Origin of the sequence: Stenotrophomonas sp. SMYL41 (genome assembly GCF_036319965.1) — a bacterium.
Taxonomy (GTDB): Bacteria; Pseudomonadota; Gammaproteobacteria; order Xanthomonadales; family Xanthomonadaceae; genus Stenotrophomonas; species Stenotrophomonas maltophilia_R.
The window spans coordinates 57,246-114,916 of sequence record NZ_JAWIRX010000012.1 but is presented as its reverse complement, the minus strand read 5'-3'; the positions used below and the strand labels follow the sequence as shown (position 1 = coordinate 114,916).

The 57,671-nt window shown below is 67.9% G+C and carries 44 protein-coding genes (2 of these 44 cut by a window edge); 32 read left to right on the top strand and 12 right to left on the bottom strand.

Annotated features, from left to right (window positions below):
• The 9 genes from V3B30_RS14865 to tkt all read left to right on the top strand — a co-directional run.
• Positions 1-518, top strand: partial view of a type IV pilus secretin PilQ family protein gene (locus tag V3B30_RS14865; protein WP_262083765.1) — the final stretch only. The gene continues 1,453 nt to the left of window position 1, outside the view; 518 of the gene's 1,971 nt are visible here — the last part of the coding sequence; its start codon lies beyond the left edge, outside the window; it ends in the stop codon at positions 516-518.
• 172 nt (positions 519-690) lie between these two features.
• Entirely contained in the window at positions 691-1,716 is a 1,026-nt protein-coding gene (locus tag V3B30_RS14860; protein WP_262083766.1) for a MoxR family ATPase, read from the top strand.
• A gap of 8 nt (positions 1,717-1,724) precedes the next feature.
• Positions 1,725-2,654 (top strand): DUF58 domain-containing protein, encoded by a 930-nt coding sequence (locus V3B30_RS14855; RefSeq protein WP_262083767.1) that lies wholly within the window; start codon positions 1,725-1,727, stop codon positions 2,652-2,654.
• Positions 2,651-3,100, top strand: coding sequence for a DUF4381 family protein (locus V3B30_RS14850; protein WP_262083768.1), 450 nt, complete (start codon positions 2,651-2,653; stop codon positions 3,098-3,100). The genes V3B30_RS14855 and V3B30_RS14850 overlap by 4 nt, the downstream gene beginning before the upstream one ends.
• A complete protein-coding gene (locus V3B30_RS14845; protein ID WP_262083769.1) occupies positions 3,097-4,101 on the top strand; it encodes a VWA domain-containing protein in 1,005 nt (334 codons plus the stop codon). Before V3B30_RS14850 ends, V3B30_RS14845 begins: the two co-directional genes overlap by 4 nt.
• A complete protein-coding gene (locus V3B30_RS14840) occupies positions 4,098-5,936 on the top strand; it encodes a VWA domain-containing protein (RefSeq protein ID WP_262083770.1) in 1,839 nt (612 codons plus the stop codon). The genes V3B30_RS14845 and V3B30_RS14840 overlap by 4 nt, the downstream gene beginning before the upstream one ends.
• A complete protein-coding gene (locus V3B30_RS14835; protein WP_262083771.1) occupies positions 5,933-7,648 on the top strand; it encodes a BatD family protein in 1,716 nt (571 codons plus the stop codon). The genes V3B30_RS14840 and V3B30_RS14835 overlap by 4 nt, the downstream gene beginning before the upstream one ends.
• Positions 7,649-7,705: 57 nt before the next feature.
• Positions 7,706-9,025: a dicarboxylate/amino acid:cation symporter gene (locus tag V3B30_RS14830; protein ID WP_100473770.1), complete on the top strand. Its 1,320-nt coding sequence runs from the start codon at positions 7,706-7,708 to the stop codon at positions 9,023-9,025.
• Positions 9,026-9,240: 215 nt separating this feature from the next.
• A complete protein-coding gene (gene tkt / locus V3B30_RS14825) occupies positions 9,241-11,238 on the top strand; it encodes a transketolase (protein WP_100473769.1) in 1,998 nt (665 codons plus the stop codon).
• Positions 11,239-11,382: 144 nt separating this feature from the next.
• Here the strand turns inward: tkt and V3B30_RS14820 are convergent, their stop codons facing one another.
• Together V3B30_RS14820 and V3B30_RS14815 are read right to left on the bottom strand one after the other, a co-directional pair.
• Positions 11,383-13,335 (bottom strand): acetyl-CoA hydrolase/transferase C-terminal domain-containing protein, encoded by a 1,953-nt coding sequence (locus tag V3B30_RS14820; RefSeq protein WP_262083772.1) that lies wholly within the window; start codon positions 13,333-13,335, stop codon positions 11,383-11,385.
• A 35-nt stretch (positions 13,336-13,370) separates the two neighbouring features.
• The gene (locus V3B30_RS14815; protein WP_262083773.1) at positions 13,371-13,928 is read right to left on the bottom strand and encodes a flavin reductase family protein; all 558 of its coding nucleotides are present in this window, start codon (positions 13,926-13,928) and stop codon (positions 13,371-13,373) included.
• Positions 13,929-14,046: 118 nt separating this feature from the next.
• Here V3B30_RS14815 and V3B30_RS14810 point away from each other — a divergent pair, with 118 nt between their 5' ends.
• Genes V3B30_RS14810 through V3B30_RS14800 form a run of 3 tightly spaced genes read left to right on the top strand, consistent with a single transcriptional unit; the run spans position 14,047 to position 16,167 of the window.
• Positions 14,047-14,412: a BlaI/MecI/CopY family transcriptional regulator gene (locus V3B30_RS14810; RefSeq protein ID WP_010484077.1), complete on the top strand. Its 366-nt coding sequence runs from the start codon at positions 14,047-14,049 to the stop codon at positions 14,410-14,412.
• A complete protein-coding gene (locus V3B30_RS14805) occupies positions 14,405-15,607 on the top strand; it encodes a TonB family protein (RefSeq protein ID WP_262083774.1) in 1,203 nt (400 codons plus the stop codon). Before V3B30_RS14810 ends, V3B30_RS14805 begins: the two co-directional genes overlap by 8 nt.
• The gene (locus tag V3B30_RS14800; RefSeq protein ID WP_262083775.1) at positions 15,604-16,167 is read left to right on the top strand and encodes a hypothetical protein; all 564 of its coding nucleotides are present in this window, start codon (positions 15,604-15,606) and stop codon (positions 16,165-16,167) included. Before V3B30_RS14805 ends, V3B30_RS14800 begins: the two co-directional genes overlap by 4 nt.
• 56 nt (positions 16,168-16,223) lie before the next feature.
• Here V3B30_RS14800 and V3B30_RS14795 read toward each other — a convergent pair whose 3' ends face one another.
• From V3B30_RS14795 to V3B30_RS14785, 3 genes are all read right to left on the bottom strand, one after another.
• Positions 16,224-17,024, bottom strand: coding sequence for an MBL fold metallo-hydrolase (locus V3B30_RS14795; protein ID WP_262083776.1), 801 nt, complete (start codon positions 17,022-17,024; stop codon positions 16,224-16,226).
• Positions 17,025-17,035: 11 nt separating this feature from the next.
• Entirely contained in the window at positions 17,036-17,854 is an 819-nt protein-coding gene (locus V3B30_RS14790) for a S1/P1 nuclease (RefSeq protein WP_262083777.1), read from the bottom strand.
• A gap of 556 nt (positions 17,855-18,410) precedes the next feature.
• Positions 18,411-19,040, bottom strand: coding sequence for an OmpW family outer membrane protein (locus V3B30_RS14785; RefSeq protein WP_262083778.1), 630 nt, complete (start codon positions 19,038-19,040; stop codon positions 18,411-18,413).
• 193 nt (positions 19,041-19,233) lie between these two features.
• Between V3B30_RS14785 and gap the strand changes: the two genes are divergently transcribed.
• The 8 genes from gap (at position 19,234) to V3B30_RS14745 (ending at position 31,070) form a co-directional block, all read left to right on the top strand.
• Complete coding sequence (gap, locus tag V3B30_RS14780) at positions 19,234-20,238, top strand: type I glyceraldehyde-3-phosphate dehydrogenase (protein WP_005414333.1); 1,005 nt, start codon at positions 19,234-19,236, stop codon at positions 20,236-20,238.
• A gap of 125 nt (positions 20,239-20,363) precedes the next feature.
• Complete coding sequence (locus tag V3B30_RS14775; protein WP_262083779.1) at positions 20,364-23,042, top strand: DUF2339 domain-containing protein; 2,679 nt, start codon at positions 20,364-20,366, stop codon at positions 23,040-23,042.
• The gene (locus tag V3B30_RS14770; protein WP_262083780.1) at positions 23,039-24,415 is read left to right on the top strand and encodes a DUF3999 domain-containing protein; all 1,377 of its coding nucleotides are present in this window, start codon (positions 23,039-23,041) and stop codon (positions 24,413-24,415) included. Before V3B30_RS14775 ends, V3B30_RS14770 begins: the two co-directional genes overlap by 4 nt.
• Before the next feature lie 706 nt (positions 24,416-25,121).
• Positions 25,122-26,297, top strand: a complete 1,176-nt coding sequence (locus V3B30_RS14765) for a phosphoglycerate kinase (protein ID WP_262083781.1) — start codon at positions 25,122-25,124, stop codon at positions 26,295-26,297.
• Positions 26,294-26,947 (top strand): HAD hydrolase-like protein, encoded by a 654-nt coding sequence (locus V3B30_RS14760; protein WP_262083782.1) that lies wholly within the window; start codon positions 26,294-26,296, stop codon positions 26,945-26,947. The genes V3B30_RS14765 and V3B30_RS14760 overlap by 4 nt, the downstream gene beginning before the upstream one ends.
• A 180-nt stretch (positions 26,948-27,127) precedes the next feature.
• Positions 27,128-28,594 (top strand): pyruvate kinase, encoded by a 1,467-nt coding sequence (pyk, locus tag V3B30_RS14755; protein WP_049442695.1) that lies wholly within the window; start codon positions 27,128-27,130, stop codon positions 28,592-28,594.
• A 196-nt stretch (positions 28,595-28,790) separates the two neighbouring features.
• Positions 28,791-29,795, top strand: a complete 1,005-nt coding sequence (locus V3B30_RS14750) for a class I fructose-bisphosphate aldolase (protein ID WP_100473756.1) — start codon at positions 28,791-28,793, stop codon at positions 29,793-29,795.
• A 129-nt stretch (positions 29,796-29,924) separates the two neighbouring features.
• The gene (locus tag V3B30_RS14745; protein WP_100473755.1) at positions 29,925-31,070 is read left to right on the top strand and encodes an ABC transporter substrate-binding protein; all 1,146 of its coding nucleotides are present in this window, start codon (positions 29,925-29,927) and stop codon (positions 31,068-31,070) included.
• Positions 31,071-31,162: 92 nt separating this feature from the next.
• Here the strand turns inward: V3B30_RS14745 and V3B30_RS14740 are convergent, their stop codons facing one another.
• Positions 31,163-31,762: an O-acetyl-ADP-ribose deacetylase gene (locus tag V3B30_RS14740; RefSeq protein ID WP_100473754.1), complete on the bottom strand. Its 600-nt coding sequence runs from the start codon at positions 31,760-31,762 to the stop codon at positions 31,163-31,165.
• A gap of 210 nt (positions 31,763-31,972) precedes the next feature.
• Positions 31,973-32,932 carry a cysteine synthase A gene (gene cysK / locus V3B30_RS14735; protein WP_087923478.1) on the bottom strand — a complete coding sequence of 320 codons (960 nt, stop codon included), beginning with the start codon at positions 32,930-32,932 and terminating at the stop codon, positions 31,973-31,975.
• 208 nt (positions 32,933-33,140) lie between these two features.
• On the opposite strand from cysK, the gene V3B30_RS14730 reads away from it, so the two are divergent.
• On the top strand, positions 33,141-34,124 hold the full coding sequence (locus tag V3B30_RS14730; RefSeq protein WP_262083783.1) for a LysR family transcriptional regulator: 984 nt from the start codon (positions 33,141-33,143) through the stop codon (positions 34,122-34,124).
• A 399-nt stretch (positions 34,125-34,523) separates the two neighbouring features.
• Here V3B30_RS14730 and V3B30_RS14725 read toward each other — a convergent pair whose 3' ends face one another.
• A complete protein-coding gene (locus V3B30_RS14725; protein ID WP_100473664.1) occupies positions 34,524-35,072 on the bottom strand; it encodes a Dps family protein in 549 nt (182 codons plus the stop codon).
• 86 nt (positions 35,073-35,158) lie between these two features.
• On the opposite strand from V3B30_RS14725, the gene hrpA reads away from it, so the two are divergent.
• A complete protein-coding gene (hrpA, locus tag V3B30_RS14720; RefSeq protein WP_262082875.1) occupies positions 35,159-39,241 on the top strand; it encodes an ATP-dependent RNA helicase HrpA in 4,083 nt (1,360 codons plus the stop codon).
• A 75-nt stretch (positions 39,242-39,316) separates the two neighbouring features.
• On the opposite strand, the gene V3B30_RS14715 is transcribed toward hrpA, so the two are convergent.
• Entirely contained in the window at positions 39,317-39,841 is a 525-nt protein-coding gene (locus V3B30_RS14715) for a hypothetical protein (protein WP_262082874.1), read from the bottom strand.
• 130 nt (positions 39,842-39,971) lie between these two features.
• Here V3B30_RS14715 and V3B30_RS14710 point away from each other — a divergent pair, with 130 nt between their 5' ends.
• Together V3B30_RS14710 and V3B30_RS14705 are read left to right on the top strand one after the other, a co-directional pair.
• On the top strand, positions 39,972-42,128 hold the full coding sequence (locus V3B30_RS14710; protein ID WP_262082873.1) for a bifunctional (p)ppGpp synthetase/guanosine-3',5'-bis(diphosphate) 3'-pyrophosphohydrolase: 2,157 nt from the start codon (positions 39,972-39,974) through the stop codon (positions 42,126-42,128).
• Positions 42,129-42,158: 30 nt separating this feature from the next.
• Entirely contained in the window at positions 42,159-43,724 is a 1,566-nt protein-coding gene (locus V3B30_RS14705) for a hypothetical protein (RefSeq protein WP_262082872.1), read from the top strand.
• Here the strand turns inward: V3B30_RS14705 and V3B30_RS14700 are convergent.
• Positions 43,721-45,820, bottom strand: a complete 2,100-nt coding sequence (locus V3B30_RS14700; protein ID WP_262082871.1) for a glycosyltransferase — start codon at positions 45,818-45,820, stop codon at positions 43,721-43,723. The two genes, V3B30_RS14705 and V3B30_RS14700, sit on opposite strands and share 4 nt — an antisense overlap.
• A gap of 96 nt (positions 45,821-45,916) precedes the next feature.
• Here V3B30_RS14700 and mrcB point away from each other — a divergent pair, with 96 nt between their 5' ends.
• From mrcB to tsaB, 4 genes are all read left to right on the top strand, one after another.
• Positions 45,917-48,343 carry a penicillin-binding protein 1B gene (gene mrcB, locus V3B30_RS14695; RefSeq protein WP_262082870.1) on the top strand — a complete coding sequence of 809 codons (2,427 nt, stop codon included), beginning with the start codon at positions 45,917-45,919 and terminating at the stop codon, positions 48,341-48,343.
• Entirely contained in the window at positions 48,340-48,876 is a 537-nt protein-coding gene (locus V3B30_RS14690; protein WP_262082869.1) for a hypothetical protein, read from the top strand. The genes mrcB and V3B30_RS14690 overlap by 4 nt, the downstream gene beginning before the upstream one ends.
• Before the next feature lie 225 nt (positions 48,877-49,101).
• Positions 49,102-51,150 carry an ATP-dependent DNA helicase gene (locus V3B30_RS14685; RefSeq protein WP_262082868.1) on the top strand — a complete coding sequence of 683 codons (2,049 nt, stop codon included), beginning with the start codon at positions 49,102-49,104 and terminating at the stop codon, positions 51,148-51,150.
• A gap of 9 nt (positions 51,151-51,159) precedes the next feature.
• A complete protein-coding gene (gene tsaB, locus V3B30_RS14680) occupies positions 51,160-51,873 on the top strand; it encodes a tRNA (adenosine(37)-N6)-threonylcarbamoyltransferase complex dimerization subunit type 1 TsaB (RefSeq protein WP_262082867.1) in 714 nt (237 codons plus the stop codon).
• Positions 51,874-52,351: 478 nt separating this feature from the next.
• Here the strand turns inward: tsaB and V3B30_RS14675 are convergent, their stop codons facing one another.
• Together V3B30_RS14675 and gshB are read right to left on the bottom strand one after the other, a co-directional pair.
• A complete protein-coding gene (locus V3B30_RS14675) occupies positions 52,352-53,236 on the bottom strand; it encodes an energy transducer TonB (RefSeq protein WP_100473654.1) in 885 nt (294 codons plus the stop codon).
• Positions 53,236-54,183 (bottom strand): glutathione synthase, encoded by a 948-nt coding sequence (gene gshB / locus V3B30_RS14670; RefSeq protein ID WP_262082866.1) that lies wholly within the window; start codon positions 54,181-54,183, stop codon positions 53,236-53,238. The genes V3B30_RS14675 and gshB overlap by 1 nt, the downstream gene beginning before the upstream one ends.
• Before the next feature lie 240 nt (positions 54,184-54,423).
• Here gshB and pilG point away from each other — a divergent pair, with 240 nt between their 5' ends.
• The 4 genes in view from pilG to V3B30_RS14650 are tightly spaced (at most 41 nt apart) and all read left to right on the top strand, a layout consistent with a single transcriptional unit that may run on beyond the window.
• Complete coding sequence (gene pilG, locus V3B30_RS14665) at positions 54,424-54,825, top strand: twitching motility response regulator PilG (RefSeq protein ID WP_005418455.1); 402 nt, start codon at positions 54,424-54,426, stop codon at positions 54,823-54,825.
• A gap of 18 nt (positions 54,826-54,843) precedes the next feature.
• Complete coding sequence (locus V3B30_RS14660; protein WP_005410717.1) at positions 54,844-55,206, top strand: response regulator; 363 nt, start codon at positions 54,844-54,846, stop codon at positions 55,204-55,206.
• A complete protein-coding gene (locus V3B30_RS14655; protein WP_100473652.1) occupies positions 55,206-55,736 on the top strand; it encodes a chemotaxis protein CheW in 531 nt (176 codons plus the stop codon). The genes V3B30_RS14660 and V3B30_RS14655 overlap by 1 nt, the downstream gene beginning before the upstream one ends.
• 41 nt (positions 55,737-55,777) lie before the next feature.
• Positions 55,778-57,671, top strand: partial view of a methyl-accepting chemotaxis protein gene (locus V3B30_RS14650; protein WP_262082865.1) — the 5' portion only. The gene runs 143 nt beyond the window's last position; 1,894 of the gene's 2,037 nt are visible here — the first part of the coding sequence; its start codon is at positions 55,778-55,780; the stop codon falls past the right edge of the window.

Here is a 57,671-nt window from a genome sequence, read left to right as displayed (position 1 = left end):
CGGCCATGCAGCAGGAGTCGCGAGGCGAGGTGATCTCCAACCCGCGCGTGGTCACCACCAACCAGCGCGAAGCGATGATCAAGCAGGGCAAGGAAATCGGCTACGTCACCATCAGCGGTGGTACCGCTGGCGGCGTGGCGACCCCGAACGTCCAGTTCAAGGAAGTGGTGCTGGAGCTGAAGGTCACCCCGACCATCACCAACGACAACCGCGTGTTCCTCAACATGCAGGTGAAGAAGGACGAAGTCGACCAGCTGATCCAGCTGGAGGGCTACGGCACCGTGCCGTCGATCAACCGACGCGAAGTCAACACCGCGGTGCTGGTCGAGGATGGGCAGACCGTGGTGATCGGTGGCGTCTACGAGTTCACCGATCGCAACAGCATCAGCAAGGTGCCGTTCCTGGGCGACGTGCCGTTCCTGGGCAACCTGTTCAAGAAGCGCGGTCGCAACAAGGACAAGGCCGAGCTGCTGGTGTTCGTCACCCCGAAGGTGCTGCGCGTGGCCAAGCAGAACTGATCCAGCGCAATTAGGTGTTCGAAGAAGGGCCGCCTCGTGCGGCCCTTCTTCGTTTCCGCCAGGGGAACCACGCTCTGCGCGGAGGGCTGTTCAGCCGTTCTTGATGCCAATCGCAAGGCACCCTGCGATGATGTCGGGAACCCGTGCCGTCCTGCGCCGGTCAAAGGCCCCCATGAACCTGCCACCGCCGATGCCCGAATCCGTCTCGCCGCCGCCCGCGCCGGCCACCTCCCGCCTGCATGCGGCATTCACCCAGCTGCGCGATGCGTTGTCGGCCGAGATCGTCGGCCAGGCGGCACTGGTCGAACGCCTGCTGATCGCGCTGCTGGCCGACGGCCACCTGCTGGTGGAGGGCGCGCCGGGCCTGGCCAAGACCACGGCAATCCGTGCACTGGCCTCGCGCCTGGAAGCGGACTTTGCCCGCGTGCAGTTCACCCCCGACCTGCTGCCGGCCGACCTCACCGGTACCGAGATCTGGCGCCCGCAGGAAGGCCGCTTCGAGTTCGTGCCCGGCCCGATCTTCCACCCGATCCTGCTGGCCGACGAGATCAACCGCGCGCCGGCCAAGGTGCAGTCGGCGCTGCTGGAAGCCATGGGCGAGCGCCAGGTCACCGTTGGCCGCCATACCTATGCGCTGCCGTCGCTGTTCCTGGTGATGGCCACGCAGAACCCGATCGAGCAGGAAGGTACCTTCCCGCTGCCGGAAGCGCAGCTGGACCGCTTCCTGATGCATGTGCGCATCGGCTACCCGGACCAGGCGGCCGAATCGGAAATCCTGCGGCTGGCCCGCGAGCGTGCCCGTGGTGCGTTGGGCGAGGCCGCGCCGGCGCCCGACAAGATGCCGATGCAGGACGTGTTCGACGCCCGCCGCGAAGTGCTGGACCTGCACATGGCGCCGGCGCTGGAGGGGTACCTGATCGAACTGGTGCTGGCGTCGCGCGACCCGTCGCGCTACGACGCCGGCCTCGGCCGCCGCATCGCCTGGGGTGCCAGCCCGCGTGGCTCCATCGCACTGGAACGCTGCGCACGTGCGCGCGCCTGGCTGGCCGGCCGCGACTTCGTCACCCCCGACGACGTGCGTGCGGTGGCCGCCGACGTGCTGCGCCATCGCGTGCTGCCCAGCTATGAAGCCACCGCCGAAGGCTGGGACGGCGAGCGCCTGGTGCAGGAGCTGCTGGCCCGGGTGCCGGCACCCTGAGCCTGCGCATGACCGATCCATCCCTGGAACAGGCACCGTCTGCGCTCGAAGGTGACGGGCTGCGCCCGCAGCTGGCCGAACTGGTCGCGTTGCGCCGGCTGGCACAGCGTCCGCCGCCGCCGCGGCGTGGCCGCACCGGTAACGCAGGGCAGGCACCGTCTCCGCTGCGCGGCCGCGGCATGGAGTACGCCGAGTCGCGCGAGTACGTGGCCGGCGACGACGCGCGCCACATCGACTGGCGCGTGACCGCACGCACCGGCCGCGCCCACACCAAGCTGTTCCAGGCAGAACGTGAGCGGGTCAGCCTGATCGTGGCCGATACCTCGCCGGCGCTGTACTTCGGCACCCGCGTGCGCTTCAAATCGGTGCAGGCCGCCCGCGCCGGCGCTGTTGCGGCATGGTCGGCGCAGCGCCGTGGCGACCGCGTGGGCGCGCTGCGTGGCAGCGACCGCGAAGCGCCGATCGCTCCCGCAGGTGGGCCACGCGGCGTATTGCGCGTGCTCGACGCGCTTACCCGCTGGTATGCACAGCCGCCGTCCGATGATCTGGGCCTGGAGCGCGCGCTGGATCATGCCGGTCGCGTGCTGCGCCCCGGGGCACGCATGCTGGTGCTGGCCGATCCGCAGCAGGCCATCCGCATTCCACCGGCACGCTGGAGCGCGCTGGCCCAGCATCACGACCTCAGCCTGGTGCTGCTGGTCGATCCACTGGAGCTGCAGCCGCCGTCGGCCGCACTGCAGTTCCAGACCGCGCAGCAGCGTATCGGTCTCGACCTGCGCCGCAGCGAAGTGCAGGCGCACTGGCAGGCGCATTTCGTTGAACCGCTGCAGGAACTGCGGCGCCAGCTCGGTGCGCGCCGCGTCGACGTGCAGGTGCTGTCCTCCGATGCACCCAGCGACGCCTGGCTGGCGCCATCACCGACCGAGGTGCCGGCATGAGCGCCGCTCTGCCGCTGCGCGATGTGCAGCTGCCACCGGCACCGTCATGGTGGCCGCCAGCCCCCGGTTACCTGATGATTGGCGCAGCGGTCGTGCTGGTGCTGCTGGTGATCGCCGCGGTGATGTGGCAGCGTCGCCGCCGTCGCCAGCGCTGGTTGCAGTTGTTCGATCAGGAGCTGGCAGCCACCACCGACGCTGCAGCAGAACTGGCGGCGATCGCAGGACTGCTGCGCCGGGCCGCGCGTCATGCGGCGCCGGGCAGTGAATCGCTGCGCGATGACGCCTGGTGGCAGCGTGTGGACCCGCAGGGCACGCTGCCCGCTGCACATCGCAGCCTGCTGGCCGAAGGCGCCTATCGCCCGCGCGTCGACAGCAACGACGTGGCCGCCGTGCGCAGCTGGGCCCGCGAACGCTACCTGGCGATGCTGCTGGAGCGCCGCCGATGAACCTGTGGACGACCTATTGGCCATGGCCGGACCTGCAGCTGGCATGGCCGCTGGCCCTGCTGGCGCTGCCGTTGCCGCTGCTGATGCGCTGGTGGAAGCGTCGCGCAGATCCGGGCGCCGCACTACGCGTGCCCTATGCCGCTGCCGAACTGGAAGCGCTGTCTGGTGGTGGTCGGGTTGACGTGTCGTGGCTGCGCACGCTGCTGCTGTGGCTGGGGTGGTGCGCGCTGTGTGTCGCGCTGGCGCGACCACAGCAGCTGGGCGATGCGATCACGCCGCCGCAGCAGGGGCGGCAGATGATGCTGGCGATGGATGTGTCCGGCAGCATGGGCGAGGGCGACATGGTGCTGGGCGGCCAGGCCGTGGATCGCCTTACCGCAGCCAAGGCCGTGCTGGCCGACTTCCTGGATCGCCGTGCCGGCGACCGCGTCGGCCTGCTGATCTTCGGTGACCGTGCCTACACGCTCACGCCGCTGACCGCGGACCTGGCCAGCGTGCGTGACCAGCTGCGCGACAGCGTGGTCGGCCTGGCCGGACGCGAGACCGCCATCGGTGATGCCATCGGCCTGGCGGTGAAGCGCCTGCGCAGCCAGCCGGAGGGACAGCGCGTCCTGATCCTGTTGACCGACGGCGTCAGCAATGCCGGTGTGCTGGAGCCCCTGCGCGCGGCGGAAGTGGCGCGCGCCGAAGGCGTGCGCATCCACACGGTTGCATTTGGCGGCGATGGCAGCATGCGGTTGTTCGGCATTCCGATTTCCACCGACCAGGATCCGGTCGACGAGGCCACCCTGAAGAAGATCGCCAGCATGACCGGCGGCCAGTTCTTCCGTGCGCGTGACACCGCGCAGCTGGCCGGCATCTATGCCGAGCTTGATCGCCTGGAGCCAGTGGCCGCAAAGGGCCCGAGCCTGCGCCCGCGCGAAGAACGCTATGCGTGGCCGTTGGGCCTGGCGTTGCTGCTGGGCGCATTGGCATGGCTGTGGCCGGAGCGTCGCCGATGATCGCGTTTGCTTCGAATCTTCCCGACTGGAACGCACTGCACTTCCTGCGGCCCGAGTGGCTGTGGGCGCTGTTGGCGCTGCCGCTGATCATCGCGTTTGCGCTGTACCGGCAACGGCGCAGTGATGTGTGGCGGCAGGCGGTGGACGCACATCTGTTGCCGCACCTGCTGGCCGCCGGTGCAAGGCGGCGGGCACGTCTGCCCTGGGCGGTGCTGCTCGGCTGGACGCTGGCATCGCTGGCCATGGCCGGTCCGAGCTGGCGGCAGCAGGCACAACCGATGTTCCAGGCCAGCGCACCGTTGCTGGTGGTACTGGACTTGTCCAGCCGGATCACCGCGACCGATCTGCCACCGTCGCGCCTGCTGCAGGCGCGAGCGAAAGTGGGCGAGCTGCTGCGCGCACGCCAAGGCGGGCAGGTGGGGCTGGTGGTGTACGCCGATGATGCCTACACCGTGGCACCGCTGACCGACGACGGCAGCAATGTTGCGCTGTATCTGGATGCGCTGTCGCCGGACGTGATGCCGCGCGATGGCCAGCGTGCCGACCGCGGCATCGATTGGGCGACACGCTTGATGCGGCAGATCGGTGCGTTGCAGGGGCAGATCCTGCTGGTCAGCGATCAGGCGGACAGCGAAGCTGCACTGGCGGCGGCACAGGCGCGCGGCCTGGGCCTGCAGGTGTCGGTGCTGGGCCTGGGCACGCCTGCCGGTGCGGCCTACCGCGATGGCAGCGGGCAGATCCGCCAGGCTGCGCTGGATGAGGGCAGCTTGCGCGCGGTGGCCACGGCCGGCGGCGGACGCTATGCACGCATTTCGGCCGATGGCAGCGATCTGCGTGCGCTCGGCGTACTCGACGCGCGCGAAGGCACGGCGGCGCAGCGGCCAGGCGAAGGCAAGCAGTGGCGTGACGAAGGCTTCTGGCTGCTGCCGCCGGTGATGCTGCTGGCATTGCTGGCCTTCCGTCGTCGCGCGGTGCTGGCCGCGGTGCTCGCGGTCGGCCTGCTGCCGTGGATGAATGACGCGCAGGCGCAGGCCCCTGCGACGCCTGCCTCCCAGCCGGCGCAGGGCACGCTGTGGAAGCGTAGCGATCAGGTGCAGCACCAGCGACTGGCCGACGGGGTGCAGGCCTACCGCAGGGGCGACTTCGCCACTGCACGCAAACAGTTCGAAGGCATCGACAACGATGCCGCTTGGTACAACCTGGCCAACACGCTGGCACGCGAAGGCCACTACGACGACGCGATCGCCGCCTACGACCGCGCGCTGGCACTGCATCCGGGCATGGCCGATGCGGTGGCCAACCGTGCCGTGGTCGATGCTGCACGCAAGCGCAGGCAATCCGGTGGCGGCCAGGGCCAGGATCAGAAGAAGCCGCCGCAGAACGGGCAGCAGAAGCAGGCGCAGGGCTCGCAGGGCCAGCAGAATCCACAGGGGCAGCCGCAGCAGGGCCAGCAGAATCCCGGCCAGGGCCAGCCGCCGTCGGGCCAGCAGGACCCGCCCAAGGCGGGTGACACCAACGCGCAGTCGAAGCCTCAGCCTGGCGAGCGTGGCCGCGATGGCCAGCAGGCACCGCCGCAGGTGGAAGATGCCAAGGCACAGGCGCAGGCCGACGAACAGCAACGCCAGCGCATGCAGCAGGCAATGCAGCAGGCACGCGAGGGCAAGGGCGAACAGGAGGGCAAGCCCGTGCCAGGCAGCGAAGGCGCCACCCCGCGCCAACGCGAGGAGCAACAGGCCGTGGAGGCGTGGATGCGACGTGTGCCGGATGATCCGGGCGCATTGCTGCGGGCCAAGTTCCAGCTGGAAAACGAACGCAGGAAGAGGGAAGGGCGATGACGCGGGCGATCAACATGCACGGGCGCTGGCCACTACAGGTACTGGTGGCACTGCTGCTGTGGCTGCCGCTGCTGGCGTGGGCTCAGCCGCGCGCGTGGTTGGATCGCGACCGCATCGCGATGGGCGATACGGTCACCCTCAATGTCGAGAGCGACCAGGGTGCCCCGGACTTCACGCCATTGCGTAGCGACTTCGACCTGAGCGGGCAGACCAGCAGCCGCCAGGTGGAGTGGAGCAATGGCAGCATGCAGCAGCGCAACCTGTATGGCGTGGCGCTGACCCCACGGCGCAGCGGCACGCTGGTGGTGCCGGGCCTGCAGGTGGGCAGTGTGCGCACCGCGCCGCTGACGCTGCAGGTGGATGCGGCCACCGTGGCCGGGCCGGACAGCAATGCGATGGCCTTCATCGAAACCGTTGTCGATGACGATACGCCGTATGTGCAGCAGAGCGTGGGCGTGGTGGTGCGCTTGTATTTCGCCTCGCAGCTGGCCTCCGGCGAACTGGTGCTGGATACCCCGGCGGGTGCGTCGCTGCAGCGCGTGGGCGACGACCGTACCGATGTGCGCCAGGTCAACGGCCGCCGCTACAACGTGGTCGAACGGCGTTTCCTGCTGATCCCCGAACGCAGTGGCGCGTTGAAGCTGGCCGGCGCGCGTTTCAACGGACGCAGCGCCGGTGGCTTTTTCGATGACTTCTTCGGTGGTGGCGACGGCCGCATGAGTGCCACCAGCGCCGACCGCACACTGCAGGTGCAGGCACAACCGGCGCAGGCGCCGCAGCCGTGGCTGCCCCTGCAGAGCCTGCAGTTGCGCTACACCAGTGCGCCGACCAGCGCCCGCACCGGTGAGGCGGCCAACGTGGTGGTCGAAGCGATTGCCGAAGGCGCGACGCGCGCACAGTTCACCGATCTGCCTGTGCCGGACGTCAGCGCCAATGCGCAGGTGTTCGCCGAACCCGCGCAGTACGAAGAGACCTTCAACGGCAGCACGCCGCGCCTGAAGATCACCCGCCGCTATTCGATCGTGCCGCGCCAGCCGGGTTCGCTGGTGGTACCGGGGCCGCGCCTGCCCTGGTGGGATGTACGCAACGGCAAGGCACAGGAAGCGAAGCTGCCAGACCTGACGCTGGCCGTTGCAGTTGGCACCGGCGCGGGCACTGCCTCGCCGGCATCGCTGCCACCGATCGACACCGCTGCCGCGCTGCCCGGCAGCGATGGACAGGACGCGCGTATCGCCGCGACCGATCCACGCGCCAGCGGGCTGTCCGAGCGTCCGTGGCCGTGGATGGCGGCGGCCATCGGCCTGGCGTTGCTGTGGCTGTTGACCCTGCTGTGGGGCTGGCAACGAGGCCGGCGCCCGCGTGCGGTGGCACCTGTAGCCGGCAAGCCCTCTGTGCCGACGGTGGCGAGCGGGCGTGCCGGCCTGGCCGAACTGCGCCGAGCGCTGGATGGTGAAGGTTTCGACCAGGTGGAAGCACAGCTGTGTGCGATGGCCGGCGTTGAACGCATCGAGCAGGTCATCGCGCGGCTCGGGGATGCAGCCCAGCGCCAGGTGCTGCAGGACCTGCAGCAGGCGCGCTGGGGCGGGCAGGGTGATCTGGCGCCGCTGCGTGCGCGCCTGCGCGAAGTCTTCCGTGACGGACCGCACTGGTCGGCGGCCGCGGGTACCGCTGACACTGGCCTGGCGCCGCTGTATCCGCCGCGGCGAACCTGAACCGGCGCCGCTTGCGCGCTTTGTTAGAGTGCATTCATTTTTCGAGGAAACCCGCGTATGACAGCAGCTGCTGCCGACAAGAAGAAGTTGCCCCTGCATTGGAAGATGGGCATCGGCTTTGCGATCGGCCTGGTCCTGGGACTGATCGTGCACGCCCTGGGCGGCAGCGTCGATGGTCTGCAGGCCGGTGCCAAGTGGGTAATGGACTACGTCACCACCCCGGCGTCGGGCCTGTTCCTCAACCTGATCTTCATGCTGATCGTGCCGCTGATCTTCTCTGCGCTGATCATGGGCGTGTCGGAGATGGGCGACATCCGCGCCCTCGGCCGCATCGGCTGGAAGACGCTGGCCTACACCGTGCTGCTGTCCGGCATCGCGGTGGGCATCGGCCTGGTGCTGGTCAACCTGCTCAAGCCGGGTGCGGGCGTCGATCCGCAGACGGCGGCACTGATGCTGTCGGAGAACGCCGAGCGCAGCAAGGAGATCGTCGCTGGCATCCATGGCACGCCCAAGGGCATGGACATGCTGCTGTCGATCGTGCCGAGCAACGTGCTGCAGGCGGCGTCGGACAATGGCGCGATCCTGTCGCTGATGTTCTTCGCGTTGATGTTCGGCATTGGCATGGTGCTGACCGACAACGAGAAGGTCGCCCCGCTGCGCCGCGCCATCGAAGGCGTGTTCGAAATCTCGATGACCCTGATCAACCTGGTCATCCGCCTGGCCCCGTACGCGGTGGCCTGCTTCATGTTCAACCTGGCCGCGCTGTTCGGTTTCGAGCTGATCATCCGCCTGGGCGCCTACGTGGGCGTGGTGGTGCTGGCGCTGGGCCTGCACATGTTCGTGACCTACGGTACCGCGGTGTGGCTGTCCGGTCGCTCGCCGCTGTCGTTCTTCCGCGATACCCAGGAAGCGACGGTGATGGCGTTCTCCACCGCCTCCAGCAACGCCACCCTGCCGACCGCGCTGCGCGTGGCCGACCAGATGGGCCTGCCGCAGCGCGTGTCGCGCTTCGTGCTGACCGTGGGTGCCACCGCCAACCAGAACGGCACCGCGCTGTTCGAAGGCGTGACGGTGATCTTCCTGGCCCAGTTCTTCGGCGTGGACCTGAGCATTGGCCAGCAGATCATGGTGATGGCCGTCTGCATCCTCGGTGGCATCGGTACCGCCGGCGTGCCGTCGGGATCGCTGCCGGTGGTGGCGATGATCTGCGCGATGGTTGGCGTGAACCCGCTGGGCATCGGCCTGATCCTGGGTGTGAACCACTTCCTGGACATGTGTCGTACCGCCCTGAACGTGACCGGCGACCTGGCCCTGACCACGCTGGTGGCCAAGGGCGAGTCCCACGACGGCCCGGCGCTGGGCCCGCAGCAGGACTGAGTCCGGGACCACTGATGGCGACCTGATGGGGGTCGGATCCCTTCCCGCAAGGAAAGGATCCGGCCCCCTTTCGCATGCGGAATCCAGCGTCGATCATGCAGGTGCCGGCCAGCGGCCGGCCCTACCGGGGCAAGGTGAACCGACCCCCCGCCCGGCGACTATGGGACAATAGGCCGCCCGCACGTCCGCGGCCGCCTCCCGATTCCGACAGAACCATGACGCAGCCTACCCGTCGCCAGTTGGCCAACGCCATCCGCTTCCTTGCCGCCGATGCGGTTGAAACCGCAAAGTCCGGCCATCCCGGCATGCCCATGGGCATGGCCGACATCGCCGAAGTCCTCTGGAACGACTACCTCCGCCACAACCCGAGCAACCCGCACTGGTTCAACCGCGACCGTTTCGTGCTGTCCAACGGCCACGGTTCGATGCTGCAGTACGCGCTGCTGCACCTGAGCGGCTACGACCTGCCGATCGAGCAGCTGAAGCTGTTCCGCCAGCTGGGCAGCCACACCGCCGGTCACCCGGAACGCCACGAGACCCCGGGCGTGGAAACCACCACCGGCCCGCTGGGCCAGGGTTTCGCCAACGCCGTGGGCTTCGCCCTGGCCGAGAAGCTGCTGGCACAGCGCTTCAATCGCCCGGAGCTGGAAGTGGTCGACCACCGCACCTGGGTGTTCATGGGCGATGGCTGCCTGATGGAAGGCGTGTCGCATGAAGCCGCTTCGCTGGCCGGTACCTGGGGCCTGCACAAGCTGGTCTGCTTCTGGGACAACAACCACATCTCCATCGACGGCAACGTCGAGGGCTGGTTCACCGACAACACCCCGGAGCGTTTCGAGGCCTATGGCTGGAACGTGGTTCGCGACGTCGATGGCCATGACCCGGAAAGCATCAAGGCCGGCATCGAGGCCGCGCTGTCGCAGAGCGACAAGCCGACCCTGATCTGCTGCCGCACCACCATTGGTTTCGGTTCGCCGAACAAGGCGGGCAAGGAATCCAGCCACGGCGCACCGCTGGGCAAGGACGAGCTGGACGCCACCCGCAAGCAGCTGGGCTGGGAGTACGGCCCGTTCGAGATCCCGCAGGCGATCTACGACGGATGGCGCGCCAATGGCGCCGGCACCCTGCGCCAGGCCGAGTGGGAACAGCTGTTCGACAAGTACGCCAGCCAGTACCCGGCTGAAGCGTCCGAGCTGACCCGCCGTTCGCACGGCGAGCTGCCGGCCGACTTCGTTGCCAAGGCCGATGCCTATATCGCCCAGGTGGCGGCTGAAGGCCCGACGATCGCCTCGCGCAAGGCCTCGCAGCTGGCCATCGAAGCCTATGCCCCGCTGCTGCCGGAAATCGTCGGTGGCTCGGCCGACCTGGCGCACTCCAACCTGACCCTGTGGAAGGGCAGCAAGTCGGTCGCCAGCGACGACGCCAACGCCAACTACGTGTATTACGGCGTGCGCGAGTTCGGCATGACCGCGATCGCCAATGGCCTGGCCCTGCACGGTGGTTTCATTCCGTTCGACGCCACCTTCCTGGTGTTCAGCGATTACGCCCGCAACGGCGTGCGCATGAGCGCGCTGATTCCGGCCCACGCCATCCACGTCTACACCCACGACTCGATCGGCCTGGGCGAAGACGGCCCGACCCACCAGCCGGTGGAGCACCTGGCCTCGCTGCGCTACATCCCGAACAACGACGTGTGGCGTCCGTGCGACGCGGTCGAGTCGGCAGTGAGCTGGAAGGCCGCGATCACCCGCCAGGACGGCCCGAGCTGCTTGGTGTTCAGCCGCCAGAACCTGCCGCACCAGCCGCGCAACGCCGAGCAGATCGCCCAGATCGAGCGCGGTGGCTACGTGCTGGCCGATGCCGCCGGTACCCCGGACGTGATCCTGATCGCCACCGGTTCGGAAGTCTCGCTGGCCACCGAAGCCAAGGCCCAGCTGGACGCGGCCGGTATCAAGACCCGCGTGGTCTCGATGCCGTCCACGGACGTGTTCCTGCGCCAGGATGCGGCCTACCGTGAATCGGTGCTGCCGAACGCCGTGCGCAAGCGCGTGGCCGTGGAAGCCGGCGTCACCGGTTTCTGGCGCCAGTTCGTCGGCCTGGACGGTGCCGTGATCGGTATCGACACCTTCGGTGCCTCGGCCCCGGCCGACCAGCTGTACAAGCACTTCGGCATCACCACCGCCCACGTGGTGGAAGCCGCCAAGGCGCTGTAAGCCGCCTCGCGGTGCAACCTCGCGGTGCAACAAGGGAAAGGCCGGCGCAAGCCGGCCTTTCTCGTTCTCCAGAGTAGAGAAAAAGGGACGGAGGGGATTAAGTCGTTTGTGCAAAAACGACTTAATCCCCTCCGTCCCCTTTTCTCAGGCGGTGCGCGCCAGCGCCAGACGCAGCAGGCGCGCATCCAGGCGTTCGGCAAAGTCCTTCGGTGCCTGCAGGCCCATGCGCTGCAGGTACACCGCATCGCCATCGCCGGCAGGTTGGCGCAGCGCTGCCCAGACGGTACGCAGCTTGTCGCCGCGGGTCTGCGTGTTGGCTTTCAGCCAGCCCAATGCCTTCACCAGCACCTGCTCGATCTCGTTGAAATCGCTGCCCAGTGGATAGTCGGGCAGGCTGCCGTCGGCGCGGAACGGGGCCAGTGCCGCGGCCAGTGCCTGCGGCGTATTGCGCTGCTGCCGCTGCGGATCCGGTTGCGCGGCTGCCAGCAGCTTGCGCGAGCCGTGTGCCTGCTGCAGCAGGCCGCCCTGGAACGGTGCCTCGGTGATCGCGGTCATCGCATGCACGCAGTCCTCGTCGGTCAGGCCGCGCAGATCGGCGATGCCGTATTCGTTGAGGTAGATGTCGCGCAGGTGGCGCGGGATGGTGGTGTGGCCGTAGTTCCAGCGCACATTGGATTCGCGCCGACCCCTGTCATCGCGCGCGGCGCGGAACATCAGCACGCTGCGCGCCTCGGGCAGCGCATGCGCCATCGCCACGAAGTTGTACTGGCCGCCCACGCCGGATACCACGCGGCCATCGTCCAGCGCATCCGACACCGCCGCGCCCAGCGCGGTGGCCATCATGCAGGAGTTGAAGAAGCGCGCATGGCGGCGCTGCAGGCGTTCCAGCGTCTCGTTGCCACCGTACAACTGGTTGATCTCGCTGATGCGGCGCATGCCGATGGCGCGGCACTCGTCTTCCGGCAGCGTGCGCAGCCACTCGTAGAATTCCGGGGAGCCCAGGTAGAACGCGCCGTGCAGGTACTCGCCTTCAGCGGCCAGGGTGGCATGGTCGATGGACAGGGTGCTGCCGTTCTCGATGCGCTGCATCAGCGCCAGGTCGTCGTGCACCTTGCGCTTGATCACCCCGGTCTGCACCAGCCGGCGGAAGCCCTCGTTGAGCATCTCGCTGCAACCGTACAGGCCTACCTCGAACGGGTCCACGCCGCCGATTTCCTGCACCAGCGGGTGGCTGGCCAGCTGCGGATCCAACGCATGCAGCACGCGGCGGTAGCGCGCGTTGTCAGTGTGGCGCAGCACCAGCGCATGGCTGAGCGCGTCGGCCAGCGTGCCGATGCCAATCTGCAGGGTGCCGCCGTCGCGAACCAGCGTGCTGGCATACAGGCCAATGGCGTAATCGGCGTCGCCGACCGGCTGCCGCGGCAGGCCGAACAGCGCTGGATACGGCGGCGGCGGGGTGATCACCAGATCGAAGAACGACACATCGACCGTGGCCGAGCCACCCATGTAGGGCAGTTGCGGATCGATCTCGGCGACCAGCAGTGGGCGCGGCAGCCCACGCGCAGTCATCGCATCCAGCGTGTCCTGGGTGATGTCGTTGTTGCACGACAGCGAGAGCCGGCGGTCATCGGGCCGCATCGCCACCTTCTGCACGATCACCTGCGGTGCGCGCTGCGCCACCGCGTCGGCGGCGTGGGTGTAGTTCAGGCTGGTGTAGCTGGACTGCGCCTGCCGTGAGCCGAGCAGGGCACCGGACTGCATGTAGAACTCTTCCACCTTCACATGTGCCGGCAACGCGTCGCGCGCGATCGCATCGGCATAGGCCAGCCGCGGGAAATCGTCGCCGAAATGGCGCTGCGCGAACGGCGCCAGGAAGCGTGCTTCCAGGCCGTTGCCGCGTGCCTTCGGTGGATTCAGTGACAGCGCGGTATACAGCTGCAGCGGCCGCGCAGGATCGTGCTCCACACGCGCGTAAAGGGCATTGAGCAGCCGATGCGGCTTGCCCAGCGCCAGCGGTGCCCCGATCCGCAGCGGCCCGTCCACGCGCGCAAACAACCAGTCGACGGCGGCGTCCAGGTCGGTGAGGTGTTCGGTCATGCGCGGCGGTCCTGCGTGTGGGGGGAGTGCGGGCATTACAGCATGTCGGGCTTGAACCGCCGTCGACGCGAGACTTCCGCGCCGGACACCATGAACTGCCCATCGCCGCGGTAATGCATCGTGCGCGGCAGTTTCGGCCGGGGCGCAACATGGGCGCGCACGATTTCCCAGATGAACAGGTTGCTCGACGCCACCTGGCTGTCGTCGTAGAGGCGGCATTCGAAGCACGAATGGCATTGCCCGACCAGCGGCGCGCCGACCTCGCGCGCAGGCAGTGCGTCGAGCCCGAAACGCGCGAACTTGTCGACCTCGCGGCCGCTGCAGTTGCCGATGTCCACCACGGTATCGAGCAGCTCCACGCCGGGAACATTGATCACGCACTCGCCGCTGCCGCGCGCCAGCCCGTGGCTGTGGTTCTCCTTCCACAGGTAGGTGGCGACCAGTGAAGGCGAGAAGCCCATCACCATGTGCCAGCCCATCGTCATCAGGTTGCGCTGGCCGCGCCACGCCGTGCTGACCAGCACGATCGGGCCGGGTTCGAGGAAGCGGCGGGCCTGCTCGACCGGGAAATCCTTCTTGGGCAGCGCTTTCATCCGGGGCCAAGGGCGGGAGGCATCGATGCTGGCGCAGCCGGGATGAACCTGGAGTCGAGGGGCTTGACAGGGAGTCTGATTACGCGCGTAATCGAATTGTCGATTACGGATGTAAACCATGACTCCGATCAGTGAAGCCGAAGCCGTTGTGATGGAGGTGCTGTGGCAGCAGGCACCGCGCAGCGCCGATGACGTGGTGGCCGCGCTGGCCCATCGCGACTGGGCCGAGCCGACCATCAAGACCCTGCTCAACCGCCTGTTGACCAAGGGCGCGATCGCCGCCGAGCGCGATGGACGGCGTTACCTGTACCGGCCGCTGCTGCAGCGGCAGGCGTGGGTGGAGGCGCAGAGCCAGGACTTCATCGGCCGTGTCTTCGAAGGGCGTGTGGCGCCGCTGGTGGCGCACTTCAGCGAACGGGGCCAGCTGAGTGCGCAGGACATCGCTGAACTGAAGAAGCTGATCCAGGAGCTGGACCATGACTGAGCTGCTCGACGGACTGTGGCAGGCCAGCCTGTGGCTGGCCGTGGGCGTGGTCCTGCTGGCGGTGCTGCGACCGCTGCTGGTGCGGTTGGGGGGCGCTGGGCTGGCCTACCGCAGCTGGTGGCTGCTGCCGCTGCTGCTGGTGGCCCTGTTGCTGCCGCTGCCACAGGCTGCGCTGTTGCAGCATGTGCCGACGTTGCCGTTGAACGTGGTGCCGGGGGCCGCCGACGGTGTGGCTGCGCGGTCGTTGCCTGGGGCGTGGTTGTTGCTGATGGCCTGGGCGTTGGGCATGGGCATCTGCCTGCTGCGCGACCTGTGCGCGCAGCGTCGCTTTGAACGCAGCATGGGGTCACTGAGGCCGCGCGCCGATGGCAGCTGGCAGGCCAGTGGCGATCCCGGCTTGCCCGCACTGGTCGGTCTGTGGCGCCCCCGCATCGTGGTTGGCCCCGACTTCGACCAGCAGTTCACCGCACAGGAACAGAGCCTGATCCTGCAGCACGAGCGCAGCCACCGGCGCAATGGCGATCACTGGGCCAACGGTGCGCTGCTGCTGGTGCGCGCGGTGTTCTGGTTCCACCCGCTTCTGCCGTGGGCTGCGGGCCGCTTCCTGCGCGACCAGGAACTGGCCTGCGACGCCCGCACCATGGCCCCGCAGCCGGCGCTGCGCGGCCTCTACGCCAGCACGCTGCTGAAGGCGCAGCTGGTCCACCCGGTTGCGCCGGCGGTCTGCCATTGGCGCAGCCAACCCGTGTTGAAGGAGCGTATCGCCATGTTGAAGCAGTCCAAGCGGAAGGCATTGCCGTGGGTGTCGGGTCAGGTGCTGGTGGTCGGCCTGTGCCTGGGAATGGGAGCGGTGGCGTGGGCCAGCCAGGGCAATACGATGGCCGGCAGCCCGGCAGCGGTGGCCATGGATCGGGAGATCCAGGTCGACAAGATGCCACCGCCGTCCTACCCGAAATCGGCGATCGATCAGCGCCAGGTAGGCGTGGTGAACCTGCGCGTGGAAGTGGATGCGCAGGGGCGTCCCACCGATGTCCAGGTGCTCAGTGCCACCAATCCGGGCGTGTTCGACGCGGTGTCGATCGCTGCAGCGCGCAGCTGGACCTATCGTCCGGCAATGAAGAACGGCAAGCCGGTGGCAGGCGCAGTGAAGATTCCGATCACCTTTGCCATGGACGACACCGAGGACGCGAAGTGAAGTGCGCGCCGCTGTTGATGGCGGTGGCGCTGTTGGCCGGATGCGCGAGCCAGGAGCGGCTGGCCACGGTGGATACCCGCAGCGAGAATGTCGGTCACCAGCGCCTGCAGCCGCAGGCGGGCGGCGGCAGTGGGCAGCTGCAGGTGTATTCGCTGGGTGCGACCGAGGGCTACCGGATGCCGCAGCTCTACGCGGCACCGGACCCGGAGGTCGGCGATCGTGATCCGCGCGCGGAACTGGCGCCGACCACCATCTGCCTGCAGGTGGTGGTGGATGCGCAGGGCAGCGTCGAACGCAGCATGCCGCTGACCGATCGGCAGGACTGCGCCGCAGGGGCTGCACGCGAGAATGCGCCCCTGCTGCAGGCTGCGCAGGACGCCGTGGCGATGTGGAAGTACTCGCCTGCAGCGGTCTGCCACTTCGCGGCTGGCAAGGTGCCTGCCGACCGCGGCGACTGTCGCGGCGCCGAACGGGTCGAGCCGGTGGCGGTGACCCTGCAGTACGCCTTCACCTTCGAGATCGTGAAGGGCCAGCACGTGGTGCGTACGCAGGGGAAATGATCGCTCGCGATGCCCGGGTAGCACCGGGCCATGCCCGGCGAGCACAACCGCGTGGTTCAGGCTCCGCCCTGGATGTTGGCCTTCACCGCCGGTTGCATCAGCTTGGGTTCGTCCAGCGTCGCATCGCGGGCCTGGCGCACGCTGACGAATTCCGCCTCGGCCACACCGTCGTGCACGTGGATGTTGTGCGCGCGCTGTTCACCGATGGTGGTTTCGTTGGCGAAATCACGGCCGCCCGGGCCGTAGTCGTGGCAGACGAACACGCGGGTGGCATCGGGCAGCGCCAGCAGGCGCTGGATCGAGCGGTACAGCTGCGCGGCATCACCGCCCGGGAAGTCGCAGCGGGCAGTGCCGCCGTCGGGCATGAACAGTGAGTCGCCGGTGAACAGCGCATCGCCGATCAGGTACGCGATGCTGTCGCTGGTATGGCCCGGTACCGCGATCACTTGGCCACGCAGCTTGCCAACGGCAAAGGTTTCGCCATCGCTGAACAGGTGGTCGAAGATTTCATCCGCAGCAGGAAGCTGCAGGCCATAGCGCGGTGCGAAGGTGGCCTGCACCGCACGGATGCCTTCGCCGATGGCCAGCGTGGCCTGCGGAAAGCGCTGCTTGAGCCGGCGCCCGGCGGACACATGGTCGGCGTGGGCGTGGGTTTCCAGCAACCAGCGCAGCTGCAGACCCTGTTGTTCGATGGCCTGCAACGCCGCGCGCAGCGGCGATTCGCTGCTGGCGTCGGTATCCGGGTCGTAGTCCAGGACCGGGTCGATCAGCGCCGCTTCGCCGCTGGCCGGGTCGCTGACCAGGTAGCTGAAGGTATTGCTGTCGCGGTGGAAGAACGACTGCACCTGGACCGACATCGGAACCCTCCTCAGCGCGTGCCGAGCACGCGGTTCAGCAACTGCGCCAGGTTCTCACCGGCCAGTCGCAGCTGCGCTTCGGCCAGCGGCCGGTAGCGCTCGGTGTATTCGTCACCGATTTTACGCGAGGCAGGATAAACGCCAGCCTGCATGGAAATGCGGCAGCTGGCCTCGGCCCAGGCCTGCGGGTCGCGCTGCGGGTTGGACTGGCGCGCCAGCTTCGGTGCGCGCTGGCTCTGCAGCAGCGGCAGATAGCCAGCATCGTCCAGCTTGCGGGTATTGAGCATGCCGCTGTCCCATAGCGAGTGCAGGTTGGTACCGCGGTTGCCGAACTGCAGCTGGAAATCGTTGCCACCCTTGTCGTGGGCGTAGCCGGCATGCATCGGCTGGTGGATGTCCCCGACCAGGTGCACGACGAACTTCAACGCCTGCAGGCGCTCGCCGTCGGTCAGGCTGCGATCGCCGAGGATGGCACTCTGTGCTTTCAGGGTTTCGACGATGCAGTTGCCGTTCCTGCAGTGCTTCGGTGCTTCGTAATGGCAGTTGTCTTCGGCGATGTTGACGTAGTGCCAGCCGGCCGAGCGACGGCCCAGCCCCGGGTCCTTGGCGCGCAGTTGGTCGGCCCACGGCGCGATGCTGGCCAGGGTGGCATCCGGCTCGGTGGCCAGCAGGCGATCCACTTCGGCGCGGGCGGTGGGGTTGAGGCGGGCGTCGGCGACTTCGGCGACCAGACGGTGGCCTTGCGCGCCCCAGGCATGGGCGGGAGCGGAGACGGACAGCAGGGCCGGCGCCAGGGCGGCGGCGAGGAAGAGGGAGTGCAGGGCTTTCATGCGCACATTCTAGCGGGGTAGGTGGATTGAAGAGCGGCGCGTTCCTGTCTGCTGGGGGCGGGCTGCAGGGGCAGGCGCTGCGGGACACGCTGCAAGTACGTCCCTGTAAGCTCGGCCGCGGCATCCATGCCGCGGACGGTCCCGCAGCGCCTGCCCCTGCAGCCCCCATCCAACATGGCCGCGGAGGCGGATGCAAACGTCAAAGGCAACATCAAAAACAAATGCAGGATCAAAATCGGCCTCCTGCAATTACAGGCAATCATTGCGCCTCGGATGCTCGGGTTCTGCTCTTGCCTTTGCTTGAGCTGGCACGCGCGCGCAGATGGGAAGGGCGGAGAGGGTGGGGTGATCGGGACCGTTCGCCGCACGGATGCGGCGATCGAGCCTACAGGGACGTATTTACGGCGTGTCCCGATCACCCCACCCTCTCCACCCAATTCCAGAAGCCGGTGCTTTTCGCGAAAAAAAAAGCCCCGGCAATCACCGGGGCAACATGCTGCGAGGGTTTTGCGTGTAGCGGGGAGCGGGGGCGAAGCCCCCGCACTCAAACACCGCTTTAGAACTTGAAGACGTACGAAGCGCCGTAGACCAGCGGATCGATGTTGACCGTGCCGATCTTCTCGCCGTTCAACTTCACCTTGCTGTCGATGTCGATCCAGCGCATGTCCACGCGCAGGGCGCCCTTCTCGCCGATCGCGAAGTCCACGCCGGCGTGTGCGGCCAGGCCCCAAGAATCCTGCAGCTTCAGCTTGCTGCCGGCCAGCGCACCGGTGGTGTCTTCGCTGAAGAAGGTTGTGTAGTTCACGCCTGCGCCGACGAACGGCGACACCTTGCCCTTGCTGTTGAAGTGGTACTGCAGGGTCACCACCGGCGGCAGCTGCTTGGTGCTGCCCACGCGGCCCAGGCCATCGATGTTGATGTCGTGCTTGAACGGCAGCGCGGCCAGCACTTCGATGCCCAGGTTGTCGGCGATGAAGTACTCGCCGGTGATGGTCGGCTTGACGTCGTTGTCGACGTCGACCTTCAGGGTGCCGCCGGCCAGCCAGCCGTTGTTCGACTTCGGCGCCACCTGGTGCACGCCGGCCGAGAGGGTCCAGTCGCCCTTGGACTGGGCCATGGCCGGGGCGGCGGCCAGCGACAGGGCGGCGGCCAGGCTGGCCACGATCAGGGGGGAGGGCTTGCGCATGGGGGTGTTCTCGTTGCTGGGTGGATGGGGCCAGTGTCGGCCTCACGCCGCGCTAACGCTTTGATCCGGATCAAATCCTGTCCGCCGGCCTGCTGCCGGCCCCGGCTGGCCCACGGTGGCCAGCCCCGGTTTGCTAGACTTGTGGGCCCTATCCATCCCGCCGCACCTGTCGCGGCCGCAGGAGCTTGAGAACATGGCAATCAAGGTTGGTATCAACGGTTTCGGTCGCATCGGGCGTAACGTCCTGCGCTCGGCGGTGCTGAACTTCGGCGACGACATCGAAATCGTGGCCATCAACGATCTGCTGGAGCCGGACTATCTGGCGTACATGCTCAAGTACGACTCCGTGCACGGCCGCTTCAAGGCCGACGTGGCGGTGCAGGGCAATGATCTGCTGGTCAACGGCAAGAAGATCCGCCTGACCCAGGAACGCGACCCGGCCAACCTGAAGTGGGATGAAGTCGGCGCCGACGTGGTGCTGGAAGCCACCGGCCTGTTCCTGACCAAGGAAACCGCGCAGAAGCACATCGATGCCGGCGCCAAGAAGGTCATCATGTCGGCCCCGTCGAAGGACGACACGCCGATGTTCGTGTACGGCGTGAACGACAAGACCTACGCTGGCCAGGCGATCATCTCCAACGCGTCGTGCACCACCAACTGCCTGGCGCCGCTGGCCAAGGTCATCAACGACAAGTGGGGCATCAAGCGCGGCCTGATGACCACCGTGCATGCGGCCACCGCCACCCAGAAGACCGTCGATGGCCCGTCCAACAAGGACTGGCGCGGCGGCCGTGGCATCCTGGAAAACATCATTCCCTCGTCCACCGGCGCGGCCAAGGCCGTCGGCGTGGTCATTCCGGAACTGAACAAGAAGCTGACCGGCATGAGCTTCCGCGTCCCGACCTCGGACGTGTCGGTGGTCGACCTGACCGTCGAGCTGGAGAAGGAAGCCACTTACGCCGAGATCTGCGCTGAAGTGAAGGCACAGAGCGAAGGCCCGTTGAAGGGCATCCTGGGCTACACCGAAGACAAGGTCGTGGCCACCGATTTCCGCGGCGAAACCTGCACCTCGGTGTTCGACGCCGATGCCGGCATCGCCCTGGACGGCACCTTCGTCAAGCTGGTGACCTGGTACGACAACGAGTGGGGCTACTCGAACAAGTGCCTGGAAATGGCCAAGGTCATCGCCGCCAAGTAAGGCCGGCGCAGATCGCAGACGAACCCCGGCCTGGCCGGGGTTCGTCGTTTACGGGACCCACCCTGTCGTAGCATGGGGCGGTCGACCGCTGCCGCTGGGGCGCGGGAACGCAATGGAAGCACGCAATGGAAGCACTGATAGCCCTGGTCGTACTGGTCCTGCTGGCCATCCCGCTGCTGCTGGTAGTGGCGCTGGTGATGATCGCCGGCCTGCGCCGCCGCGTTGCTGCGCTGGAAAGCGCGATGACCGCCGCGCCTGCCGCCGCCAGGCCGGCCGCGACCGCGCCCGCGCCTGAACGGCCTGTGGCCACACCCGCAGCCAGTGCCGAGCCACCGTTCCTGCGGCCGGTCGCCGCTGCTGCGCCGCCCCCCCCGCAGCCACCGGTGCGCGAAGCCGCGCCCACCGAGGCGCCTGTTGCCCAACCTGTCGCGCCACCACCGGTACCGCCGGTGCCGGTGCAGCCGCCGCTGCCATCCGAACCGGCACTGCCCAACGTCATCGAGCGCGGCATCGGTGCGGTCAAGCGCTGGTTCACCGAAGGCAACGTGCCGGTCAAGATCGGCATGCTGGTGCTGCTGGCCGGCGTCGCTGCACTGCTGAAGTACGTCAGTGACCAGGGCTGGCTGGTATTGCCGATCGAACTGCGCCTGGCCGGCGTCACCGTGGGTGCGCTTGGCCTGCTGGCCTTCGGCTGGCACCAGCGCGAGCGCCGCCGCCTGTTTGCGCTGGCCTTGCAGGGCGGTGCCATCGGCGTGCTGCTGCTGACCATCTTCGCTGCATTCAAGCGCTTCGACCTGATTCCGCCGGGCGTCGCCTTCGCCAGTTCCATTGCACTGGTGGCCGGGCTGTGCGTGCTGGCGGTGGTGCAGAACTCGCGCACGCTGGCCGTGCTGGGCATCCTGGCCGGCTTCATGGCACCGCTGTGGCTGTCCACCGGCAGTGGCAACCACGTGGGGCTGTTCAGCTATTACGCGGTGCTCAACGCGGGCATCTTCGCCATCGCCTGGTTCCGCCCATGGCGCGCGCTGAACCTGCTGGGCTTCGCCTTTACCTTCGGCATCGGCACCTTCTGGGGCGTACTGCAGTACGCACCTGGCAAGTTCAGCAGCACCGAGCCGTTCCTGGTGTTGTTCTTCGTGTTCTACCTGCTGATACCGCTGCTGTACGCGCGCCGCCAGCCAGCCGGCCGGCGCGACCTGATCGATGGCAGCCTGGTGTTCGGCACGCCGCTGGTCGCGTTCTCGCTGCAGGCGGGCATGCTGCACGAGCAGCCGATGACGCTGGCACTGTGTGCGCTGGGCCTGGCCGCGATCTACGCGGTACTGGCACGGGCACTGATCGCGCGTGCGTCGTACACCATGCTGGCGCAGTCGCATGCCGTGCTTGCGGTGGGCTTTGCCACGCTGGCGGTGCCGCTGGCATTGTCGGCACGCGCCACCGGTGCAGTGTTCGCGTTGGAAGGTGCCGGCCTGGCCTGGCTGGGCCTGCGCCAGAAGCGCTGGCTGCCGCAGGTGTCTGGCGCGTTGCTGCAGATTGGCGCCGCATTCGCTTTCGTCGCCGGCGGCGACCACTGGCATGAGGATCTGCGTTTCCTGATCAACCCGACCGCCATTGGCGCGCTGTTGCTCGCCCTGGCCGGCTTCGCGTCGGCGTGGAGCTACCAGCGCAGGCCGCGTCATGAGATCGCACTGGTGTACTACCTGTGGGGCCTGCTGTGGTGGCTGGGTGGCCTGGTCCATGAGATCACCCGCTTCTTCCCCTACCGCACCGAAGCGGACGCGTTGCTGGTGCTGGCTGCGGTGACTGCATGGCTGGCCGCCGAAGTGCAGCGCCGCCAGCCGGCGCGTGCGCTGGGCGTGACCGCGCTGGCCATGCTCGCGCTGGGCTTCCCGCTGGCGCTGATGCAGAGCGATGCGCACCACCAGCCGTTCGCCGGCTACGGCGCGCTGGCCTGGGCGGTGTTCGCGGTGCTGGGCGTGCGTACCCTGCTGTGCCTGCGCCAGGGCGGCGATACCGTGGCCCGTGTCGCGCAGTTCCTGTGGTGGCTGCTGTGGCCATCGCTGCTATCGCTGCTGGCCCTGTGGGGCGGTGGCGAAGCCGATCTGGCGCAGGGCTGGACCACCCTGCTGGTGACCTTGCCGTGGCTGCTGATGGCGGCGCTGTCGCTATGGCGCTGGAACGCGCTGCGCTGGCCGCTGGGACAGGCCTTCGACAGCGTGCGCGTGCCGCTGCAATGCGTGCTGTTCGGCCTGCTGTCGATCGGTTGGCTGTTCGGCCAGCTGCTGCCGGGCGACGCCGCGCCGCTGTTGTGGCTGCCGGTGCTGAATCCGGCCGAGATCGGCCAGTGGTTGAGCCTGCTGCTGCTGGCGCGCTGGCTGTACGGCGATCAGCGACCGCAGGCACCGCAGGCATTGCTGAATATCCGCATGCCGCTGCTGGCACTGGCGGCCTTCGTCGCACTGACCAGCCTGGTGCTGCACGGCGTGCACCAATGGGGTGGCCTGTCGTGGAACGCCTCGATGATGCGCTTCAGCCTGGCGCAGACCAGCCTGACCGTGTTGTGGAGCGTGCTCGGCGTGATCGCCTGGGTGTGGGGTTCGCGTCGTGGCCAGCGTGTGTTGTGGATGGTCGGTGCCGTGCTGATGGGCGTGGTGCTGGCCAAGCTGGTTGTTGTCGATCGCCAGCACCTGGGCAATCTGCTGGGCATCGCATCGTTCATCGCCTACGGCCTGCTGTGCACGGTCGTGGGCTATCTGGCACCGGCACCGCCGAGCGCGGCGCCGTCCGTGGAGGAAAAACAATGAGGAAGTGGAGCAGGGCGCTGCTGCCGGCGATGTTCGGCATGCTGGCCGCCGTCGTGGTGCAGGCGGCCGATTACCGCACGCAGTATGCCGAGCAATGGCCGCTGACGTTGTCCAGTGCGCAGTCCGGTGCTTACCGCATCGTGCTGGAGCCGGCGATCTACCGCCGTGCCGTGAGCCCCGATCTCAGCGATCTGCAGGTGTTCAATGCGGCCAGCCAGTTGTTGCCGTCGGCACTGCTGGCACCGGACCAGCCGCTGGCGCAACCGCCTGTGCAGCGTGAACTGCCGTGGTTCGTGTTGCCGCCGTTGGCCGATGCCCAGCGCAACGACCTGCAGCTGCTGACCGAGCGCGATACCGATGGCCGCGTGCGCCGGGTCGAGGCACGGGTGAGTGGCGGGGCGGTGGCGAACGGGCAGGGCGGTTGGCTGATCGACGCCAGCATGCTGGACCAGCAGCCGTTGGCAGCGCTGGTGCTGGATTGGGCCGACAGCGGCCAGCCACTGCAGGCACAGGTACAGCTGGACGCCAGCGACGATCTGCAGCATTGGCGCTCGATTGGCAGTGACGTGCCACTGGTGGATCTGCAGCGCGCCGGCAAGCGCCTGCTGCAACGCCGGCTGCAGGTGGATGGCACGGCACGCTACCTGCGCGTGCTGGCGCAGGGCGATTCGCGCCTGCCGAGCCTGCGTGGCGTACTGGCGGAATTGCCGCCAGCGCCGGCGACCGTGCCGTGGGAATGGCTGTTGCTGGAGCCAACGTCGAAAGGCAAGGGCGAGTACACCTTCGAGATGGATGGCCGGTTCCCGGTGGCGCGCGCAGATGTGGCCAGCACCGACAACAGCCTGGTGCAATGGACGCTGTTCAGTCGCGATGACGAGAGTGCGGAGTGGCAGCGCCGCAGTGCACCGTGGATCGCCTACCAGGTGCAGCAGGGCGCGCAGGGCCAGCGCCAGCAGTCGGCGGCGCAGCCGTTGGGCGGCGTGCATCGTGACCGCTACTGGAAGCTGGTGGCGAATCCGGCGGAAACCGCCACCGCGCCGACGCTGCGCCTGGGTTACCAGCCGGAAGTGCTGGTGTTCCTGAGCCAGGGTGCAGCGCCCTACGCACTGGCGGTGGGCAGCGCGACCGCGCGTCGCACGGACGCGCCGATCGGGGTGCTGATCGAAGAGCTGCGGCAGCGCAATGATCCGTCGTGGCAGCCGACGCTGGCGCGACTGGAGGGCAGCCCGGAACCACTCGCCGGCGATGCGGCGCTGAAGCCGCAGCACGATTGGAAATCGTGGTTGCTGTGGGCGTTGCTGGGCCTGGGCGTGCTGGTGGTGGGTGGGCTGGCGCTCAGCCTGCTTCGGCAGAAGCCGGCGCCTTCGGAATAGGTTCCGGCGAACGGCGCAGCCCCTCGTGGGTGGCCGCGTAAAGCAAAAGCCGCGCTTGGCCGGGCGGGTGGGCTGGGCAGGGGACGCCGCAAGTACGTCCCTGTAGGCTTAGCCGCGCCATCCATGGCGCGGATACCCCTGCCCAGTCCACCCGCCCGGCCTCTGACAGTTTCCGTGTGCGTCCACCCACGGAAGAGAAATAAGAAGAGCAAGAGCGGAAGCGGGTCGATTCGCTCGACGACCCTCGGGGCCAGATCCGTTTTCCGTAGGAAAACGGATCTGACCGCTTCGTTCTTCATCCGACACCACACACTGCTTGTGCCTTTGCCATCCGCTCTGCCTCATGAACCTGTCGAGGCCGGGGCGGTGTGGGCTGGCAGGGGTGTCCGCGGCATGGATGCCGCGGCCAAGCCCCCATGGGTGAGGGTGCTTTGCTTGCGAAGCACTGCTTCGCAAGCGCCCGAACGCACAGCCGCCAGCGGCTGGGCCGGACCGCGGAGCGGGGTTTACGGCGTCCCCTGCCAGCCCACACCACCCCGGCCCATTCACAGCACCACGAAGCGCCAGCACTTTGGCTTTGGCCGTTGCCGTTGCTGTTGCCCTGCGCCTCTGCCTGCCGCAGGCATCGACCCTCCCGCCAGCCGCACCCGATACAATGGCCGCCTGCCGTAGCCCGGCATCCCGTCCCTGAGCCAAAGAGTTGCCCATGTCCATCGTCCGCATGACCGACCTCGACCTCTCCGGCAAGCGCGTGCTGATCCGCCAGGATCTGAACGTGCCGATCGAGAATGGCCGCATCACCTCCGAACAGCGCATCACTGCTTCGCTGCCGACGCTCAAGCGCGCGCTGGAGCAGGGCGCGGCGGTGATGGTCACCTCGCACCTGGGGCGCCCGAAGGAAGGCGTGTGGAGCGAGGCCGACTCGCTGGCGCCGGTCGCGCAGCGCCTGTCCGCGCTGCTGGGCCGCGAGGTTCCGCTGGTGCGTGACTGGGTCGACGGTGTCGACGTGCAGCCGGGCCAGCTGGTGCTGCTGGAAAACTGCCGCATGAATGTCGGCGAGGGCAAGGACGACGAAGCCCTGTCGAAGAAGTACGCCGCCCTGTGCGATGTGTTCGTGATGGATGCCTTCGGTACCGCACACCGCGCGCAGGCCTCGACCCATGGCGTCATCCGCTTCGCCCCGGTGGCGGCCGGTGGCCCGCTGCTGATGGCCGAGCTGGACGCGCTGGCGCAGGCGTTGGACGCACCGGCCAAGCCGCTGCTGGCCATCGTCGCCGGCAGCAAGGTCAGCACCAAGCTGGAACTGCTGGCCAACCTGGTCGGCAAGGTCGACCAGCTGATCGTCGGTGGTGGCATCGCCAACACATTCATCGCTGCCGCCGGTTACAACGTCGGCAAGTCGCTGTATGAGCCGGACCTGCTGGACACCGCGAAGAAGATCGTCGCTGACGCCAAGGCACGTGGCGCCGATATCCCGCTGCCGGTCGACGTGGTCACCGCCAAGCAGTTCATGCCGGACGCTGTTGCCGAAGTGAAGGCGGTCGACGCTGTCGCCGAGGACGATCTGATTCTGGACATCGGCCCGCAGACGGCCGCGCAGTACGCACAGCTGATCGAGAAAGCCGGTACTGTGGTCTGGAACGGTCCGGTCGGTGTGTTCGAGTTCGAAGCCTTCAGCAAGGGCACCGAAGCGCTGGCCCGCGCCATCGCGAGCTCGAAGGCATTCTCCATCGCCGGCGGCGGTGACACCCTGGCGGCGGTCGACAAGTTCGATATCGCCCAGCAGGTCAGCTACATCTCCACCGGCGGTGGCGCGTTCCTGGAGTTCCTGGAAGGCAAGACCCTGCCGGCTGTCGCCGCGCTCGACGCGCGCGGCGCATGAGTGCTGAGCGCAGCAAGGATGTCCTGTTCTTCGACCTCGACGGCACGCTGATCGATTCGCAGGTGGGCATCACCGCCTGCATCGCCTATGCGCTGCAGAAGATGGACCATCCGGTGCCGCCGCAGGAGACGCTGCTGGGCTGGATCGGTCCGTCGCTGCGTACCACCTTCGCGCCGTTGTTCGTCGAGCCGGCGCGGGTAGAGCAGGCGGTGGGCTACTACCGTGAGCGTTTCGACGTCGAAGGCTGGCGCGAACACACGGTATACCCGCAGGTGGAAGACACGCTGCGCACGCTGCATGGCCGTGGCCATCGCCTGGCGGTGGTCACCGCCAAGAACGAGCCGCACGCGCGCCGCATCCTCGCCCATCTGCCGTTCGGTGGGTTGTTCGAGGAGATCGTCGGTTCGACTCTGGACGGCTCGCGCAGCCACAAGCCGGAACTGGTCGGCGAGGCATTGCGTCGGCTGCAGGTACAGCCCGCGCAGTGCTGGATGATCGGCGACCGCCGCATGGACATCGAAGGCGCGCGCCATCATGGCCTGCGAAGTGTCGGTGTGCTGTGGGGCTTTGGCCGTGAGGAGGAACTTACCGCCGCCGGTGCTGGCCAGCTCGCCCGTGAGCCGGCACAGCTGGAAACGCTGTTGGTCTAGCCTGCTGCTGCAGAGCCGAGCCCGTGCTCGGCTCTGCAGAACCGCTCCCTGCGCCAGCGTATGTCCGGACCATGTCCGTTCCATGACCCGCGGAGTCAGGCAGCACAAGGCTGTAACCGTATACATGCGGCGTGAAGGATGTGCTAATTTCCGTTCTTTAACGGGAGAGGCCCATCCACCATGTTCGAGCGTCAGCGCCGCACCAAGATCCTTGCCACCCTCGGTCCGGCTACCGATCCGCCGGGCGTGCTGGAGGATCTGTTCCGCGCCGGCGTCAATGTGGTGCGCCTGAACTTCAGCCATGGCGATCCGTCCGGCCAGGCCAAGCGTGCCGCCGAAGTGCGTGCCGCTGCGGCCCGTGTGGGCGTGGAAGTGGGCATCCTGGCCGACCTGCCGGGCCCGAAGATCCGCATCGAGCGCTTCGCCGAAGGCAAGGTGCAGCTGAAGGCTGGCGACCGCTTCGACCTGATCGCCAGCGAGAACGCCGGCCCGGGCACGGCCAGCCAGGTGGGCGTGAGCTACCTCGGCCTGCCGCAGGACGTGGGCCCGGGGGATGTGCTGCTGCTCGACGACGGCCTGATGCAGCTGCAGGTGGTGGAAGTGCAGGGCGACCGCATCGTCAATACCGTGCTCAACGATGGCGTGCTGTCCGACCGCAAGGGCCTGAACAAGCAGGGCGGCGGCCTGTCGCTGGGCGCGCTGACCGAACGTGACAAGGAACTGATCGGCATCGTTGCCAAGATCGGCGTCGACTTCATCGCCGTGTCGTTCTGCCGCAACGCGCAGGACATGAACGACGCGCGTGACATTGCCCGCTCGCACGGCTGCGATGCCGCACTGGTGTCGAAGATCGAGCGTACCGAGGCGATCGAGAACCTGGAAGAAATCGTCGAGGCCAGCGACGTGGTGATGGTCGCCCGTGGCGACCTCGGCGTGGAAATCGGCGATGCCGAGCTGCCGGGCCTGCAGAAGAAGATCATCAAGGCCTCGCTGGCGCAGAACAAGGTGGTGATCACCGCCACGCAGATGCTGCAGTCGATGGTGGAAAGCCCGATCCCGACCCGTGCCGAAGTGCTGGACGTGGCCAACTCGGTCATCGACGGTACCGATGCGGTGATGCTGTCGGCGGAAACCGCCGCCGGTGCCTACCCGGTCAAGGCCGTAGAAGCGATGGCGCGCATCTGCCTGGGGGCCGAGCGCCAGTTCCAGACCGAGACCGACTTCAACGCCTCGCCGCGCAACCTGGAACGTGCCGACCAGGCCATTGCCATGGCCACCATGTTCCTGTCGCAGCACGTGGGCGTGCGTGCGATCGTGGCGATGACCGAATCCGGTGGCACCGCGCGCTACCTGTCGCGTTTCCGCGCCAAGGCGCCGGTGTTCGCGGTGACCCGCCATGACGGCGCCCGTCGCCAGATGGCGCTGATGCGCGATGTCTACCCGATCAACTTCGACAGCCGTGGCCTGACTCCGCGCGAAGCCGCGCGCGGCAGCATCCGCCTGCTGGTCGAATCCGAGCTGCTGCAGGCCGGTGACCGCGTTGTGTTCACCAGCGGCGAGCACATGGAAACCCTGGGTGCGACCAACACCCTGCGCCTGCTGGAAGTGGGCGAAGACGGCCGCGCCAGCGGCCTGGGCGACCTGTAAGGAGTGTTGGCCCGGGATCGGAGCCGCGTTGCGGGTCTGACCCCAAAGTCAGATCCCCGCAGGGCCTCTGACCCCATGCCGCAGGACATCTTTTGTCCTGCGCCGGCATGGAAGCGTTTCCATCCTGTCCTCCACGGCGAGGCAACGGGCGGCGGGGCTATACTTACGTTTTTCCCGCACCCGCCACAGGAAATACATGAGCATCGAACAGCTGGCTGAAACCGCCCAGGCCATGGTCGCCCCGGGCAAGGGCATCATCGCGATCGACGAATCCACCGCTACCATCGCCAAGCGTTTCGCCGGCGTCGGTATCGAGAACACCGAGGAGAACCGTCGCGCCTACCGCGAACTGCTGCTGACCACGCCGAAGCTCAACGAGCACATTTCCGGCGCCATCCTGTACGACGAAACCATCCGCCAGTCGACCAAGGACGGCGTGCCGTTCGCCAAGTACATGGCCGACCACGGCATGATTCCGGGCATCAAGGTGGACAAGGGTGCGCACCCGCTGGCCGGCTGCCCCGGTGAGCTGGTCACCGAAGGCCTGGACGGCCTGCGCGAGCGCCTGCAGGAGTACTACAAGCTGGGTGCGCGCTTCGCCAAGTGGCGCGCGGTGATCAACATCGGCGAAAGCATCCCGTCGGGCACCTGCATCGAGTCCAACGCCCACGCACTGGCCCGCTATGCAGCGCTGTGCCAGGAATGCGGCCTGGTGCCGATGGTCGAGCCGGAAGTGATCATGGACGGCGACCACGACATCGAGACCTGCTACGAAGTCACCGAAGCCACCCTGCGCTCGCTGTTCGACGCCCTGTACCAGCAGAACGTGCTGCTGGAAGGCACCATCCTGAAGGCCTCGATGGTCATCTCCGGCAAGGGCTGCGACGAGCAGGCCGACGTCGAGGAAGTGGCCGAGTCGACCGTGATGTGCCTGAAGAGCACCGTGCCGGCGATCCTGCCGGGCGTGGTGTTCCTGTCCGGTGGCCAGAGCGACGAGCAGTCCACCGAGCACCTGAACGCGATGAACCAGCTGGGCAACCTGCCGTGGCCGCTGAGCTTCTCCTACGGCCGCGCCATGCAGCAGGCCGCGCTGAAGCTGTGGGCCAAGGACATGAAGGGCAACTACGCCGCTGCCCAGAAGACCGTGTACGAGCGCGCCAGGGACAACGGCCTGGCCGCGCTGGGCAAGTGGAACGGCTGATCCGTCCTCTTGCAGGATGAACAGGGCAACGCCGGCTTTACGCCGGCGTTTGCTTTTGCGGGTATCTTTTCCGCCCCCGCATGCCCGGCCGGCATGCGGGAACCACATGGAAGGCCAAGGAGAAACAACATGCGTTTGGCAGCACTCACACTGGCCGTTGCCACGGTCCTGGTCGCCGGCGGTTGCAACCGCATCGGCGGCGGCGCGGACGCGGGCAAGGCCGCGTCGCTCGATTTCGACAAGCCGGTGTCCGGCGAGATCACCTCGCGCAGCGGCATCAACTACAACGACGGCAGCCACCACCAGCTCTACCAGATCAAGCTGGAAGACAAGGAACTGGTCGGCATGAAGCTCACCGGTGCGCTCAGCGGCTCGATCGCGGTGTTCAACAACGGCACCCTGGTGTCCACCAGCAACACCGGTTACGAGCGCGAGGGCGATGTTTCGCTGGCATTCCGCGCCAACGGCGGCGGCACCTATCAGGTGGCCGTCAACGCCGATGGCCCGACCGCCTTCGGCCCGTACCGCCTGCGCGCCGAGAAGCTGAAGCCGTACGACGGCAAGCCGCTGGTGGGCAGTGGCGAGATCGTCGACATGCTGGCCGGTGATTCGCAGGACTACACCCTCCAGGTGGAAAAGGAAGGCCTGTACGAGATCCGCCTGGTGTCGGACGTGTTCGATCCGGTGCTCAAGCTGTCGGGCCATGGCGTGGATGCGGAGAATGACGATGGCGGCGACAGCACCAACTCGCGCCTGAACCTGGTACTGAAGCCGGGCAAGTACACCCTGACCGCACGCGGCCTCGGTGACGGCGTCAACGGCATGTTCACCCTGTCGGCCAACCGCATCGAAGTGCCGGGCAACCTGATCGAGCGTGACGGGACCGCACTGCCGACCTCGGGCAGCGCGTATACCATGCTCGACAACGAAGGCAGCCGCCGCTTCCTGCTGACCCTGGATCGTCCGGCCGATGTCCGCCTGGATGCGATCTCGGGCCAGGTCGATACCGTGCTGCGCGTGGTTGGCGGCGATGTGGAACTGACCGACGACGACGGTGGCAACGGCACCAATGCGCGCCTGGAAGAAACGCTGCCGGCCGGCCACTACACCGTCGACGTGTCCAGCCTGAACAATGGCGCGGGCCTGGTGGAAGTGCGCGTGCAGGTGGATGGCGCCAGCGCCGCGGGCGCCGCCGCCTCAGCCGCGCGTGCTGCTGCCGACGCTGCGGCAGTCGTGGCCGAAGATGCTGCTGCGGTGGAGGCGGCCAGTCGTTGAGCATGATCCGCGCAATGCGTGGATGAAAGCTGCGGTGCAATGGAAAAGGCCGGGCAACGCCCGGCCTTCTCTTTTGCGTCCCATGCTGCGGATCAGTGTGCGACGGCGAAGCCTGCATCGCCCAGCGGGGGCAGCATCGACGCGCGAGCTTCACTCTCAGTATTCTGTCCAGCGGCAGCCAGCGCCTGCTGGTAAGCCTTGGCCGTGGCCGTATTGAACGCCACCAGCACGATGCGCATCGGCTGCGCATGGCTGCGCTGCCAGGCCAGCGTTTCGGTCACAGCGACCTGCGCGGCCTGGTACAAAGGGTAGCCGTACACGCCACAGCTGATCGCCGGGAACGCGATCGACTGCACACCCAGCGACTCGGCCAGCTGCAGCGATTTCCAGTAGCAGTTGGCCAGCAGCGCAGGTTCGTCGCGCTGGCCGTCATGCCAGACCGGGCCGACCGTGTGCAGTACATGCCGCGCTGGCAACGCATGCGCACCGGTGGCGCGCACTTCGCCGGTCGGGCAGCGCACGCCGGGGCGAAGCTCCGGCAACTGCTCGCACTCGGCCAACAACGCCGGGCCCGCGGCGCGATGGATCGCACCGTCGACACCGCCGCCACCGAGCAGTGTTTCGTTGGCCGCGTTGACGATCGCATCCACCGCCAGGGTCGTGATGTCGCCCTGCCAAACCTCGATCTTCATGCGTCCGTCTCCTGCCTGTGAGGTGTTCCGCGCAGCATCTGCGCCGGCTGTTCCCACGGTAGGGGACAGGGCATCGATACTGCGTCATGACCGTCTCACCTGCTGCGATCCGACGGCCTTCACGCACGATGGCGTGCGACGCCTTCACGCAGGCTGAAGCAGAAAGGGGTCAGCCCCTTTTCCGCACGGAAAGGGATCCGATCCTGCGCATCACGGCAGGCCGGCCAGCCAGTCGTCGTCGGACCCTTCGTTCACATCGGCGAACAGCGGCGTGGAGAAATAGCGTTCACCGGTGTCCGGCAGCATCGCCAGGATCACCGAGCCCGGTTCAGCGCGGGCAGCCACGTCCAGTGCGCTGGCGACAGTTGCGCCGGCGGAGATGCCGACGAAAATGCCTTCCTCTGCTGCCAGGCGGCGCGCGGTGGCGATCGCGCGGTCATCGTCGACCGAGACCAGTTCGTCCACCACATCGCGGTTGAGCACGTCCGGCACGAAGTCCGGGGTCCAGCCCTGGATCTTGTGCGGCTTCCAGTCATCGCCCTTGAGCAGGGCGGCGCCGGCCGGCTCGGTGGCGATGATGCGGGTCTGCGGGCGCGCGACCTTCAGCACTTCGCCAACACCGGTGAGCGTGCCGCCGGTGCCCCAGCCGCTGACGAAGTAGTCCAGCCGCTTGCCGGCGAAGTCGCGCAGGATTTCCGCGGCAGTGGTGTTGCGGTGATACGCCGGGTTGGCCGGGTTGGCGAACTGGCTGGCCAGGAACCAGCCGTGCTGTTCGGCCAGTTCGGCCGCCTTGCGTACCATGCCGCTGCCGCGCTCGGCGGCCGGGGTCAGGATCACTTTGGCACCGTAGGCGCGCATCAGCTTGCGGCGTTCCACCGAGAAGGTCTCGACCATGGTCGCCACGAACTTGTAGCCGCGCGCGGCGGCGACCATCGCCAGCGCCACGCCGGTGTTGCCCGAAGTCGCCTCCACGATGGTGTCACCCGGCTTGAGCAGGCCACGCGCTTCGGCGTCGAGGATGATCGCCAGCGCCAGGCGGTCCTTCACCGAGCCGCCCGGATTGAACGACTCGACCTTGGCGTAGACGCTGACCTGCGGGGGCGCCAGGCGCTGCAGCCTGACGATGGGGGTGTTGCCGACGGTATCGAGGATGGAGTCGTACAGGGCCATGGAAGCGCTCCGGAAACGGGGCCGCGCCGGGCTTCGGCGGGCGAAGGGGGACGGCTGGCCGTTCAGGCCAGCGGCTGCCGGCTGACCGTAGCGCCGGCATATGACGCCCGGAAATGACCAGATACCTTTCTTAAACAACCTTTGGTTATAAGCTGGTGACGGCAATTGACCCTAGAGTGGACCTCCGCCCCACGCCGCCTGCCTGCCCATGACGCTGACCCAGCTGCGCTACCTGGTTGCCATCGCCGACGCCGAGCTGAACATCACGCTGGCCGCCTCGCGCGTGCACGCCACCCAGCCTGGCCTGTCCAAGCAGCTCAAGCAGCTGGAGGACGAGCTGGGTTTCCTGTTGTTCGTGCGCAAGGGCCGCAGCCTGGAGTCGGTCACCCCGGCCGGCACCGAGGTGATCGCCCGTGCCCGCGCGGTGCTGGCGGAGGCCAACAACATCCGCACCTACGCGGCCAACCAGCGCCGTGAGAGCCAGGGCCAGCTGATCCTGACCACCACCCACACCCAGGCGCGCTTCGTGCTGCCGCCGGCGGTGGCAGCGATCAAGCAGGCTTACCCGCAGGTCAGCGTGCACCTGCAGCAGGCCGGTGAAGCCGACGCGCTGGACCGCTTGAACCAGGGGGATGCCGATATCGCGATCATCAGCACCGCTGGCGGTGAACCCACTGATGGCGTTGCAGTGCCGCTGTTCCGCTGGCGGCGGCTGGTGGTGGTACCCAAGGGCCACCCGCTGGACCGCGCCGGGCGTGCACCGGACCTGGCCGCGTTGGCCCGGCAGCCATTGATCAGCTACGAATCCTCGACCCGCCCGAATTCCTCGCTGCAGCGCGCCTTCGCCGCCCATGCCCTGGTGCCGGATCTGGCGCTGACCGCGCTTGATGCCGATCTGATCAAGACCTATGTGCGTACCGGCCTGGGCGTGGGCCTGCTGGCCGAGATGGCGGTCAGTTCCAACGACGAAGACCTGAAGGCCTGGCCGGCCCCGGCCCCGATTGCCGAGTGCATCGCGTGGGCAGTGCTGCCACGCGACCGGGTGCTGCGTGATTACGCGCTGGAGCTGGTGCACGTGCTGGCACCGCAGATTGATCCACGCGACCTGCGGCGGGTGCTGGACGGCAACCAGGCGGCGGCGTGGCCGGTGCCACCGACCTGGGAGTCGCTGACCCAGACCATCACGGTGTGAGGTGGGTCGAGCAGGGCTTGCAGCCCCACCTCTGACAGATTCCGATGGCTGTTGGTAGGTGTCGACCTTGGTCGACACGGTAGATCCACGCCATGCGTGGATGAAGCTGTCAGATATCGAAATACATCTGGGGTCAGATCCGTTTTCCTTCGGAAAACGGATCTGACCCCGAGAGTCGTTCCGACAGATCGCGGAGAACTGTCGAAGGCGGGGTGGGTCCGGTTGCGGGGGCGTGAGCGCCATGGATGGCGCGACCGAGCCTACATGGACGTATTTACGGCGTCCCCCGCAACCGGACCCACCCCGCCTACCCACAGGAAACCAGCTTTTGCTCCGGTTGTTGCCTTTGCCGTTACCTCTGCGGGTGCAGGGCGCAGCCCTGCCGAGCCCCCCAAACCCTTACTGGAGCAGCGAGCGCAGCATCCAGGCGTACTTCTCGTGCGTCTGCAGGCGCTGGGTCATCAGATCCTCGGTCGGGGCGTCGTCACCCTTGGCCGCCACCTCCAGCACTTCACGTGCCGTACGGCAGACCGCTTCGTTGGCGACCACCAACTGGCGTACCATTTCACGCCAGTCCGCACTGTCGGTCAGGCCCGGTTCCTCGGCGATCGAGGTCAGCGCAGCGAATTCCCGGTAGGAGCCCGGGGCATTGAAGCCCAGCGCGCGGATGCGCTCGGCCACGTCGTCCAGTGCCGCCCATTGCTCGGTGTACTGCGTCTCGAACATGGTGTGCAGCGAGTTGAACATCGACCCGGTCACGTTCCAGTGGAAGTTGTGGGTCTTCAGGTAGAGCGTGAATGCATCGGCCTGGAAGCGCGACAGACCGTCGGCGATCTTCTTGCGGTCGCCCTGGGTGATCCCGATATCGATGTTCGGCGCCGACGGTGCCGCCGTTGCCAGCTTCTGCTTGCCGGTCTTGGCCTTGGTCGTGCTCTTGGTCTTCGCCATGGGGTTCCTCCTTGTGGAATCGTTGGCCTTCACAGTAAATCAGTCTCGATGACTGGTCGCTTTCAAAGTTTTGAACGAACCGATTGATGAACGCTATCGATAAAAATCCGACGTCCCGCCTGCGCCAACAGCGCGCCGCCATCGACGGTGCGATGAGCCGCGACCGGGGCCGTTTGCTGGGGATGCTCTCGCGTTGCCAGGCCAAGCCACAGGATGCGGCACTGGCCGCCACCTTCGAGCAGGCCTTGCAGGCGTCGGTGCAGCGCCGGCAGGTCCGGGCGCTGCAGCAGCCGTCCATTACTCTGGACCCGCAGCTGCCGATTGCGCGTGAAGCCGACGCCATCATCGAGCTGATCCGCGACCACCAGGTCGTGGTGATCGCCGGTGAAACCGGCTCGGGCAAGACCACCCAGCTGCCGAAACTGTGCCTGGCCGCCGGCCGTGGCCAGGCCGGCATGATCGGCTGCACCCAGCCGCGACGGATTGCCGCACGTGCGGTGGCCAGTCGCGTGGCGCAGGAACTGCAGAGCGAACTGGGCCAGCTCGTCGGTTACCAGGTGCGCTTCAACGACAAGGTCAGCGACGACAGCCGCATCAAGTTCATGACCGACGGCATCCTGCTGGCGGAGATCGCCAGTGACCGTTGGCTGTCGAACTACGACACGATCATTGTCGACGAGGCGCACGAACGCAGCCTCAACATCGATTTCCTGCTGGGCTACCTGAAGCAGCTGCTGCGCAAGCGCCCGGACCTGAAGCTGATCGTGACCTCGGCCACCATCGACACCGAGCGCTTCGCCCAGCATTTCGACAATGCGCCGGTGATCAGCGTGGAAGGCCGCACCTATCCGGTGGAAGTGCGCTATCGCGCGCTGGAAGGCGAGGGCGAAGACCAGGGCGAGCGCACCGTCAACGATGCCATCGTGTCGGCCATCGACGAGATCACCCGCCTGGATGCGCGTGGCGACGTGCTGATTTTCCTGCCGGGCGAGCGCGAGATCCGCGATGCGCACCAGTCGCTGGAGCGCCGCAAGTACCGCAATACCGAGGTGCTGCCGCTGTACGCGCGCCTGTCCAACCAGGACCAGGACCGGGTGTTCAATCCCGGTCCGAACCGGCGCATCGTGCTGGCCACCAACGTGGCGGAAACCTCGCTGACGGTGCCGCGCATCCGCTACGTGGTCGATCCGGGCTTCGCCCGCGTCAAGCGCTACAGCCCGCGCAACAAACTCGATCGCCTGCACATCGAGCCGATCTCGCAGGCCAGCGCCAACCAGCGCAAGGGCCGTTGCGGGCGTATCGCCGAGGGCATCTGCTACCGCCTGTATGCAGAGGCCGACTTCCAGGCGCGGCCGGAGTTCACCGATCCGGAAATCCGTCGTTCCAGCCTGGCCGGGGTGATCCTGCGCATGCTGCAGCTGGGCCTGGGCCGTATCGAGGAGTTCCCGTTCCTGGAAGCACCGGACGAGCGCGCGGTGGCAGACGGCTGGCAGCAGCTGACCGAACTGGGTGCGATCGACGCCGAGCGGCGCATGACCACCATCGGCAAGCAGATGGCACGCCTGCCGGTGGACGTGAAGCTGGCGCGCATGCTGGTGGCCGCGCAGGCCGCCGGCTGCCTGCGGCCGATGCTGGTGATCGCCTCGTTCCTGGGCATCCAGGACCCGCGCGAGCGCCCACCGGAAGCGCGCGGCGCTGCCGACAGTGCGCATGCACAGTTTGCCGATGGCCGATCTGAATTCGTTGGTGTGCTGCGCCTGTGGGATGCCTACCGGCAGGCCCATGAAGACCTGACCCAGTCCAAGCTGCGTGACTGGTGTGGTCGGCATTTCCTCGGTTTCCTGCGCATGCGCGAATGGCGCGAGCTGCATCGCCAGCTGCGCCTGCTGTGCGAGGAACTGGGCTGGAAGGAAGAGGCCAACGAAATGGCGATGGCGCCATTGCTGGCCGGCAGCAGTGCACCGGCCCCGGTGCGCGATGATGCCGCTGCAGTGAAGGCCACCCGTGGGCAGCTGCACCGTGCCGCGCGCCTGGCCCGCGAAGGCAAGGCGGAAACCGCCCCGGCGGCGGTGGCCGTGCGTGCGCAGAAGGAACAGGTGCCGATTGGCGGCGGCTTCAGCGAGCGCGCGCGTGCCGCCGCCTACCAGACCCTGCACCGGGCGTTGGTGGCGGGCCTGCCGACACAGATCGGCCATCGCACCGAGAAGGGCGACTTCCAGGCGCCGCGGCAGCGCCGTTTCCTGCCGTTCCCGGGCTCGGCGCTGTCCAAGCGGCCGCCGCCGTGGCTGCTGGCTGCCAATCTGCTGGATACGCAGAAGGTGTGGGGCATGACCCTGGCCGCGATCGAGCCGGACTGGGTGATTGCCGAATTGCCGCACCTGCTGTTGCGCAAGCACTTCGACCCGCACTGGTCGCGCGCGCAGGGCCAGGTGCTGGCCTCCGAGCAGATCAGCCTGTTCGGCCTGGTGCTGGCCCCGAAGAGGCCGGTGCACTACGGCCGCATCGCGCCGGGCGAGGCGCACGACATCTTCGTGCGCCAGGCGCTGGTGACGGGCGAGATCAACACCCGCGCCAGCTTCGTGGCCGACAACCAGAAAGTGCTGGAGATCGCCCGCGAGGAAGAAGCCAAGCTGCGCCGCGCCGGCATCGTGGCTGACGAGGACTGGCAGGCGCGCTGGTACCTGGACCGGGTGCCGCCGCAGATCCATTCGGCTGCCGGCCTGGATACGTGGTGGAAGGGGCTGGCGCCGGAGCAGCGCAAGACCCTGCACTGGTCGCTGGTCGATCTGTTGCCGGGTGAGGGCAGCGAACAGGAGCGCTACCCGAAGTACCTGCCACTGGGCCAGGCGCGCCTGCCACTGCACTATCGCTTCGAGCCGGGAGCCGACGATGACGGCGTGACCCTGGACGTGCCGCTGCACCTGCTCAACGCGCTGGACCCGGTGCAGCTGGGCTGGCTGGCGCCGGGCTTCGTCGCCGACAAGGCCTCGGCACTGATCCGCAGCCTGCCCAAGGCGATGCGGCGCAATTACGTGCCGGCACCTGACTTCGGACGCGCCTTCTTCGAGGCGTTCCCGCAGCCCAGCGCCGATGCCATCACCGGCGAACTGGCGCGTTTCCTGTCACGTGCCACCGGTGCGACGGTGACGGCGCTGGATTTCGAACCCGGTTCGATCGAACCGCACCTGCACATGAACCTGCGCCTGCGCGACGAGCACGGCAAGGTGCTGGCAACCTCGCGCGACCTTGATGCGTTGCGCGCGAAGTTTGGTGGCCGTGCCGGCGATGCCTTCGCTGCACGTGCCGGCCGCGAGATGGCGGCCGATGGCCTGCGTACGTTCCCGGCGACGCCGATTCCGCTGCAGGTGCCGGGTGAAGCCGGCGTGCCGGCCTATCCGGCGTTGCTGGACGAGGGCGACAGCGTGGCGCTGCGCATCTTTGCCGACCGGCAGCAGGCGCAGGAGGCTCATCCGCTGGGCGTGCGCCGCCTGCTGGAGATCGCGTTGGCCGAGAAGGTCAAACAGGCGCGCAAGCAGTTGCCGGTCGGTGCCAAGACCGGCCTGCTGTATGCCGCGATCGAATCGCAGGAACGCCTGCGCGGTGATCTGGTCGATGCGGCGATGAACGCGGTGCTGGCCGAGGGCCTGGAAGACATCCGCGATGCGGCGGCCTTCGAGCAGCGCCGCGAGCATGCCGCCAAGGCGCTGTTCGGCGAGGCGATGTCGCGGCTGAAGCTGGCCGAAACCATCCTGGCACTGGTGGCGGAACTGAAGCCGATGCTGGAAGCACCGTTGATGGGCTGGGCGCGCGGCAACCTGGACGATATGGAGGCGCAGCTGGCGGGCCTGATCCATCCCGGTTTCCTGCGTGATACGCCGGCCGATGCACTGGCGCAGTACCCGCGCTACCTGAAGGCGATGATCCTGCGCACCGAGCGCGCCAAGCGTGATCCGCCGCGCGACCAGGCACGCATGCTGGAACTGCATCCATTCCTGGAGGCGCTGGAGACCGGCGAGCAGCAGGGGCTGCGCGACCGGCCGCAGTGGCAGGCCCTGCGCTGGGATCTGGAAGAACTGCGGGTATCGCTGTTCGCCCAGGAGCTGGGCGCACGTACCGGCATTTCGGCGAAGAAGCTGGCGCAGCGGGTGGCCGCACTGCGCCAGGCGTAAATGCGTGCAATGGCCGCCCCGTCGGGCGGCCATTGCCGCCGGGCATGGACCCGGCGCGGTCGGAATGCCCGGGTGTTACTTGGTGCGGCGAACCTTCGGCTGCACGTTCACACCGTCCACCTTCATGTACCAGGCTCCCATCACGCCGGGGCGCATGCTGACGTTCGGGGCTTCCTTGCGGCCGCCGGAATAGTGCGTGGCATCTATCTGCTCCCACTCCTGGCCGTTCTGCAGTACGTAGCGGCGGCCCTGGCCGAAGCCACGGAATTCGCCCTGCAGGTTGCTTTCGATCGGCTCGCTGCTGCCGAAGTCGAGGAAGCCCCGGTTCTTCTTGATCACTTCCTGGCGGCCTTCTTCGCGCGCTGCGGCGACGGCCTGCGTAGTGGCTGCCTCCACTTTGCCCTGCAGCCAGCGATTGAGCGTGGCCAGTTCGTTGGCACTGAGCTTTTCCAGGCCGGCGGCCTTGAACTCGGCGGGCGACATCTGATGCTGCAGGTCGCCCTCCACCACGCGCTGGGCCAGCGCTGGCGCGGAAAGGAACAGCAGCACGGCGGCACAGGCCAGCATCCGTGGACGGACGCGCAGGGCAATGGAAGGCATGGCAGGTCTCTCCTGGGTGTGCTGGCGAGTGTAGCGGCATGTCTTCATGCCGGGTGATGGTGGCCGCGGTGATTGTCCCTGAACGGCGCCGGCGCTAGTGTAGGGGCCTCTGCCTTACCTGCTCGATGCTGTGAACCGCGCTTCCGTCCCTGGCCTGGATGCCTTGTTGAACCGTCCCTCGGCAGCCGTGCTGCCTGCTCCGCTGCGCCAGGCCCTGCGTGAGCAGTGGGAAGCGCCGGACTGCGACCACCAGATGCGCGCCACCTGGTCGGTGCTGGGCGATACCCTTGATGCGCTGGCGATGCTTTCGGCCGACGAGGGAGCGGTGGTGGCAGCTTTGCTGTTCGACCTGCCGGGCCTGCGCGCCAGCCTGGACCCGCTGCCGCTGGGCAGCCACAAGGCGGCGGTGATCGGCCTGCTCGATGGCCAGGACGCTGCAGATCCGGTGTGGGCACTGCATGCCGGCCGTGAGGCCGGGCGCAACAGTGAAGGGCTGCGCCGGCTGCTGCTGGCGATCATCCGCGACCTGCGCGTGGTACCTATCCTGCTGGCACGCCAGCTGGCGCGGATGCGTGCGGCCGACAAGCTGGATGACGAGCAACGCCGCGCGCTGGCGCAGCTGACCCGCGACATCCACGCGCCCCTGGCCAACCGCCTGGGCATCTGGCAGCTGAAGTGGGAGCTGGAGGACCTGGCGTTCCGCCACCTGGAACCGGAGACCTATCGCCGCATCGCCCGCGAGGTGGACGAGACCCGAATCGCACGCGAGCGCTATGTCGAGAACGTCAAGAAGGTGCTGTCGCGCGAGCTGGTCGCGCAGGGCATCACGGCCGAAGTCAGCGGCCGCCCGAAGCACATCTACAGCATCTGGCGGAAGATGCAGAAGAAGCGGCTGGCGTTCGACCAGCTGTACGACATCCGCGCAGTGCGGGTGATGGTGGACGACGTCGCCGCCTGCTACGCCGCGCTGGGCGTGGTGCACGCGCTGTGGGCGCCGGTGCCGAGCGAGTTCGACGATTACATCGCCCGACCCAAGGCCAATGACTATCGCTCGCTGCATACCGCCGTGGTCGGCCCGGAAGGGCGCACCATCGAAGTGCAGATCCGTACCCATGAGATGCACTCGCAGGCCGAGCTGGGCGTGGCCGCGCACTGGAAGTACAAAGAGGGTGGCAAGGGCGCGGAGAAGTCCTTCGACCGCAAGATCACCTGGATGCGCCAGCTGCTGGAACAGGCGCAGGACGGGCAGGGCAATGAACTGGCCGGGGCGCTCGATGCCGAGCTGACCGAGGACCGGGTCTATGCGCTGAGCCCGAAGGACGAGGTGCTGGACCTGCCGCAGGGGGCCACGCCGCTCGATTTCGCCTACCAGGTGCACACCATGGTCGGGCACCGCTGCCGCGGCGCGAAGGTCAACGGCCGTATCGTGCCGCTGACCTATCGGTTGCGCAGCGGCGACCGCGTCGAGATCCTGACCGGCAAGGAAGCCGACCCGCGCCGCGACTGGCTGATGCCGGCCAACGGCTTCCTGGCCAGCAACCGGTCACGTGAGAAGGTACGCAGCTGGTTCCACAAGCTGGACCGTGCGCGCAACGTGCAGGCCGGTCGCGAGCTGCTCGAGCGCGAACTGAAGCGGCTGGGCCTGCAGCACTCGGACCTGGCCGTCGCCGCGAAGAAGTTCCATGCCGACAGTGTCGATGACCTGTACATCCAGGTCGCGCTGGGCGATACCGGCCCGAACCAGGTCAGCCGTACGCTGCTGGAAGCGGAGCGTGCCGCCAGCCAGCCGGCGCCCGCGCCGAGCCTGCCGCGGCCGACCGCGCGCCGCGAGAACCTGGGCAAGTCCAAGTTCACCGTGCAGGGCGTGGGCAACCTGCTGGTGCAGCTGGCACGCTGCTGCCAGCCGGTGGCCGGCGAGCCGATCATCGGTTACCTGACCCGTAGCCGTGGTGTCACCGTGCATCGTGCAGACTGTGCCGCGCTGGCCCGGCTGGCAGCCACCAGTCCGCAGCGCATCCTGCCGGTGGAGTGGGGCCAGGCCGGCGGCGGCTACGAAGTGGACGTGGTGGTCACTGCCGTCGACCGCCGCTGGCTGCTGAAGGACATCACCAACCTGATCGCCCAGGAAGACGCCTACGTGCTCGACATCCACAGTGACAACGTGCGCAACAGTGGCCGTGCCCACCTGCGGCTGCGCCTGAAGGTCAGCGACTACGGGCAGTTGTCGACCCTGCTGGGCAAACTGGATGCGCTGCCGGGCGTGAGCGAGGCGCGTCGCCTCGGCTGAGCTTCACGCTGCCCCGGCTACCCTGCACGCATGGAACGCGAGCCCCCGCATCGCCCGCATGGCGCTGAACACCCTGCGCTGGACCGCGTCCGTCGCGAGGGCCGTTGGTGGTGGCTGCAGGCGCGCCATGCGCGCCGGGTGTGGCGCTGGGCGCTGCTCGCAGCGCTGGCGGTGTTCGTGCTGCTGGTGCTGCTGCGCAAGCCGCTGGCCGACTGGTTCTGGGATGAGCCGCAGATCGAGCAGCTGCTGGCCGAGGGCGATCGTGCACTGGCTGCCGGTCGCCTGAGCGATGCCGATGGCAGTGGTGCGCGCGAGCGCTACCAGGCGGTGCTGGCGCTGGACGGTGATCGCCCGCAGGCGCGCCAGGGCCTGGCCAGTACCGGCGCGGCAGCACTGCAGCAGGCGCGCGATCGCCTGCAGGCTGGTGACCTGGACGGCAGCGCGCAGGCGCTGGCGCTGGCCCGTGAGCTGCAGGTGCCACAGGGCGAAGCCGATGCAGTCGCCCGCCAGCTGCAGGCGCGACGCAGCGCCGGAGCGGGTATTGGTGCGTTGTTGGCACAGGCGCGCAACGCGTTCGCAGCCGGACGCCTGGATGACGGCGACAGCAGTGCGTTGCCCTTGTTCCAGCGCATCCTCGCCTTGCAGCCGGACAACCTGCCGGCGCTGGAAGGGCGCGAAGATGCGCTGAGCGACCTGCTGCTGCAGGCGCGCACGCTGGCGGGGCGCGGAGAGCTGGCCGAGGCCGCCGCGATCCTGCGTCGTGCCCGCCAGTTCGATGCCGGTCATGCCGATCTGCCGGCCAGCGAGGAAGCCCTGGCGCGGGCGGTCGAGCAGCGCTTGCGGCAGGCACAGCGCGCATTGCAACGGCAGCAGCTGGAAGCAGCGTCCAAGGGCTTCCTGGCGGTGCTGGCGGTGGCTGCCGATGATGCCAACGCCCAACGGGGGCGTGAGCAGGTGCTGCAGGCAGTGCTGGCGCGCAGCCAGAAGCGCGCCGACGATTTCCAGTTCGATGCGGCGCAACGTGATGCGGCGCTGGCGGTGGAGCTGGGGGCTTCGCAGGCAGTACGGCAACAACTTGCGCAGCGCCTGCAGCGTGCGCAGCAGGCGCAACAGGCCCTGCAGCAGCCCGCGATCAGTAAGGCGCAGCGCGAACGCCAGCTGCGCGACCACCTGCGCAAGATCGAACGCGCCGAGCGTGCAGGGCAGTGGATCAGCCCACCGGGGCACAGCGCGTTCGACGCGCTGCGCGAAGCACAGTCATTGGCCCCCCGCGACGCGCGGGTGAAGGCCGCTGCAGCACGCCTGCTGCCCGCCAGTCGCCGCTGCTTCGACGACAATCTGCGGCAGAACCGGGTACAGGCGGCAGGCGCCTGCCTGCAGGCCTGGCAGACGCTGTCACCGACCGCAGCGGGCCTGCCCTCGGCGCGGCTGCGGTTGGCCCAGCGCTGGCTGGCGATCGGCAGCGAACGGCTCGGCAATGGCGACCTGGCCTTTGCTGCGCGCGCCGCCGAACAGGCGCGGTTGCTGCAACCGGACCTGGCCGAACTGCCGGCATTCGAAGACCGCCTGCGTCGCGCCGGCGGACGTGCGGACTAGGCGAAGAACACCCGCTGCACGGTCGCGCGGGCGGCATCAAGTGAGAAATGCTGGGCGACGTTGGCCAGGCCTGCATCGGACAGCTGCTGCCACAGCTGCGGATCCTGGTACAGGCGGATCACCGCATCGGCGAAGCCGGCGGCGTCATCGGCCACCAGCACGTCCTGGCCCGGGTGCAGGTGCATGCCTTCCACGGCACAGGTGGTACCGACCACCGGCTGGCCATGGGCCATGCTCAGGTTGATCTTGCCCTTCACGCCGGCGCCGAACCGCAGCGGCGCAATGGCAATGCGCGCACCGTCCATGTAGGGGGTGATGTCTTCGACGAACCCGTGCATCTGCACGCCCGGCTGGCGTGCGGCAAGCGCCAGCAACGACTCCGGCGCCGCAGCACCGATGCAGTGCAGGCGCACCTCGGGCAGCCGGGCGCGGATGCGGGCGAAGACCTCGCCGATGAACCATTCCATGCCATCCAGGTTCGGTGGATGACGGAAACCACCGACAAACACCAGGTCGCGCCGCTGCTCGAACACGGCACCGGCACCAGCGACCTCGTGCAGGTTGGAGATCAGCTCCACCCGCACCCGCGGTGCGTCGGACTGCAGCTGCTCCCGTTCGGCCGCACTGACCAGCACGGTGATGTCGCACTGCTCCATCACGGCCAGTTCGCTGCTTCGGGTACGTTCGGCTGCACGCAGCAGGGTTGCGTCGCCGGCCACTTCGGCACCGCGGCGTTCGCGCAGGTAGTGCAGGTCAACGGTGTCGAATACGGTGCGTGCCTGCGGCGCATAGCGCTTGAGCAGCGGCAGGCATTCATGGGCTACATGGTGACGCACCATCATTGCCACGTCGAAACGCGATCCGTGGTTGCGCAGCCAGCCGGCCACGCCGTCCAGGAAGGGCGCGTACCAGACTTCCACGCCCATGCGTTGCAGCGCTTCGGTGGCCGCACCGGCATGCTCGCGCCGGGTCGGTACGAACACCACGTGGGCACCGCCCTGCAGCAGCAGGCGGATCAGATTGACCTGGCGCAGCGACCCGGAATCGCGATCCGGTTGAGGTACTTCCTCGTCCAGGATCAGCACCTGGCGCCGGCCGCGCAGCAGCAGCGCCGGAGACGGCACTTCGCCGACCGCCGGATGTCGGCCCAGTTCGGTAGCCCAGCGGGCGGCGAAGATGGCCTGGTTGCGCACCTGGTAGGCCTTCACCCCGCTGCCGGTGTCGGTACCGTTGCTGGTGCCTTCGTCGTGGATCACCCGGCTGGCCGGCTGCACCAGCACGCGCAGGCCCTGTGCACGCACGCGGAAGGCCAGGTCGGTGTCCTCGTAGTACGCCGGCTTGTAGCGGGTATCGAAGCCATCCAGCTGCTGCCAGAGGGCGCGCGGCAGCATCAGCGCCGCCCCCGAGCAGTAGTCGACGTCGCGCAGGCTGGCAAAGCGCGGATCATCGGCGGCCTCGAAGCGGCCGTAGCTCCAGCCACTGCCATCGGCGAAGATCACCCCGCCTGATTCCTGCAGGCGGCCATCGGGGTACAGCAGCTGGCTGCCGACCAGGCCGGCGTCGGGCATGCTGCCGAAGGTGCCCAGCAGGGCATCGAGCCAGCCTGGCTGCGGCACCGTATCGTTGTTGAGCAGTACCACGTAGCGGCCGCGCGCGCGCGACACACCGTCATTGCAGGCTTCAATGAAACCGCCGTTGTGCTCGCGCACTTCATAGCGCAGCCCGGCCACCTGCGGCATCCACTGCGCGGTGGCGTCGCTGCTGCCGTCATCCACCACCAGGATCTCGCACGCGGCCGCCGGCGGGTACGCCGCCAGGGCGCGCAGGCAGGCCAGCGTGTGGTCGACGTGGTTGTAGACCGGAATGACGATGCTTACCTCCGGCGACTCGCTGAACGGCACCGTGAAGGGGGTGAAATCCTGTGCCGGCGGCAGGAACAGCGGCGTGCGCGGAGCGGGAACGGCGCGCTGGGTATGCACGCGGATGCGCTGCCAGGTGGCCCGCCACCCACGGGTGCGCAGGCTTGCCAGGCTCCGGCGGGCCAGGCCCGACAGGCGGTTGATCAGGTATCGGATCTCGGCCAGGGACATCGCCATCCGGTTGCAACTCCAGCTTAAGCAGGGGAACCCGGGAGAATTCGCCAGCCGCAGTGGCTGGGGTAGACTCGCCAGACCCTACATTCTCGCATTCCCGTGCCCCGACGCTACGATTCCGACGACATCGACGATTTCGACGACGACCAGCAGGACAACGGTCCGCTGTGGCGGCGCCGGCTGATCACCTGGAGCATGGCTGCGGTCGCGTTGGGATTGGGTTTCCTCATTCCCTATACGCTGTACCTGAACCAACAGGTGACCCAGCGTTTCGGCGAGCTGCGCTGGCAGATCCCCACGCGCGTGTACGCGCGCCCGCTGGTGCTCACCCCCGGCAAGGCGATGGATGCCTCCACGCTGAAGACCGAACTGGCCGCCTCTGCCTACCGCGATGACGGGCAGGGCAAGGAGCCGGCCACCTATGCGGTGAACGGCGGGCGCTTTGTCATCTCCAGCCGCGGCTACAACGATGTCGATGGCCGGGTGGCCCCGCGCCGGGTGGAGCTGTCGCTGGCCGATGGCGGCGTGGCCTCGCTGCGCGATGCCGACAGCCGCAAGGCGCTGAAGGCTGCGCGGCTGGATCCGGCGCGCATCGCCACCCTGTACGGCCAGAAGCAGGAAGAACGCCGCCTGATCCGCATGGACGAGGCGCCGGACCTGCTGGTGACCGGCCTGCAGGCAGTGGAAGACAAGGACTTCAACCGCCATCACGGCATCGATCTGTCCGGCATTGCGCGCGCGGTGTGGGTGACGATCCGTTCCGGTGGCCAGAGCCGCCAGGGCGCGTCGACGCTGACCCAGCAGCTGGCCCGCAGCGGCCTGCTCGGCATCGGCAAGGAACAGACGGTCACCCGCAAGTTCAATGAGGTGCTGTACGCACTGATCATGGAGGCGCGCTACGACAAGCGCACCATCTTCGAGGCCTATCTCAACCAGGTGTACCTGGGCCAGCGCGGCAGCCAGGCGATCCACGGCATGTCGTCCGGCGCCGAGTTCTGGTTCGGCCGCGACCTGCAGTCGCTGGAGACCGAGCAGATCGCCCTGCTGATCGGCCTGGTCAAGGGGCCGTCGTTCTACGACCCGCGGCGTAACCCGGAACGCGCGCTGGATCGCCGCAACTTCGTGCTGGGCAAGCTGCACGAGGCCACGCTGATCGACGATGCCGAGTACCAGCGCGCGCTGAAGGCACCGCTGGGCGTGCCCAAGACGCCGGGCCTGGTGGCAGCCAACCGCTTCCCCGCCTACGTTGACCTGGTCCGCCGCCAGCTCGGCCATGACTATCCGGAATCGGCGCTGCAGGGCGCGGGCCTGAGCGTGATGACCGGCATGTCGCCGTCCGCGCAGGCGTATGCCGAAGGCGCGGTGACCCGCACCATCAAGTCGCTGGAAAGCCAGCGTCGTCCTGAACTGCAGGCTGGCATGGTGTTGACCGACGTGCACAACGGTGACGTGCTGGCGGTGATCGGCAGCCGTGAGGTGTCCGAGGTCGGCTTCAATCGTGCGATCGAAGCGCAGCGCCCGGTCGGTTCGCTGCTCAAGCCGTTCGTGTACCTGCTGGCCCTGGCGCAGCCGGACCGCTACTCGCTGGCCAGCTGGGTGGATGATTCGCCGGTGACGGTGCAGCTCGGCCGCGGCCGCAACTGGAGCCCCGGCAACGCGGACAACCGCAGCCACGGCACGGTCCGCCTGATCGACGCGCTGGCGCATTCCTACAACCAGGCCACGGTGCGCGTGGGCATGCAGGTCGGTCCCGAGCGCGTGACCCAGCTGATCCACGTACTGGCCGGCATCAAGGCCGAGGCCAACCCGGCGGTGATCCTCGGCTCGACCGACCAGAGCCCGTATGCGATGGCGCAGCTTTACCAGTTCCTCGCGTCCGGCGGCGAGATCCAGCCGCTGCACGCGGTACGTGGCGTGCTCGATCCGCAGGGCAAGCTGCTCAAGCGATACGACAAGACCCCGGCGCCTGCACAGGAAGGCGATTCGATTGCCGCCAACCTGATCAGTGTCGGCCTGCAGCAGGTGGTCGCCAGCGGTACCGCGCAGCGGCTCAATGCCGATGGCCTCGGCCGCCTGCAGCCCGCCGGCAAGACCGGCACCACCAACGATGGCCGTGACAGCTGGTATGCCGGCTACACCGGTGACCATCTGGCGGTGATCTGGATCGGCAACGATCAGAACGAGCAGGCCGGTCTGTATGGCGCCACCGGCGCGATGCGGGTCTGGTCGGGCATCTTCCAGCGCCTGCCGAGCGCGCCGCTGCGGGTCAGCAACAAGGGCCTGGACTGGCAGTCGGTGGCACCCACCGGCCTCAACAGCACCGATGAAGGCTGCCCCGGCGCGCGCCGTTTCCCGTTTGTGGTGGGCTATGCGCCGGCTTACGCGCCGTGCGCGCCGGCCGTGTCGCCGGACGGGCAGGGTGGGGCCGAAGGCGAGGGCGGTGGCTGGCGCAGCTGGTTCGGCCTGGACCGCAAGCCGGAAGCGCCTGCCGAACCTGCCCCCGCTACTCCTCCCCCGAGCCGATGATGCCGATGAACATGCGATCCCTGCTGCAGCCCCTGGTCCTGAGCGGCCTCAGCCTGGCCCTGGCCGCCTGCGTGAGCAGCGCACCACCGGTGGTCAAGCCGGTCGATACCACCACGCCGGCGCAGCGTCTGGCTGCCGTGGATGCAGCAGCGGGGCCGGATGACAAGGAGCTGTCGGTGCAGCCGCTGCGTGACTCGCAGGTAGAAGACCTGCGGTTGACCGCACAGGCGCAGCGCCAGGCCAACGATCTGGCCGGTGCCGCCAACAGCCTGGACCATGCACTGGAGATCGTGGCGAGTGACCCGGCGGTGCTGCAGGAACGTGCCGAGCTGGCGCTGCTGCAGGGCCAGTGGGCGCAGGCGGAAACGTTCGCGCGCAAGGCGATCGACCTGGGTTCGAAGACCGGCCCGCTGTGCCGCCGGCACTGGGCGACGATCGAGCAGTCGCGCCTGGCGCGCGGCGAGAAGGAAAATGCGGTGTCGGCGCATGCGCAGCTGGAGGGCTGCACGGTGCCGGGGATCAAGCGGTACTGAGTTTTCAGCCAACGGCGCAGCCCCTCGTGGCTGTGGGTTGGTCGCTGAAGCCAGAAGCAAAAGCCGCGCTGGGCCGGGCGGGTTGGGTTCGCGGGGGACGCCGTAAACCCACAGTCCCCCGCCAGTCCCCAGTACAACCCAGAGCCAAGAACGCCGTTGCTGTTGCTCTGGCTCCGGGTTGAAACGGGTGCCGGGCAGCGCCCGGCCGGGTATCCTTTCCCTCTGATGTCCGACCTTGTCCATGCCAGCCGCGAAGCCCTCAGCGAAGGCGGCGCGCTCGCCTCGCACCTGGATGCATTCGTCCCGCGTCCGGCACAGCTGCACCTCACCGAAGCCATCGCCGATGCGCTGCAGCAGCGGGACCTGCTGCTGGCCGAGGCCGGTACCGGCACCGGCAAGACCTTTGCCTATCTGGTGCCGGTGCTGCTGTCCGGGCTGCGCACCATCATCTCCACCGGCACCCGCGCGCTGCAGGACCAGCTCTACCACCGCGATCTGCCGCGCGTGCGCCAGGCACTGGGCGTCGGCCTGCGCAGCGCACTGCTGAAGGGTCGTGCGAACTACCTGTGCCGCTACCGACTGCAGCAGGCGCGGGGTGAGCCGCGGTTTTCCAGCCCCGAGCAGGCCGCGCAGTTCCAGCGCATCCTGGCCTGGTCCGGACGCTCGGAGTTTGGTGACATCGCCGAACTGGAAGGCCTCGCCGACGACTCACCGCTGCTGCCGATGGTCACCTCCACCGTCGACAACTGCCTGGGCACCGATTGCCCGTTCTGGGACGACTGTTTCGTGGTGCGCGCGCGCCAACGTGCGCAGGCCGCTGACGTGGTGGTGGTCAACCATCACCTGCTGCTGGCCGACCTGGCACTGAAGCAGGACGGTTTCGGTGAACTGCTGCCGGGGGCGCAGGCCTTCGTCATCGACGAGGCGCATCAGTTGCCGGAGTTGGCCGCGCAGTTCTTCGGCGAAGGTTTCGGCATGCGCCCGTGGCAGGAACTGGGGCGCGACTGCCTGGCCGAAGCACGCGGCGTGGGCGGTGCGCAGTCGGCCCTGCAGGAACCGGTCGACCAGTTGCAGCAGGCATTGCTGGCGTTGCGATTGGCGATGGAGGGGTTGCCGCCGCGTGGTACGCAGTGGCGTGCGCTGGCCATGCCACAGGTGCGCGATGGATTCGATACGGTGATGGCCGGCCTGGCCACGCTGGAGCAGGCATTGCAGCCGCTGCGCGAAGCGGCTGCGGGCCTGGACGCCTGCCATGCAAGGGCGCGCGAGGCGGTGTCGCGGCTCCAGCGCTGGCTGGGCGATGATGAGCCCACCCTCGATTTCGATGCCGATCCGGCGGAGGCCGCCCGTGCTGCCGATGTGCTCTGGTACGAACTCACGCCGCGTGGTTTCCGCTGCCAGCGCACGCCGATGGACGTGTCCGGCCCGCTGCGCGAGCATCGCGAGCGCAGTCGCGCGGCCTGGATCTTCACCTCGGCCACGCTGACCGTGGGCGGTGGCTTCGATCACATCGCTGCACGCTTGGGCCTGGACGATCCGCACACGCTGGTCCAGCCGAGCCCGTTCAACTGGCCGGAGCAGGCGCTGTGTTACCTGCCCGAAGGCTTGCCTGATCCGGCCGCACGGGGCTTCGGTACTGCCCTGATCCAGGCCCTGCGGCCGGTGTTGCAGGCATCGCAGGGCAGGGCATTCCTGTTGTTCGCCTCGCACCGTGCATTGCGCGAGGCCGCCGAGGCATTGCGCGACGGACCATGGCCGTTGTTCGTGCAGGGCGAGGCGCCGCGCGCGACGCTGCTGCAGCGTTTCCGCGAATCGGGCAATGGCGTGCTGCTGGGCTCGGCCAGCTTCCGCGAGGGTGTGGACGTGGTGGGCGAGGCGTTGAGCGTGGTGATGATCGACAAGCTGCCGTTCGCGGCGCCGGATGACCCGGTGTACGAGGCGCGGCTGGAGGCGATCCGCAGCCAGGGCGGCAACCCGTTCCGCGATGAGCAGCTGCCGCAGGCGGTGATTGCGCTGAAACAGGGCGTCGGCCGCCTGATCCGCAGCGAGAGCGACCGTGGGGTGCTGGTGTTGTGCGACCCGCGCCTGCTCAACCGCGGCTATGGCCGGGTCTTCCTCGATTCACTGCCGCCGTTCCGACGTACCCGCAGCCTGGCCGATGTGCAGGCCTTCTTTACGCCACAATGGACACCCGTGGCCGATGATGCGGCTGCCCCGGCCGCGGATGCGGCGGGCCCGGTGCCGGTACCCGGTGCCACGTTCCCCTTGCTCTGACCCGATCCGATGAAACTGCTTGCCTTTGAAACCGCCACCGAAGCCTGTTCCGTTGCCCTGCATGTTGATGGGCAGGTGCTGGAACGCTTCGAGATCGCCCCGCGCCGGCACGCCGAACTGAGCCTGCCGTGGGCCGAGGCGCTGCTGGCCGAAGCCGGTATCAGCCGCCGCCAGCTGGACGGCATTGCGCTCAGCCGTGGCCCCGGTGCGTTCACCGGTGTGCGCCTGGCGATCGCCATTGCCCAGGGCATCGCACTGGCGCTGGACCGGCCGCTGTTGCCGGTCTCGACGCTGCAGGTGCTGGCGCTGCAGGCACCGGCGGAAGAAATGCAGATCCTGTCGGCGATCGATGCGCGGATGGGCGAGCTGTATGTCGCGCGCTTCGAGCGTGTGGACGGCCTGCCGGTGGCGCGCGACGCCGAACGCGTGTGCGCGCCTGCCGCGGTGGCGCTGCCGGAAGGGCTGTCCGCCTATGGTGTGGGTACCGGTTTCGGTGCTGCCGAGGGCGCACTGCTGGCGCACCTTGGGGCTGGCCTGCGCGGATTCGATGCCACCGCATTGCCGCGCGCGTCGGACGTACTGGCACTGGCGGTGCCGGCGTTCGCTCGCGGCGAAGCCATTGCACCGGAGAGGGTCGAGCCGGCGTACCTGCGCGACAACGTGGCGCTGACCCTGGTCGAGCAGCAGGCGGCGCGCGAGGCGAAGGCGAAAGCCAACGGCTGAGCCCCTCGTGGCGGGGTTGGTTGATCGCGTAAATCAAAAGCCGCGCTTGACCGGGCGGGGAGGGTTCGCGGGGGGCGCCGTGAACCCGTCCATGGGGGCTTGGCCGCGGACACCCCCGCGAACCCATCCCGCCCTGCCTCTGACAGTTACCGTGTGCGTCCGCCACGGAAAATCAAAAAAAAGAAAAGTCAAAGTCAAAAGCGGATCGCTTCGCTCGCATCCACGCGTAGCGTGGATGTGTGTCGACCAAGGTCGACACCTACCAATAGCAAAAATGCGCCGCGATCTGTCAGAGGTGTGGCGGGGTGGCTGGGCAGGACCGTTGGCGCCATGGATGGCGCCATCGAGCCCCCAGGGATGGGTTTACGGCGTGTCATGACCAGCCACCCGCCACACCAAAACCACAGTCCAACCGCCGCTTTTGACGTTGACGTTGACGTCCAGCGGGTCCCGGGCCGCAGGCCCGGGCAACAAAACCCTACCGATCGTCGTGCAGGGTGCCGCCGGGCAGGAACACCCACGTGCGGGTGACCTGCAGGATGTCGATCTCGTCCTCGGTCTCCGGCAACGGCGGGAACGGCTGGGCCAACTGCACCACCCGCAGTGCCGCCTCATCCAGCAACGGCGTCCCGCTCGAACGCAGGATCCGGCTGCTCTCCACGCTGCCATCGCGGCGCACGCCCACGCTGATCACCACCTGGCCGCCGAGCCGGCGCTGCCGGGCCTCGTCCGGGTAGTTCAGGTTGCCGACGCGCTCGGCGCGGTCGACCCAGGCACGCAGGTAGTTGGCATAGGCATATTCGCGCGTGCTGGCCGACACGAATTTGCGGTTCGGGCGCTTGGCGTACTGCGCGGAGCGCAGATGCACCTCGGCCGCCAGCCGTGCCATCTCGGCGTCGCGCTGCTCGCGTGCGGTCAGCGGTGCATCCGGCTCGGGCTGCTCCGGTGTCGGCCGCGGCTGGGCCTGGGCCACCGTCTCTTCGCCATTGCGGCTGCTCACCACGCGCGCCTGCGGCGGCGGAACCGGTGCGGCCGACTGCTGCTGTTGCGGCACCGGGCTCAGCCCGGCCTGCGCCTGCGGCACGATGCCCGCCTGGTTGTCGCGCGGGCGCTGTGCACGGTCGTGCTCGCCCCCGCCTTCCTGGCTGGCAGCGGCAAGGAAATCAGCCTGCTTCGGCGTCAGCGCGGTGCGGGTCTGGCTGAAGATGACCTCCAGCGTCGGTACCAGCGGAGCATCGCCCTTCACCGCAAAGCCCACGCCCAGGATCAACAGGGCGTGGACCAGCACCGACAGCGCGATGGTGGCCCCCAGCCGTTGCGCTTCGCGCGGCGGCGGTGGCAGGACGGCAGGTGCGGACGGCATCAGCGTAGGCCGGCCTCGAGCGCGTCGAACAGGGTGCCGGCAATGTTCAGGCCGTACTGCGCGTCCAGTTCGCGCACGCAGGTCGGGCTGGTCACGTTGACCTCGGTCAGGTAGTCGCCGATCACGTCCAGTCCGACAAAGCGCATGCCGCGGCGCTTCATCTCCGGACCGACCTGGGCGGCGATCCAGCGGTCGCGCTCGCTCAGCGGGCGCCCTTCGCCACGGCCGCCGGCCGCCAGGTTGCCGCGGAACTCGTCACCCTGGGGGATGCGTGCCAGGCAGTAGTCGACCGGTTCGCCGTCAACCAGAAGGATGCGTTTGTCGCCGGCAGTGATGTCGGGAATGAACTTCTGGGCCAGCGCCAGCTTGCGGCCGCCCTCGGTCAGGGTTTCCAGGATCACGTTCAGGTTCGGATCGCCCTGCCCGCTGCGGAAGATCGAGCGGCCACCCATGCCGTCCAGCGGCTTCAGCACGGCCTGGCCGTGTTCCAGGGCGAAGGCCTTCAACGCCTTGGCATCGCGGCTGACCAGGGTCGGCGGGCAGCACTGCGGGAACAGCAGGGCAGCCAGCTTCTCGTTGTAGTCGCGCAGGCCCTGCGGGTTGTTGACCACGCAGGCACCGGCAGCGGCGGCCACGTCCAGCACCTGGGTGTCGTAGATGTACTCGGCGTCGACCGGCGGGTCCTTGCGCATCAGCACGATCTGGCCGGGACCGAACTCGGTACGGCTGAACGCGCCCAGCTCATACCAGCCGGCCGGGTCGTCGCGCACCTGCAGCGGCGCGGTCTGGGCTACCGCCACGCCACCCTCCAGGGCCAGCCCGCCCGGCCGCACGTAGTGCAGGGCATGGCCGCGGCGCTGGGCTTCCAGCAGCATGGCGAAGGTGGTGTCCTTGGCGATCTTGATGTGGGCGATGGGGTCCATCACCACGATGACGTTCAACGGCATGGGCGCACCTGTCAGGCAAGGCGTTGATGGTAGCGGCAACGCTGGCCGCGCGCCTCCCTGCCGTACTGCAACGCAGCGTCCGCCTGCCGGCGGCGCAGTCATTGCGAACCCGGTCACGTTCAGCCGGGCGCCACCCCCTGCGCGGTGGACCGGCCTTGAAGCGGGCGCGGAAAGTGCGATATAGATACGCTTTCGCAGCGGCTCCCGCCAGAGATTGGGCCGTGCGCTTGGGGATAGGCAATGACTGAAAACACGACTGCGGGCGGGGAACTCGCAGGACTCCGGGTGATGGTCATCGATGATTCGAAGACCATCCGCAGGACTGCGGAAACGCTGCTCAAGCGCGAAGGCTGCGAGGTGGTCACCGCCACCGACGGCTTCGAAGCGCTTGCCAAGATCGCAGACCAGCAGCCGCAGATCATCTTCGTCGACATCATGATGCCGCGCCTGGATGGCTACCAGACCTGCGCGCTGATCAAGGGCAACCAGCTGTTCAAGGCGACCCCGGTGATCATGCTGTCATCCAAGGATGGTCTGTTCGACAAGGCGCGGGGGCGCATCGTCGGCTCGGAGCAATACCTGACCAAGCCTTTCACGCGCGAAGAACTGCTGGGTGCCATCCGCACATACGTCAACGCCTGACCAGGGGGGAAAGGCACAATGGCTCGTATCGTCCTGATCGAGGATTCACCGACCGACCGCGCGGTGTTCACCCAGTGGCTGCGCCGTGCCGGCCACGAGGTGCTGGAAGCGGACAACGCCGAGGATGGCCTGCAGCTGGTCCGCGACCAGGTGCCGCAGCTGGTGCTGATGGACGTGGTCCTGCCCGGCATGAGCGGTTTCCAGGCCACCCGTGCAATGGCCCGTGATGCGGCGATCAAGCACATCCCGGTGATCATCGTCAGCACCAAGGCGATGGAAACCGACAAGGCCTGGGGCCTGCGCCAGGGCGCAGCCGATTACATCGTCAAGCCGCCGCGCGAGGATGAACTGATCGCGCGGATCAACGAACTGGTGGCCTGATGCGCTCGCCCTTCGACATCCTTGAAGCCTACGAACGGCGCAGCCTGGCCCACGCGGTGCAGCTGCCCGGGCGGCAGTTCGCCCAGGACCTGTGGCGTGGCGTCGGTTTCCGCGTCGGCCAGCGCCGGCTGGTGTCCGATTTCCGCGAAGTGGTGGAAATCGTGCCGATGCCGCCGGTGACCCCGGTACCCTGCGCGCAGCCCTGGCTGCTGGGCGTGGGCAACCTGCGCGGCAACCTGTTCCCGGTGGTCGACCTGAAGTACTTCCTGGAAGGCACGCGCACCGTGCAGCAGGAAGGCCAGCGCGTGCTGATCATGCGCCAGGCCGGCGGCGACGTCGCACTGACCATCGATGAACTGTTCGGCCAGCGCAGCTTCGAGCTGGAACAGCAGATCGCGGCCGGCACACTGGCCGAAGGTCGCTACGGCCATTTCGTTGACCGTGCCTTCCATGCCGACGGCCATGACTGGGGCGTGTTCTCGCTCTCGCTGCTGTCGCGCACCCCTGAATTCCGGCAAGCCGCGGCCTGAGGCCGGGCATCGCCCCCTGCATTGAAGATCGAGGTTGAACGATGAGTACTGCTTCGGACGCCACCAAGACCGGCAAGCTGCGGCTGGGCGGCAGCAACCTCTGGCTGTTCCTGCTGCTGGCATCGATGATCCTGTTCGGCGTCAACACCGGCGTCGCTACCTGGCAGGGCAGCCGCCTCGCCGACGCCGGCTCCAAGGCCGCCGACCTGCAGGTGCTGTCGCAGCAGCTGGCCAACCAGGGGCGTGATGCGGTCGGCGGCAACGCCCAGGCCTTCACCGCCTTCAAGGCCACCCGCAACGCGATCGAACAGAACGTGTCGACGCTGCAGGGCCGCTACGGCAAGGAGCCGGGCGTATCCGGTGCCATCGCCACGCTGGGCGAGACCTGGGCACCGTTGGGCAAGCAGGCCGGGCAGCTGGTGGCCAGCGAGCCCGCTGTACTGGCCCTGGCCGGCAATGCCAACAACTTCACCGGCGCAGTGCCGGGCCTGCAGGCCCAGCTGAACGAGCTGGTGCGCGCGATGTCCGCCGCCGGTGCGCCGTCGTCGCAGGTGTACAGCGCACTGCAGCAGGTCGTGGTGGCCGGTTCGATGGCCCGCCGCGTGACTGAAATGCGCGCCGGTGGCAGTGCCGCCGCGACCTCCGGCGATGCACTTGCCCGAGATATCACCGTGTTCTCGCAGGTGCTCGACGGCCTGCGCAACGGCAACGAGGAACTGGGCATCACCGCCGTGCGCGGTGCCGCCGCCGTGGCTGCGCTGGAGCAGTCGCAGCAGAAGTGGGAAGCGATGAAGCAGGACGCCGACGCGATCCTGGCCAGCTCGCGCCAGCTGTTCGCGGCGCAATCGGCGGCCACCGCGCTGGGCCAGGGTTCGGCACACATGCTGGATGACAGCCGCAAGCTGTTCGATGCGTTCTCCTCGTTCGGCTCGGTGTCCGACACCCGCCTGTTCCCGAATTTCTGGATCGGCGTGGTGTCCGGTGCGCTGTCGCTGATCGCGATCATCGGCTTCGTCTCCACCAACGTGCGCAGCCGCTCGCGCGAGCAGGAACTGCGTTACCAGACCCAGGTGGAATTCAACAGCCGCAACCAGCAGGCGATCATGCGGCTGCTGGACGAAATCTCCTCGCTCGGTGAGGGTGACCTGACGGTGAAGGCTTCGGTGACCGAGGACATGACCGGTGCGATCGCCGACGCGATCAACTACGCGGTGGACGAGCTGCGCCATCTGGTGACCACCATCAACGACACCTCGGCCAAGGTCGCGATGTCCACCCAGGAAACGCAGGCCACCGCCATGCAGCTGGCAGAGGCGGCGGGCCACCAGGCCAACCAGATCACCTCGGCCTCGGACCGCATTGGCGAAATCGCCGCGAGCATCGAGCAGGTGTCGCGCAACTCGGCCGAGTCGGCCGACGTGGCTCAGCGTTCGGTGGTGATCGCCGCCGAGGGTGCCGGCGTGGTGCGCGAGACCATCCAGGGCATGGACCAGATCCGTGACCAGATCCAGGAAACCTCCAAGCGCATCAAGCGCCTGGGCGAGTCGTCGCAGGAAATCGGTTCGATCGTGGAGCTGATCAACGACATTTCCGAGCAGACCAACATCCTGGCGTTGAACGCGGCGGTGCAGGCGGCGTCGGCCGGTGAAGCGGGCCGCGGTTTCGCGGTCGTGGCCGACGAAGTGCAGCGCCTGGCAGAACGTACCTCGGGGGCGACCCGACGCATTGAAAACCTGGTCCAGGCCATCCAGGCCGACACCAACGAAGCGGTCACCTCGATGGAGCAGACCACGGCCGAAGTGGTGTCCGGTGCGCGCCTGGCCGAGGACGCCGGTACCGCGCTGACCGAGATCGAGCGCGTGTCCAACGCCCTGAACACCCTCATCAAGAACATCTCCATCGCCGCCCAGCAGCAGTCGGCCGCCGCTTCGGACA

Excerpts from the sequence above, each read along its gene's own strand:
- V3B30_RS14730 (WP_262083783.1), top strand. The coding sequence starts at position 33,141 with ATGACGCTGACCCAGCTGCGCTACCTGGTTGCCATCGCCGACGCCGAG.
- V3B30_RS14750 (WP_100473756.1), top strand. The coding sequence starts at position 28,791 with ATGAGCATCGAACAGCTGGCTGAAACCGCCCAGGCCATGGTCGCCCCG.
- V3B30_RS14805 (WP_262083774.1), top strand. The coding sequence starts at position 14,405 with ATGACTGAGCTGCTCGACGGACTGTGGCAGGCCAGCCTGTGGCTGGCC.
- V3B30_RS14725 (WP_100473664.1), bottom strand. The coding sequence starts at position 35,072 with ATGGCGAAGACCAAGAGCACGACCAAGGCCAAGACCGGCAAGCAGAAG.
- tkt (WP_100473769.1), top strand. The coding sequence starts at position 9,241 with ATGACGCAGCCTACCCGTCGCCAGTTGGCCAACGCCATCCGCTTCCTT.
- V3B30_RS14775 (WP_262083779.1), top strand. The coding sequence starts at position 20,364 with ATGGAAGCACTGATAGCCCTGGTCGTACTGGTCCTGCTGGCCATCCCG.
- V3B30_RS14685 (WP_262082868.1), top strand. The coding sequence starts at position 49,102 with ATGTCCGACCTTGTCCATGCCAGCCGCGAAGCCCTCAGCGAAGGCGGC.
- hrpA (WP_262082875.1), top strand. The coding sequence starts at position 35,159 with ATGAACGCTATCGATAAAAATCCGACGTCCCGCCTGCGCCAACAGCGC.
- V3B30_RS14790 (WP_262083777.1), bottom strand. The coding sequence starts at position 17,854 with ATGAAAGCCCTGCACTCCCTCTTCCTCGCCGCCGCCCTGGCGCCGGCC.
- V3B30_RS14835 (WP_262083771.1), top strand. The coding sequence starts at position 5,933 with ATGACGCGGGCGATCAACATGCACGGGCGCTGGCCACTACAGGTACTG.
- V3B30_RS14820 (WP_262083772.1), bottom strand. The coding sequence starts at position 13,335 with ATGACCGAACACCTCACCGACCTGGACGCCGCCGTCGACTGGTTGTTT.
- V3B30_RS14700 (WP_262082871.1), bottom strand. The coding sequence starts at position 45,820 with ATGGCGATGTCCCTGGCCGAGATCCGATACCTGATCAACCGCCTGTCG.
- V3B30_RS14785 (WP_262083778.1), bottom strand. The coding sequence starts at position 19,040 with ATGCGCAAGCCCTCCCCCCTGATCGTGGCCAGCCTGGCCGCCGCCCTG.
- V3B30_RS14660 (WP_005410717.1), top strand. The coding sequence starts at position 54,844 with ATGGCTCGTATCGTCCTGATCGAGGATTCACCGACCGACCGCGCGGTG.
- V3B30_RS14770 (WP_262083780.1), top strand. The coding sequence starts at position 23,039 with ATGAGGAAGTGGAGCAGGGCGCTGCTGCCGGCGATGTTCGGCATGCTG.
- V3B30_RS14675 (WP_100473654.1), bottom strand. The coding sequence starts at position 53,236 with ATGCCGTCCGCACCTGCCGTCCTGCCACCGCCGCCGCGCGAAGCGCAA.
- V3B30_RS14855 (WP_262083767.1), top strand. The coding sequence starts at position 1,725 with ATGACCGATCCATCCCTGGAACAGGCACCGTCTGCGCTCGAAGGTGAC.
- gap (WP_005414333.1), top strand. The coding sequence starts at position 19,234 with ATGGCAATCAAGGTTGGTATCAACGGTTTCGGTCGCATCGGGCGTAAC.
- V3B30_RS14850 (WP_262083768.1), top strand. The coding sequence starts at position 2,651 with ATGAGCGCCGCTCTGCCGCTGCGCGATGTGCAGCTGCCACCGGCACCG.
- V3B30_RS14765 (WP_262083781.1), top strand. The coding sequence starts at position 25,122 with ATGTCCATCGTCCGCATGACCGACCTCGACCTCTCCGGCAAGCGCGTG.
- V3B30_RS14715 (WP_262082874.1), bottom strand. The coding sequence starts at position 39,841 with ATGCCTTCCATTGCCCTGCGCGTCCGTCCACGGATGCTGGCCTGTGCC.
- V3B30_RS14860 (WP_262083766.1), top strand. The coding sequence starts at position 691 with ATGAACCTGCCACCGCCGATGCCCGAATCCGTCTCGCCGCCGCCCGCG.
- V3B30_RS14740 (WP_100473754.1), bottom strand. The coding sequence starts at position 31,762 with ATGAAGATCGAGGTTTGGCAGGGCGACATCACGACCCTGGCGGTGGAT.
- V3B30_RS14795 (WP_262083776.1), bottom strand. The coding sequence starts at position 17,024 with ATGTCGGTCCAGGTGCAGTCGTTCTTCCACCGCGACAGCAATACCTTC.
- tsaB (WP_262082867.1), top strand. The coding sequence starts at position 51,160 with ATGAAACTGCTTGCCTTTGAAACCGCCACCGAAGCCTGTTCCGTTGCC.
- pyk (WP_049442695.1), top strand. The coding sequence starts at position 27,128 with ATGTTCGAGCGTCAGCGCCGCACCAAGATCCTTGCCACCCTCGGTCCG.
- gshB (WP_262082866.1), bottom strand. The coding sequence starts at position 54,183 with ATGCCGTTGAACGTCATCGTGGTGATGGACCCCATCGCCCACATCAAG.
- V3B30_RS14810 (WP_010484077.1), top strand. The coding sequence starts at position 14,047 with ATGACTCCGATCAGTGAAGCCGAAGCCGTTGTGATGGAGGTGCTGTGG.
- V3B30_RS14655 (WP_100473652.1), top strand. The coding sequence starts at position 55,206 with ATGCGCTCGCCCTTCGACATCCTTGAAGCCTACGAACGGCGCAGCCTG.
- V3B30_RS14745 (WP_100473755.1), top strand. The coding sequence starts at position 29,925 with ATGCGTTTGGCAGCACTCACACTGGCCGTTGCCACGGTCCTGGTCGCC.
- pilG (WP_005418455.1), top strand. The coding sequence starts at position 54,424 with ATGACTGAAAACACGACTGCGGGCGGGGAACTCGCAGGACTCCGGGTG.
- V3B30_RS14815 (WP_262083773.1), bottom strand. The coding sequence starts at position 13,928 with ATGAAAGCGCTGCCCAAGAAGGATTTCCCGGTCGAGCAGGCCCGCCGC.
- V3B30_RS14760 (WP_262083782.1), top strand. The coding sequence starts at position 26,294 with ATGAGTGCTGAGCGCAGCAAGGATGTCCTGTTCTTCGACCTCGACGGC.
- V3B30_RS14830 (WP_100473770.1), top strand. The coding sequence starts at position 7,706 with ATGACAGCAGCTGCTGCCGACAAGAAGAAGTTGCCCCTGCATTGGAAG.
- V3B30_RS14840 (WP_262083770.1), top strand. The coding sequence starts at position 4,098 with ATGATCGCGTTTGCTTCGAATCTTCCCGACTGGAACGCACTGCACTTC.
- V3B30_RS14690 (WP_262082869.1), top strand. The coding sequence starts at position 48,340 with ATGATGCCGATGAACATGCGATCCCTGCTGCAGCCCCTGGTCCTGAGC.
- V3B30_RS14705 (WP_262082872.1), top strand. The coding sequence starts at position 42,159 with ATGGAACGCGAGCCCCCGCATCGCCCGCATGGCGCTGAACACCCTGCG.
- V3B30_RS14845 (WP_262083769.1), top strand. The coding sequence starts at position 3,097 with ATGAACCTGTGGACGACCTATTGGCCATGGCCGGACCTGCAGCTGGCA.
- cysK (WP_087923478.1), bottom strand. The coding sequence starts at position 32,932 with ATGGCCCTGTACGACTCCATCCTCGATACCGTCGGCAACACCCCCATC.